This window comes from Neorhizobium puerariae, from assembly GCF_042429745.1.
Taxonomy (GTDB): domain Bacteria; phylum Pseudomonadota; class Alphaproteobacteria; order Rhizobiales; family Rhizobiaceae; genus Neorhizobium; species Neorhizobium puerariae.
In genome coordinates this window covers 1-56,951 of sequence record NZ_JBHMAA010000037.1, presented here as the reverse complement: position 1 = coordinate 56,951, position 56,951 = coordinate 1, and the positions used below count along the sequence as shown (strand labels likewise).

Below are 56,951 nucleotides of genomic sequence, written 5' to 3'. Positions count from 1 at the left end.
TCATGCGCACGATCGACGAGATCGACCTCATCCGTGCCGATCCGGCGCGTTCCGATGGGCTGCCGGCTTCTTGAACCGGGTTTCGCCCCCCCTATAATTTGGCCCTGTTCTCGCCACGAATCTCCGGCTATGGACAGTCATGACACCGGCTCGGATGACACCTGACAATGGAGCGGACCGCGACCCGCGACGCCCGCCGGGTGGTCTGTTTTCACGAAAGGGGCGGCTGCGCTGGCTCGCCCGCCGCGTCATCATGGCCGGCGTTCTGGCCATCGCCGTGGTTTTCGGCGGGTTCTTGTGGTTCGCGAATGCGGTCACCTCGCTCAAGGCGCCGGATGGCGTGAAGGCGGACGCGATCGTGGTGCTGACCGGCGGCTACCTGCGCATCGAACAGGCGCTCGGCCTCCTGCGCGACGGGGCCGGCCAGCGGCTTCTGATTTCCGGCGCCCACCCTTCCACGACGCCGGGCCAGATCCGCAAGGTGACCCAGGCATCGCCGGACCTCTTCGCCTGCTGCGTCGATATCGGCTATGACGCGATCGACACCATCGGCAATGCCAACGAGATCGCCCGCTGGATTCACGATCACGGTTACAAGTCGGTCCTGGTCGTGACCAACAACTACCATATGCTGCGCAGCCTGCATGAACTGCGCCGCGCCGATCCGATGACCGAGTTCATCCCCTACCCGGTGATCAATTCCGACCTCACCCGCAAGGCCTGGTTCACGGAGCCGGACGTGCTTCGCACCATGCTCGCCGAATACGGAAAGGTCGTGCTGGCGACGCTGCGCGACTGGATCGGCATCGAGTGGGGCAGCGGGCTGCGCACGGAAGACCCCACCAAGACAGCCGCCAAGCCGAAACCCTGACGACCGGTCTTTCGCGCCATCGGCACAAGGCGCTTTTTTCAGGAGCCGATCTCGTGTAGGCAACGCCTGTCCAAAAGGAATTCCCATTCATGCTTCTGGTCCGCTCGGTTCTTTTCAACACGGCCTTCTATACGAATCTGATTGTCCGCATGATCGTGCTGAGCCCGATCTATTTCCTGATGCCGCGCAAGGCTGCCTACCGGATTCCGAAAGCCTGGGCCGCGTCGTGCAACTGGCTGATGGCGAAGATCGTCGGCGCCACGTTCGAGATCGAAGGTCTGGAGAACGTGCCGGAAGGCGGATGCATCTTCGCCCCGAAACACCAGTCCGCCTGGGACACGGTCGCGCTGTTGCCCTACCAGAGAGACCCGGTCTACATCCTGAAACGGGAACTGATGTGGGTTCCGCTGTTCGGCTGGTATGCGATGAAACAGCGCATGATCCCGGTCAATCGCGGCGCACGCGGCAAGGTCATGGTCGAGGTGATGAAGCGCACCCGGGAAGAAATGGCCAACGGCCGCCAGCTCATCATCTATCCCGAAGGCACGCGCCGCCCGCCGGGTGCCGAGCCCCAATACCGCTACGGCATCGCCCGCATCTATCGGGACGTGCAGGTTCCGGTCGTGCCGGTCGTGGCGCATTGGGGCCTGTTCTGGGGCCGCCGCAAGCTCATCAAATATCCCGGCCATTTCAAGGTCCGCATCCTGCCGCCGATCGCGCCGGGCATGGACCCGGACGAATTCTACGCCCATCTCGTGGACGTGCTGGAAAAGGAAAGCGACAGGCTGCTCGTCGAAACCGTCGAGGCCAATCCCCACCTCCCGCTGCCCCCGACGGCGGCGAGACGGCTGGCGGAACTGAAAGCTCAGACCGCCGCCTGAAGGCGGGACGCGACCGAAGAGCCGACGCCTTCCAGCCAGAGATCGCGAATGCCCATCTGCTTGAGATGCTCCAGCGTGTTGAAGACATAGGCGTCGTTCGGACCGGACTGGCCGGTGGACTTCCTGACGATTTCCGCCGCGTCCTCCATGCCCAGCGCGCCGGCATACTGGACGTGCCGGCGATCGACAATGTAACCGACCGCCTTCGCCTGCCGTCCGTCGCCGAGCGAGACCGGCAACATCCTCTCCTTGTAGACATTGGTGACGAGCTCGCGGCGGCGCAGGTAGTCCAGAACGTCCTCCCGGTCTTCCCCGCTCACCCGGAACGCCACGCCGCGGCACGAGCCGCCCCGGTCGAGGCCAAGCACGAGCCCAGGCTTTTCCGGCGTACCGCGATGCACATGGGACCATACGCAAAGGGAACGGCGAAAGCCGAATGCGCGCGCGGTCAGTCTTTCCTCATACGCAAAACCCGGATTCCACATCAGGGACCCGTAGCCAAACACCCAAAATTCGTCCATATCCCGCGCCAAGCCGTATTCGAGAATCGAAGCCACCATTGGAGAACATCATGGCAGCGTCAAGCCGAACCGGCGTCAGCAGAAAACTATGGCTGCTCGCCTGCGGCGTGATATTGGTGATCGCCCTTTACACCGCCGGCTGGTTCTATGCCGCCTCCACGTTGAGGGAGCAGACGCTGAGCCTGCTCGGCAGCCAGCAGAAGAACGGCATCTCCGCCGATTGCGGCGATGCGGAATATCGCGGTTATCCCTTCCGGATCGGGCTTTTCTGCTCGAAGGTCGCGGTCGATGATCGCACCAACGGCATTTCCGCCACCTTCGGCGCCCTGCGCTCCGCAGCACAGGTCTACGATCCCGGCCACGTCGTCTGGGAACTGGATTCGCCGATCGAAATCCGCACCGGCCACGGGCTGACGGTTTCCACCATCTGGGAGAATTTCCAGTCCAGCCTGATCGCCAAGCTCCGGGGTGTCGAACGCACGTCGACGGTCATCGAAAATGCGAAGACGAGCATCGTCTCGTCCGCAACGCGTCAGGCCTTCAACATCGATGCCGGCCATACGGAAATCCATCTGCGCCAGAACGGCGAAGATCTGGATGCGGCCATGACGCTCGAAGGCACCGATTTTTCGATGAAGGACATGCCGCAGCTCCTTCCCCGCCTGACGGCCAATATCGACCTGACGCTTGCCGGCCGCGCCGGCATGATCGATGGCAGCGATCCGAACGGGCTCGTCCTCTACGGCACCCAGGGTGAGATGCGCAGCCTCTCCGCCGATCTCGGCCAGGGCCGGCTGATCACCGTCTCCGGCCCCTTCTCCTTCGATGAACGGGGTTACCTCTCGGGCAAGCTGAGGCTCAGGATCGAGCAGATCGACGCCTGGCGAAACAGCCTCGGCGAAGCCTTTCCGGAAATCGCCCCGACGCTTGAGACGGTCGCCAGGATGTTGTCGGCGCTCGGCGGCGGCAAGAATGCTTCGCTCGATCTCACCATCAATCGCGGCAAGATCTTTGCCGGTGGCTTCATCCCGATCGGCGAAATACCGCCGATCTGAGCGTGCCGCTCAACCATGCGACCGGTGCTGGAATAACGGTGCGCACGGAAAAGAAGACTATTTCTTCTGGTCCAGCGCGTGGCGGCCGAAGTCCGGCGCATCCACGTCCTGGCCGGCCTGAACGATCGAGCGGCGGATGGCGCGCGTGCGGGTGAAGAGTTCGAACAGCTTGTCGCCCTCGCCCCAGCGGATCGCCCGCTGCAGATAGGCGAGGTCTTCCGAAAAGCGCGCCAGCATTTCCAGGATCGCATCCTTGTTGTGCAGGCAGACGTCGCGCCACATGGTCGGATCGGAAGCGGCAAGGCGCGTGAAATCGCGGAAGCCGGAAGCGGAATACTTGATGACTTCCGATTCCGTGACCGTCTCCAGATCGTCCGCCGTGCCGACGATATTGTACGCGATGATATGCGGCAGGTGGGAGACGATCGCCAGCACCTTGTCGTGATGCTGCGGGTCCATTTCATCGATGCGCGAGCCAAGTGCAGTCCAGAAGGACTTGAGCCTGTCGAGCGCGGCCTGGTCCGTGCCGGGCAACGGGGTGAAGATGCACCAGCGATCGCGGAAAAGGCCGATAAAGCCCGCATCGGGACCGGATTTCTCGGTCCCGGCGAGCGGATGGCCGGGAATGAAATGGACATTCTCCGGCATGTGCGGCGCCATCTGCGCAATGACGGAAGCCTTGGTGGAGCCGACATCGGTGACGATCGCGCCGGGTTTGAGGCTGCCGGCGATCTGCTCCGCCACCAGCCCCGAGGCACCGACCGGCACGGAGACGATCACGAGATCCGCGTCCTTCACCGCGTCTGCCGCAGAGGCGACATAGCGGCTGCCCAGCGCCAGTTCCTCGGCCCGCTTCAAGGTCTCGGCGCTGCGGGTGGAGATCACCACCTCGCGGGCAAGTCCGAGTTCCTTGACGTCCCGCGCGATCGACGAGCCGATGAGGCCGATGCCGATCAACGCGATCCGGTCGAAATGCGGCTTCGTCATGCGCCTCTACCCATGAATTCGCCGAGCGCCTCGATGACGCCACGATTGGCCTCCTCCGAGCCGACGGACATGCGCAGCGAATTCGGGAAACCATAACCCTTCACTGCGCGCAGGATGTAACCCCGGCCGGTCAGGAAAGCATCCGCGTCCGGCGCACGTCTGCCATCCACATCGGGGAAATGAATGAGGATGAAATTGGCGACCGACGGCGTGACCTTGAGCCCGATCGCCTCGAATGCATGGGTGAGCTTGTCGAGCCAGAGCGTATTGTGCTCGACGGCCTTTTCGACGAAGGCCTGGTCGCGGATGGCGGCCGCGCCGGCGGCGATTGCCGGCGCATTCATGTTGAACGGGCCACGCACGCGGTTCAGAGCGTCGAGGATGCCGGCGGGACCGTACATCCAGCCGATGCGCAGCGCCGCAAGGCCATAAACTTTGGAGAAGGTGCGGGTCATCACCACGTTGCGATTGGAGGAGACGAGCTCCAGGCCGGCTTCGTAGTCGTTCTTCTTCACATATTCCGCATAGGCCGCGTCGAGCACAAGAATGACATTTTTCGGCAGCCCGGCATGCAGGCGGCGGATGTCGGCGACGGGCACATAGGTGCCGGTCGGATTGCCGGGATTGGCGATGAAGACCATTTTCGTCTTTTCGGTCACCGCAGCCAGGATTGCATCCACATCGACGGCGCAATCCTTTTCCTTGACCTCGACCGGCCTTGCGCCTGCTCCCATGATCTGGATCTTGTAGACCAGGAAGCCGTGTTCGGTGATGATCGCCTCGTCGCCGGCGCCGAGATAGACATGGCAGAGCAGGCCGAGCAGCTCGTCGGAACCGTTGCCGCACAGGATGTTCGCGACATTGAGGCCGTGGACGGAGGCGATCGCCTCGCGCAACGCCAGCGCCTGGCCGTCCGGATAGATCTCCAGATTGCCGGCGGCATGCCTGAAGGCCTCGATCGCCTTCGGGCTCGGCCCGAGCGGCGTCTCGTTGGAGGAAAGCTTGAAGACACGCGCCACGCCGGGAGCATGTTCCTTGCCGGGCACATAGGCGGCGATGTCCAGGATGCCTGGACGCGGAACGGGCTCATTCGTGACGATGCTCATGGGATCGACCTTTTCGGAAATGCCGGATCGGCGGGTGATGTGAGTGGCATTAAAGCCGAAATCGGCCTTTGTCGAGGGGTGAGGAGCGGTCGGCACAGCCGGCGAAACGATCCAGTGAATCGTTTCGAATGACGAACGCCCTGCGCTAAGGCGAAGGGCCGGAGAAAGCCCGGAAGGACGCGGACGGATGATGGACTGGAACCCGCACGCGCGTCGTCGGCACGCCCTGCGGCGCCAGCACCGGCACGAAAACGCGGCGGGAAGCGCGTGCCGCAACCGGAAGGCCCTGATAGAGCCGCTTCTGCGCCTCAAGCACGATCACGCCGGAAAAGACCGGCCAGAAACGCCGCCCCATGCGCTCGAAGATGTGGCGAAGCTTCAGGACGGTGCGGATCTTCGACGGCGGAAAGAACAGCGCCTCCGCACTGGCGCCGGGCGTGAAATTCGTCTCTCGCAGCAGCGAGGTGAGCTGGCCGCGCGAATAGGGCCGGCCGGAGCCGAAGGGCGTATGCTCCATGCGCGCCCAGACGCCGCGCCGGTTCGGCACGACGATGACGATCCGGCCGCCGGGGGCCAGCACGCGCCATAGCTCCTTCAGCGTTTCGCGCGGGTTCTCCGCAAATTCCAGCGAATGCACCATCAGCACGCGGTCGATGGAACTGTCCGGCAGCGGCAGTTCCTCGTCGAAGACGAGCGCCGTGGACGAAAGCTCGCCCACCGGCCAGTTCACCGCCCCCTGGCCGGCAGGCATGAAGGCGAATGTGCGCTCGGTATCGGCGCGGAACCGGTCGATATAGGGCACGGCATAACCAAGCCCCACCAGCCGTTCTTCCGGCAGCCGCGCCCAGAGGGAGGAGAGCGCCATCGCGATCGACTGCTCGGCGAGCCTGCCGAGCGGCGAATGATAGAATTCACGGAGATCGACGATATCGACGGACATCTGTCACGCGGTGATTGGACTTCGAGGACGCAACCCCTACATTGTCCCGCAAAGCGATTTGAGCAATAGGGATCATGATATGAAACCGCTGGAACTCGAAGTTTTTTTATGTCGGAGCGATAATTTCGGCGTTCTCGTTCATGATCCGGAAAGCGGACTGACGGCGTCGATCGACGCGCCGGAGGAAAAACCAATTCTCGATGCCGCCGCCCGCCGCGGCTGGAAGATCACCCATATCTTCACCACCCACCACCATACCGACCATGTGGAAGCCAATCTGGCGCTGAAGGAAAAGTTCCACCTGGAAATCATCGGCCCCTTCAACGAGGCCGTGGCGATCCCCGGCCTGGACAAGACCATGGCGGACGGCGACGAATTCCAGTTCGACGATCATCTCGTACGCGTCATCGAGACGCCCGGCCATACCGCGGGCCACATCTGCTACCATTTCCCGGACGACAAGATCCTCTTCGCGGCCGACACGCTCTTTGCGCTCGGCTGCGGCCGCATCTTCGAACGGCCCGCCGCCGACATGTGGCACTCGCTGCAGAAACTCGCCGTCCTGCCGGACGAGACCGCCGTCTATTTCGGCCACGAATATACGCTGTCCAACGCCAGGTTCGCCCTGACGATCGACCCCGGCAATGAACGACTGCAGGCCCGCGCGCGGGAGGTCGAGGAGAACCGCGCCGCCGGCAAATTCACCATTCCGACCACGATCGGGCTGGAAAAGGAAACCAATCCCTTCCTGCGCGCCGCCGATCCGGCCATCCGCCGCAACCTGCTGATGGAAAGCAGGACGAACGAGGAGGTCTTTGCCGAAATCCGCAAGCGGAAGGACAGCTTCTAGGGCGTGATGCCGAAAAATGTGGAGCAACTCTCGGATGGCATCATGACCCAGGCAGATCTGAACGCACGGGACATCATCCAGGCTCTCGGCATGCAGCGTCACCCGGAGGGTGGCTGGTATGTCGAGACCTTTCGCGACCGGAACGGCGGCGCCCGCGGTCATTCCACCGCGATCTACTACCTGCTGGAAACCGGCGAACGATCCCACTGGCACCGCGTGCGCGACGCTGCGGAAGTCTGGCATTTTTATGCCGGAGATCCCCTGCTGCTGAGGATTTCCGACGGCCGGACCACGGAGAAGGTGACGCTCGGCACCGATCTGGCGAAGGGCGAGCGCCCGCAGGCGGTCGTGCCGGTCGACACGTGGCAGGCGGCCGAACCGCTCGGACGCTTTACGCTTGTCGGATGCACGGTGGCGCCCGGATTCGAATTCTCAAGCTTCGAAATGGCCGAGCCGGACTGGGAACCTTCGTCCTAAAAACGCGGCAGGCCAGCGAGCGCGAGCGTGAAGATGAGCTGGGCGGCATAGTAGCTGCCCCAGATGAAGGGCTGCAGCCTTCTCGTCGCAGGATCGTCCGGCTTTGCCAGGAACTTCCGGATGGCCAGCGCCACGTCCGACATCACGAACAGCGCCGCGCCGGCCGAGGGCGAGATGGGCTTCAGCGTCAGGGCCGACAGCGCCATGGCGATAACCGCCAGCGCATAGGCCGTCACGGGAATGGCGAGCTTGCCGGCCGGCCGCCAGAGGATGAAAAGCATCATCGTCAGCAGGATGACGAAGGTCCAGGCCGCCGCATACCGCCAGGCGCTGGCGACGACCAGGGCCGGTTCCACCGACGGCCAGAAGAGCGCGATATAGGCGAGATGCGAGACGAGGAAAACGGCAAGGCCGGCAAGGAAGGCCGGCTCGCCGTCATAGGCGAGGCAGGTATCCCCCAGCGCGCCGAGCAGCAGCGCGGCGACAAGAAGCAGCGGCGCCTGCGCAAGCAGGGCGTAGACGGCAAGCAACAGGACCGGCAGGGCCTTCAGCAAGGCGCGCCGATGGCTCGCCGGCCTTTCCAGCCAGCGGAAACAGAAGAGTGCGAGCGCGAGCGACGTGGCCAGCACGACAGGCAACAAGACGGACATTTCTCCCCCCAACGTCCCTGATACTTCAGGGACGCCTATTCGGCAACGGCCTCGCCGATCGGCTTCGGCCGGAACATGTCTCGCGCGGCAAGCACCGCACCTCCCGTGATGAGCAGGCAGGCAAGCAGGATGCGCCAGTCGGGCTCGGCAAAGCCGCTCGCCACCAGGATCAACGTCGAGAGCAACGGCGCCGCATAGCTCGCCGCGCCGATGATCTGGATATCGCCGTTCTTGACGCCGTAATCCCAGGCGTAGAAGGCCGCCCCCACCGGCAGCAGGCCAAGCCCTATCACCGCCGCCCATTCGCCGGTGCCGGCCGGCCAGACGGTCGTCTCCAGGGCCAGATGGCAGATCAGCGACAGCACGGACGTCGCAAGGCAGAAGCCGGTCACCACATCGGTCGAGACCCGGTCGAAACGCCGCGTCAGCAGCGAGTAGCCGGACCAGGTGAACGCGCAGAGAAAGGCAGCGCCGTAACCGACCAGATAAGCCTCGTCGAACGACAGGCCGTTGCGCGAGACGATGGCGATCGTGCCGCAAAGGCCGGCGACCGCACCGGCCACATGATGCCAGCGCAACCTCTCGCCCGGAAGCAATGCCGAGCCGACGACGATGAGGAGCGGCCAGAGATAGGCAATCAGGCCTGCCTCCACCGCCGGCGCATTCCGAAGCGCCGTGAAATAGAGGAAGTGATAGCCGAACAACCCGCCGATACCGGTCATCCAGACCTTCGGCGGCTGCCTGAGCAGCGCGATGCGCTCAGGTTTCAGGACGAAAAGGATGATGCCCGGCAGGCTGCCGATCGCAAAGGCGACCGCGGAAAGCTGGAACGGCGGCATCTTGCCGGAGGCGGCGGTCATCAGGGCCAGAAGCGACCACATCAGGATCGCCGTGAAGCCGATCAAAGTTCCCCGGATTTTCACCCTCGCCCCCTCGACGCCCGGCCGGGCGCCATATCAGCCGCCATATTTGACGGCCGTCACGTAAACTTCCCCCATCCGTGTGGGAATGCGGGCATAGACGGGAGCATATACATTCACCGATTGCGCCTTGGCAAACCAGATTTCCATGGGAGTCTTCTTCAGATACTCGATGTCGCTGCGGCCGCGCCGGAAACCGGACTTGGGTTCGTAGCGGATGGTACAGACGATCGCCTCGCCCTTGAAGCCATCGGTGGAAAACGGCCTGCTGCCCTTCGGCGTCAGGACGAGATCCATGCGTGACTCGCCGTCATAGATCGGCAGGCGGCTGGGGCAGATCCGGGCGTCCGCCGGAAAGATAAGACCGCTCAGGGGATCGAGGACGGCGTGGAGGTCTTTTTCCGTTACCGGTATCCAGGTTTCCGGATTGCGCTTCGGCTCCGGCTTGACGGTCGTTTCGGTGACATCGCCGTTGCGATATTCGACATCGTAGATGCGCGTGCGCTTGCCGGTTCTGTAGACGAGATTGTAGCGGTCGGCCTGCAGCTTGTCGGCCTGCATGCGCCCGACGACATTGGTCTCGGCGGAAATCCGGCTGATGATGTTGACGATGCCGGCGGACCTGAAGGTGCCGGTGATCCTGTAGGCGCGCTCGTCGAACTCGCTTGAAAACGAAGCCTTGGCGATCGGCAGGATGCCGAGCGAGATATCGTATTCGCTGACATGCCGGATTTCCGCCGAGCCGAGCGGAACCGCCATAAGTCCGAAGATAAGCGTGAACGCGCTGACGAAACGGCCTCGAAGGATCATGACCTGCCCTGAACATGAGAACGCCGGAGGCGTCTTCCCGCCGACATATAGACCGGGCATAATGGCAAGAAAATAGCGGCACAAGGCTGCCGCCGCCCGAATCTCTGGGGTTCGTGGACAAGTTTGGCTTGACGTGGCGAGCCTCACTGACTATAGAACCGCAACTTTCCAATCAGGACCAGTTGGATCGGCGCACCGGGTATTGCCCGGCAGGACCATCCGATTGCAGAAGAACAAAGGTGTATCCATGTCTCGTGTGTGCGAACTGACCGGCAAGGGCGTTCAGACCGGCAACAATGTAAGCCACGCCAACAACAAGACCCGCCGCCGGTTCCTGCCGAACCTCTGCCAGGTCACGTTAATCTCAGACGCTCTCGGCCAGCGCTTCCGCCTGCGCGTTTCCGCGCATGCCCTGCGCTCCGTCGAACATCGCGGCGGCCTCGACGCCTTCCTGCTGAAGTCCGACGAAAACGAACTGTCGATGCGCGCTCGCCTGCTGCGCCGCCAGATCGCCAAGAAGACCGCCGAAGCAGCTTGATCGCTTCGCGACATTTCATTCGGCTTGAGGAAGGCTTGAACGGGTAACGCCGGCAGGCCTTTTCTCTTGGAGCGCCGTGCGTCCGAATGGACGCACAAAGGACGCTCCAATTTATTTAGTTGCCGCATCGGCCCGAAAATCGAAAACGATTTTCGGGCCGATGCGGTCCTTCATATTCCTCCAACTGGTGGCATCACCCAGGATAAAAAAATGCAAGCGACCCGCTATACCTTCCTTTATGCTCTCCTCATGGCGGCCGTCGTCGTCGCCTCGAACTTCCTGGTCCAGTTCCCGGTCGTCGGCACGCTGTGGGGCATCGCGCTCGGCGATCTCCTGACCTGGGGCGCATTCATCTATCCCGTCGCCTTCCTGGTCACCGATCTTGCCAACCGCCAGTTCGGACCCTCGGTTGCCCGCCGCATAGTTTTCGTGGGTTTCGTCGTCGGCGTGACGCTGTCCTTCCTCGCCTCCGCGCCACGGATCGCGATCGCCTCCGGCACCGCCTACCTGATCGGCCAGCTTCTCGATATCTCCGTCTTCAACCAGCTTCGCCGGCAGGCCTGGTGGCGTGCGCCGCTCGCCGGCTCCCTGCTCGGCTCGGCCCTCGACACCGTGCTGTTCTTCTCGCTCGCCTTCGCCGCGGTCTTCGTCTTCATCGGCCCGAACGAAGAATTCGCGATCGCCTCGGCGCCGATCCTCGGCATCTTCTCCGCCGAAGCCCCGCGCTGGATTTCCTGGGCGCTTGGCGATCTCGTCGTGAAGATCCTGGTCGGCGTGGTGCTGCTGCTACCCTATGGCGCCCTGATGAACGTGCTGAAGCCGATGCCGCAGGTGGCAAAGGCCGCCTGATTCCGGACGCGTGAAGCTCGCCACGCTTGCAAGTCTCGCAACGGCGTTGCAGTCTGGGCCGGATCGCAACACTCGTGGACGGGCTTCAATGCAGCTTCATGACGTCATGGATATCCTCGAAGTGACGAGCACAACTCTGTCAGGCTCGTCTTTCGACAACATGAACCTCTCGGGCACGAGCTTCAACGACACGAATCTATCCGGTACAAGCTTCCGCCAGATCAATTTCGCCGGGGCGACGTTCACCGATAGCAACATGTCGGGCTGGTCGATCGACGATGTCAATCTGTCCGGCCTGCGTCTGCGCAACGCAAACCTCGCGGGCGCGGAATTCACCGATTGCAGAATGATCGGGGCCAAGATCGACGGCATTCCCGTCCAGGATCTGCTCGATGCCTACAAGGCTGCGAGGAACGGCTGAGCGGCAGGCCTCAATCATCCAGCCGGAATTCCAGCATCACGTTGCGCTGCAGGAGATTGCCGTTGTCGTCCGAGACCAGGATGAGATGCGGCCTGCCTTCCGGGCCCATGATGACATCGAGCCCTTCCATGTTGTCGATCGCATATCCCATGTCTGCATCGATCAGCACCTCGCCGTCCGCCACCGCGCCTGGGCGGATGCTCTCTCCCTTGATGCGGCGGATGCGCATGCCGAGCCCGCCCAGCATGCTGAAGCGGCGCTCCAGCAACAACAGGTCGCCATCCGGCAGAAAGGCGCCGTCCGTGGCGTCATAGGGATCGTGACGGACGACCTTGAACACGCCTTTCGACGGCCCGTCCAGGATGGCGGCGAACAGGTTGCCCTGGTCATCCAGGCTGTGTTCCGTGACGACCACCAGCGCCCCCTTGAGCGGGCCGGACTTCGGCGAAGCAGCAACGGTTTCCATGCCGGCATTCATCCGAAATTCCCGGCGCGGAATGGGATTGTCCAGGCTCCGCAGAGGGCCGGATTTCTCGAAACCGGGATCGGGATAGGCGTCGACACGATGCAGCTGCTCGAAGCCGACGATCGCTTCCCCATCGCGCAGCGCCAGACCTTCGGCATCGCTATTGTATTTCGAACCGGCCCGCCCGCCGCGAACGAGGATCGGATTGATCTCGACATCCGCAAGCCCGGCGAGACGCCCCGACGCGTTCCGCTCGATCCGGCCGGTCAGCCACCCGCCCGTATCGAGAACGGAAACGAAGCTCCTGCCGTCGGGTCGAAAGCGTATGGCCGAGAGCGACTGTAGCCGGCTATCCGACGATGAAAACTGGATGCCGCCCAGAAATTCCAGGGAACCGAACCGCGTCTCGTTCGACCCCGACCGGAATTGCGTGATGACGCGCGCCGAGACCGGCACGTCATGCGTCGCCGGCGCGACCGGAAAGGCAAGGGCGCTAAAAAGACCGGCCCAGATGGCGAGACGGGAAAGCTTCAAGGCGACGAGCCTCAGCCGGCCCGGCGCATGCGACCCGCGGCGGGGCCGTTGTTTTCGGCAAAAAGTTCGGCAAGCTGCTCGGTCATGGCGCCGGCCAGCTCGTCCGCGTCGACGATCGTCACGGCCTTGCGGTAATAACGCGTCACGTCATGACCAATGCCGATCGCCAGCAGTTCGACCGGCGAACGGGTCTCGATCTGCTCGATGACGGCACGCAGGTGCCGCTCCAGATAATTGCCCGGATTGACGGACAGCGTCGAGTCATCGACCGGCGCACCGTCCGAGATCATCATCAGGATCTTGCGCTGTTCGCGGCGGCCGATCAGCCGGTTGTGAGCCCACATCAGCGCTTCGCCGTCGATGTTTTCCTTGAGCAGGCCTTCCCGCATCATCAGGCCGAGGTTGCGGCGCGAGCGGCGCCACGGCGCATCGGCCGATTTGTAGACGATATGGCGCAGGTCATTGAGGCGGCCGGGGGTCGCGGGCTTGCCGCTTGCCAGCCATTTTTCGCGCGCCTGGCCGCCCTTCCACGCCTTGGTGGTGAAACCGAGGATCTCGACCTTGACGCCGCAGCGCTCCAGCGTCCGGGCAAGGATGTCGGCGCAGGTGGCCGCGACCGTGATCGGACGGCCGCGCATCGAACCGGAATTGTCGATCACCAGCGACACGACCGTATCGCGGAACTGCGTGTCGCGCTCCTTCTTGAAGGAGAGCGGCTGCATCGGGTCTATGATCAGTCGCACGAGGCGGGCCGGGTCGAGATAACCCTCTTCCAGATCGAAATCCCAGGAACGGTTCTGCTGCGCCATCAGGCGGCGCTGAAGGCGGTTGGCGAGCCGACCGACGGCGCCCTGCAGATGGGCGAGCTGCTTGTCGAGAAATGCCCGCAGCCGGTCGAGCTCCGCTTCGTCGCAAAGCTCCTCCGCCGTTACCTCCTCGTCGAACTCCTGGGTGAAGATCTTGTAGTCGACCTTCTCGTTGAAATCGTCGAAGGGACTGTTCGGCCGCCGCGTCTCGCCGGGTGTTTCGGAATGTTCGTCGCTGTCGTCCGACATGTCTTCGTCGGACATTTCCGCGCCGTCCATCTCGCCGTCATCGAGCTCTTCGTCGGAAACCTCGCTCTGCTCGGCAGGGGCGGCATCGGAACCGGCCTCTTCCTCTACCTCTTCGTTCTCGGTCTCGCCGCTGCGGGGCTGATCCTCGTCGCTCGGATTCTCGATTTCCTCCGGCTCGGTATCCTCGTCGGCGAACTCCTCGGCCATCTGCATGGACGTGAGCATGTGCCGGACGAGCCTGGCAAAGGCCTGCTGGTCCTCGATGACACTCTTGAGGTCGTCGAGATCGCCGGCGGCCTTGTCCTCGATGAAGGGACGCCAGAGATCGAGCACCTTGCCGGCGCTGGCAGGCGGCTTGATGCCCGTCAGCTTCTCGCGCACCAGCATGGCGACGGCCTCGCCGATCGGCGCATCTTCCTGCCGCTCGATGCCGGAAAAATTCGCCTTGGCGTATTTTTCCGTCTGCACGGCATTCAGGTTGGCCGCAACGCCGGCCATGCGCAGCGCGCCGAGCGATTCCACGCGGGCCTGCTCGACCGCATCGAAAACGGCCCGCGCGTCCGCTCCCTGCGGCGACATGGTGGCATGGACATTGGTGTCGTGGCAGGCCAGCCGCAGCGCCATGGAATCGCCAAGACCGCGGGTCACGGCAAGCTCGTGCGCCGTCGGCCGCTTGGAGATTTCCGGCAGCCGTATGCGTTCGCCGGCAAGCCCCGGACGCTCGTTGGCGAACGTCACCTCGACTTCGGCGTCGCCGGCGATCGAGCGCACACAGCCCGTGATCGCCCGGCGCAACGGCTCGGTATCCACCGGCCCGCCGGGTTTGCCCTTCGAATTGTCTCCGCGACCTGCCATGACCTCGCCTCCCCGGTTCAAGCCCCGAGAACGATGTTGGCGGCGCTTTCCTTCAGCTCGACGCCAAAGGCGCGCTGGTACTGCTCGGCAACCAGGGTACGCTCCAGTTCGTCGCACTTGTTGAGGAAGGTGATCCGGAACGCAAAGGCGACGTCGCCGAAGATTTCGGCATTCTCCGCCCAGGTGATGACCGTGCGCGGGCTCATGACGGTCGACAGGTCGCCGTTGATGAAGGCCGAGCGGGTGAGATCGGCGACGCGCACCATCTTCGAAACCGTCTCGCGGCCTTCTGCCGTGGCGCCGAAGGACTTCACCTTGGCGGCGACGATATCGACTTCCTTTTCGTGCGGCAGGTAGTTCAGCGTGGTGACGATCGACCAGCGGTCCATCTGCGCCTGGTTGATCTGCTGCGTACCGTGATAGAGGCCGGTCGTATCGCCGAGACCCACCGTGTTGGCGGTGGCGAACAGTCGGAAGGCCGGGTGAGGACGGATGACCCGGCTCTGGTCGAGCAGCGTCAGGCGGCCGGAGGATTCCAAGACACGCTGGATGACGAACATCACGTCCGGGCGGCCGGCATCGTATTCGTCGAAGACGAGCGCGACATTGTGCTGGTAGGCCCAGGGCAGGATGCCGTCCTTGAACTCGGTGACCTGCTTGCCGTCCTTCAAGACGATCGCGTCCTTGCCGACGAGATCGATACGGCTGACATGGCTGTCGAGGTTGACGCGCACGCACGGCCAGTTGAGGCGCGCGGCGACCTGCTCGATATGGGTGGATTTGCCGGTGCCGTGGAAGCCGGACACCATGACGCGTCGGTTATGCGCAAAGCCTGCAAGGATGGCGAGAGTGGTGTCGCGGTCGAAAAGGTAATCGGGGTCGAGATCCGGAACGTAGGGGTCGCCGCTGCTATAGGCCGGGACCCTGATATCGGTATCGATGCCGAAGACTTCCCGGACCGAAACGGTGGTGTCGGGAAGGTTGGAAATATCTAGATCAATCTTACTCATCATCTCTCCAAGGCGCGAGCCGCCGCCCGGCCGTCGTCCTCACTGGCATAATTTTTACGGCTTAGCAGAAACCCGCCTGCTTCAACAACTGATATGCTTGAATGACGGCACGAAAACGTTCCTCCGAACCGCGATCGCCGCCATTGGCGTCCGGATGATGTTTCTTGACCAGTTCCTTGTAGCGGCTCTTGATCTCGGTCGCCGTCGCATTGGCGCCGAGCCCCATCGTGTCGAAGGCCTTGGCCTCCAGCGTCTTGAGCTTGCGCCCCTGGGTCTCGAAGCGCGAGCCGCCGCCCGTGCGCGCCTGCGAGACGAAGCCGAACGGATCGCGGAAACGCTGGTTCATATGCGGGGCGCCGGAGCGCGCCGTGGAATGCAGCGGAGCGTCCTTGGCGGCCTTGTTGACGCCGACGGTCCAGGTCGGACGATGGCCGGTCACCGCCTCCTTCTGGTAGCGGGCGATCTCGCCATCCGAAAGGCCGGAAAAATAATTGTAGCCCTTGTTGTATTCCTTGACGTGCTCGAAACAGAACAGGAAAAACTGGCCTTCCGCGTTGCGGCCCACGGGAGCACGGTGGACCCCGGGCTTGTCACACCCGTCCCACTGGCAGATCGGCGCCTGGGCGACCGTTTCCTGCTCCCTCTTCCGGCGCGTCCGGATGCGATCGAAATATTTGGAATCTAGCTTCATGAGGCCCTCATTATGGGATGGCCGGGGGAATGCGACAAGAATTGACAAAGCTCTTTCTTGCTGATTTGTGGGGTGCCCCCTCAAGGTCGCTTCGACACGACCGCCATGCCGCAACGGAGCCGAAAAATGACAGCCAAAGCCCGGATCGAAGCCACGCTCACCAGGAACCTCGAACCCGAACGGCTGATCGTCATCGATGAAAGCCACCAGCATGCCGGCCATCAGCCGGATTTCACGGGAGCCGAAGGAACGCATATGCGCGTTCGCATCGTCTCCAGCAAGTTTGCAGGATTGAGCCGGATCGACCGGCACCGGATGGTGAATGCGCTGCTGAAGCCGGAACTCGACGCCGGCCTCCACGCCCTCGCGGTGGAGGCCGCGGCACCCGGCGAGCCGACACGCTGGTAGCAGGGCTTAGATAGGAATGGCAGGGTGGGAGGCCAAGGGCCTTGCGCCACAGTTTATAGACTTGCGCCACAGTTTATAGAAATGCCGCCCACCAGCTTCACGCGATCTGCCGATAACCGCAAGCTGATAGGCTGTAAAGCGCCAACACCAGATATTATAGGCCTAATCCCATGCCGCGTTTTGCAGCACTACCCTGTAGCCGTCAGGGTCTTCGAAGGTTTTCCCATTTCGATCCCAGTAGGGATTAAACGCCGGGACGGGCGGGAAACCGGATGCCATCATGCGAGCGACCGATGTATTCCACTCGGTTTGATCGGGAATGTAAAAGACTATCAAGTTATCTTCAGTCGGAGCGCGGCCGACAGAGTGCCCAACTTTCGTTGTAAACTCAAAGTGATACGGAACCCCACGCTGGCCGACCATTATGCCGTCGAAGCCGTCGTGCCCTGCGAACTCATACAGTAATTCAAGCCCAAGCCCGTCGCAGTAGAATTGACAAAGAGCTTCTAAATTATCACTTGGCCGCGCCACACGAATTGTCAAAGGTTGCAAGTCTCAGGCTCCTCGGGTGTGCTTTACCACCGCATTTACAGGTTAAGACGGCTCCATCGTCAAGGAATTGATATCCGCTCCTGGGCCGAAAGCCGTCGATCAAGCCTACTCCGCCGGCAGCACGGCCTCCTCTGCCGGCCGTATCCTCAACCGCGTGATGCGGTTCTTCTCGCGTTTCATGACGATGAAGCGCTTGCCGTAGAACGTGAACGCCTGCCGCTCTTCCGGGATGAGTTTCGATTCGTGGATGACGAGGCCGGCGATCGTCGTCGCCTCCGCGTCCGGCAGGTTCCAGTCGAGCGCACGGTTCAGGTCGCGGATCGGCACCGAACCGTCAACCACGATCGACCCGTCCGCTTCCTGGCGTACGCCCTGGATCTCGATGTCGTGCTCGTCGGCGATATCGCCGACGATCTCTTCCAGAATATCCTCCAGCGTCACGATGCCCTGCACCTCGCCATATTCGTCGACGACGACGGCGAAATGCACCTTCCGGCGCAGGAAGGCGCTCAACTGGTCCTTGAGGCTGGTGCTGTCCGGCACGAACCAGGGCTTCTGCGCGATCTTGACGATATCGATGTTTTCCGGCTGCAAACCCGGCTCGGCCAGCGCGCGAAGCAGATCCTTGGCATGCACGACGCCGATGATGTTTTCCGTCGAGTTGCGCCAGACGGGCATGCGGGTATAGGGGCTTTCGAGCACGGCGCGAACCGCAAGATCGGGCGGATCGTCCGCATTGACCGCCCGCATCGCCGTGCGATGCTTCATGACATCGGAGACTTCCAGCTCTTCGAGTTCGAAGAGGCCGCTGAGCCGGTCGCGGTCCTGCCTGTCGAAATTGCCCTCGCGATGGACGGCGTCGAGCGCCTCGTGCAGATCGTCGTGGCCGGAAAGAGCAAGCGTCTCCTGAGACAACGAAACGCCGAACGAGCGCAGAAGTCCGCGGATCACCGCGTTGACAGCGCGCGACAGCAAACCTCCGTTGGTCGTCATTTAGGACGCTTTTCCTCCAGAAAGCCCAGGACCTCGGACGACGGCACGTCGTTCGCGACGAAAGACCGGCCGATGCCGTGGGTGAGGATGAAGGTAAGCTTGCCGCCCTGAACCTTCTTGTCCTGCGCGATGGCTTCGAGCAGCTTTTCGGTCGGCGGCAGCTTGCCGGGAATGTCGTCCATCGTTGTGGGCAGGCCGACGGCCTTGAGATGAGCGGCGACGCGCGCTGCATCGTCGGGGCTCGCCAGATTGAGCCGCGCCGAGAACTGGTGCGCCAGCACCATGCCGATCGCCACGCCCTCGCCATGGACGAGGCGACGGCTGTCGTATTCGGTCGCGGCTTCCAGGGCATGGCCGAACGTATGGCCGAGATTGAGCAGCGCCCGCCGGCCAGTCTCGCGTTCGTCCTCGACGACGACATCGGCTTTCGCCTGGCAGCTCACCGCGATCGCCTCGATCCGCTCCGGCCCGCCTTCGAAGACTTGCTTCCAGTGTTTTTCCAGCCAGGCGAAGAAGTCCGGCTTGTCGATCAGCCCGTATTTCGCAACCTCGGCATAGCCGGCGCGGAACTCCCGCTCGGAAAGGGTATCGAGCGCGGCCGTGTCGGCCAGCACGAGGCTCGGCTGGTGGAAGACGCCGAGCAGGTTCTTGCCGTGGTGGGTGTTGATGCCGGTCTTGCCGCCGACGGACGAATCGACCTGCGCCAGAAGCGATGTCGGGATCTGCACGAAGCGCACGCCGCGCCGCACGATGCCGGCCGCAAAGCCCGCAAGGTCGCCGATCACGCCGCCCCCCAGCGCGATGACCGCGTCGTTGCGCTCGATGCGGGCCGACAGGACCATGTCGCAAACGGTTCCCAGCGGCTCGAAACTCTTGGTCTTCTCGCCTGCCGGCAGCGTCAGCGAAACCGCTTCGATCCCGTCGGTCTGCAGGCTGTCCATCAGGGCCTCCAGATAGAGCGGCGCCACATGCTCGTCGGTGATGATCGCCGCCTTGCGGCCCTTGAGCCGCGACGTGATCTCTCCCCCCGCCCGCGAAATCAGGCCGGGGCCGATCAGGATGTCGTAGGCACGCTCGCCGAGCGGCACATGCACCAGACGCTCCAAGGGCCGTTCGGGGGATCGGGAAGACATGTTCATTGCAATTCACCTTCGCTGGAACGACCAGCCATGCCGGCGACGGCAGACAGGACCTGGTTGGCCATCACGTCCTTGCGGACATTTTCCGACTGCACGATCAGGTCGGCCTCGGCATAGATCGGGTAGCGCTGCTTCATCAGGTTCTCGAGCGTCTGCTTCGGGTTCTCCGTCTTGAGCAACGGCCTGTGGTCGCGTTTGCTCACCCGCTCCCACAAAACGTCGAGATCGGCCTTCAGCCAGACGGAAACGCCGCCGAGCTTGATCTGACGGCGGGTATTCTCGTTGATGAAGGCGCCTCCGCCGGTCGAAATCACGCGCGGCCCGCCTCTCAGCAGGCGCTCGATCACGCGGGTCTCCAGGGCGCGGAACTCGGCCTCGCCGTAGGCCGCGAACAGTTCGGCGATGGTCATGCGGGAAACCCTCTCGATCTCCGCATCCGTATCGATGAACGGGATCGAAAGGCTCTGCGCCACCAGCCGGCCGATCACCGATTTGCCGGCGCCCATCAGGCCGACGAAAACCAGATTGCGCCCGCCAAGTGCGATGCGCGCCTTTTCGCTGAGTGCCGGGGCTGCAGATGTTGCTGCTTCTGTCATCGTCGGGGTCCGTTTCGAAAGACGGTATCGACAAATGCTCGGGCAGCGTCAAGCCGTTGCGACTCTCAAAGGTTGCGCGGATTGTTTGTTCTTGCCGATCCGTAAACCTTTATCGATATATTGCATCGCAGCTTCGCGGAGTCCTCAATGCCCACTTTGTTCCGTTTCCTGTTCGTGCTGGCCGTCATCGCCGGCGTCGTCTATGGAAGCATGGTGGCTCTGGTCATGCTGGTCGAACCGCGCGAACGCGACGTGACCGTGCGCATTCCTTCCGAGCGCCTCAACCCGGCGCCGGCGCAGAAGTGACGGCGGGGAACATGGCCGATCTCTCCCGCGCCCATATCGAATCCTTTCTCGAAATGATGAGCGCCGAGCGGGGCGCGGCCGTAAATACGCTCGCTTCCTACGAGCGCGATCTCGAAGACCTGCATTCCTTCCTCGCCGCAACCGGGAAATCCCCGCTGGCCGCCGGAAGCACCGATCTCGCCGCCTATCTCGGTCACCTCGGCAGGCAGGGCTTTGCGACGTCGTCCCAGGCGCGGCGGCTTTCGGCCATGCGGCAGTTCTACAAGTTCCTGTATGCGGAAGGCCTGCGCGGCGACGACCCGACCGCCATCCTCGACGCGCCGAAAAAGGGCCGCGCCCTGCCCAAGACCATGAGCGAGGACGAAGTGACGCGGCTTCTGGAACTGGCCGCGAAGGAAGCGGCGGAACCGGGACCGGACCGGATTTCGCGCCTGCGCATGCTGGCGCTGCTCGAACTTCTCTACGCCACCGGCATGCGCGTCAGCGAGCTCGTCTCGCTGCCCGTGAAGGTCCTCGATCAGGAAGGCCGCTTCCTGATGATCCGCGGCAAGGGCAACAAGGAACGGCTCGTGCCGCTCTCGCGCGCGGCCATCGCCGCGCTCGCATCCTACGGCGAGGCCCGGGCGGTCATGGTCGCCAAGACCGGCGACAGCCCCTGGCTTTTCCCGTCGGCGGGCAAGGAAGGCTACCTGCCGCGGCAGGTCTTCGCACGCGACCTGAAAGGCCTTGCCGCCCGCGCCGGGTTGAAGGCCGCCGCGATCTCGCCGCATGTGATGCGGCATGCGTTCGCCAGCCATCTCCTGCAGAACGGCGCGGACCTTCGCGTGGTGCAGGAATTGCTCGGCCATTCGGACATTTCCACCACGCAAATCTATACGCATGTTCTGGAAGAACGGCTGCGCGAGCTCGTTGAAATGCATCACCCTCTTGCAAAACAGGCCAAAAACCGGGATTAGAAGCCCCAAACCAAAAAGTGGGAACTCCGTGTTCCTGAGGTGAAACAACCGGAAACCGGATCTCATGCAGACTTATCTCGATTTCGAAAAGCCAATCTCGGACCTCGAGGGGAAGATCCATGAGCTGAAAAAGCTCGCCTCGGAAGACGAGAGCATCGATACGTCCGAAGAGATTTCCCGCCTCGAAACCCGGGTAAGGGAAGCGACCAAGGAAATCTACGCCAAGCTCGGCGCCTGGGAAAAGACCCAGGTCGCGCGGCACCCCCAGCGCCCGCATTTCGTCAACTATGCCGCCGAACTCTTCACCGATTTCACGCCGCTCGCGGGCGACCGCAATTTCGGCGAGGACGCCGCGATCCAGGCGGGCCTCGCCCGCTTCAACGGCATGCCCGTCGCCGTCATCGGCCAGGAAAAGGGCCACGACACCAAGACCCGCCTCAAGCACAATTTCGGCAGCCCGCGCCCCGAAGGATACCGCAAGGCCATTCGCGTCATGGAAATGGCCGACCGTTTCGCCCTGCCGGTGATCACGCTGGTCGATACGGCCGGCGCCTATCCCGGCGTCGGAGCCGAAGAGCGTGGCCAGGCAGAAGCGATCGCCCGTTCCACGGAAATGTGCCTTGGCCTGAAAGTGCCGATGATCTCGATCGTGATCGGCGAAGGCGGCTCGGGCGGGGCGATCGCGATCGCCACCGGCAACCGCGTCTACATGCTCGAACATGCCATTTATTCGGTGATCTCGCCGGAAGGCGCCGCCTCCATCCTCTGGCGCGATTCGACCCGGGCCCGCGAGGCCGCGACGAACATGAAGATCACGGCGGACGACCTGAAGGCGCTCGGCATCATCGACGGCATCATTCCCGAGCCCGTCGGCGGCGCTCACCGCGAGCCGGAAACCGTGATCGCCGCGACCGGCAAGGTGATCGCTTCGGCGCTCGAAGAACTCGGCAAGCTCTCCGGGGAAGAACTGCGGGCGGCGCGGCGCCAGAAATTCCTCGATATCGGCCGTAATCTCTGATCGTCAGCCGCGCTTTTGGCCGAATTGCCAAATTTGGCCATATTGCTGTAAACAGTGAAGCTCGGGCGGTTTTGCTGGACAGACGGATGGAAGCGGTTAAGAAGATGTAAAGATTACCGCTTTACTTGTAGAAGTCCGATACCGATCCCGGTTGCCTTCGAAATCCATGTGGTCCGTCCGATGCGTCTGAAACACATCGCCTTTGCTCTCCTCGTAGCAACTGCCCTGACGGGTTGTAACGATACGCTGGATTCGGCCAGCGTCGACCTCAAGAGCGTCAAGAACAAGGTCGAGCAGCCTCTGCCTTCGAGCATCGTCGCCGAGATGCAGAAGAAGAACATGCCGCGCACCTCGCCGATCATGATCCGCATCCTCAAGGAAGAGGGCAAGCTGGAGGTCTGGAAGGCAAGAGCCGACAACCGCTTCGAGGTCATCAAGAGCTACGACATCTGCGCCTGGTCCGGAAAGCTCGGCCCGAAGGTCAAGGAAGGCGACCGGCAGGCGCCTGAAGGCTTCTACAACCTGACGCCGGCGCATCTGAACCCGAATTCCAAATACTATCTGGCGATCAATACCGGCTTCCCGAACCGCTACGACCAGGCGAATGGCCGCACGGGTTCGAACCTGATGATCCATGGCGCATGCTCGTCGTCGGGCTGCTATTCGATGACCGACGAGCAGGTGCTCGAGATCTATGCCTTCGCGCGCGACGCCTTCCGGGGCGGCCAGACCGCGGTCCAGCTCCAGGCCTTTCCCTTCCGCATGTCGGCCGAGAACATGGCACGCCATCGCGACAATTCGAACTACGACTTCTGGAAGATGCTGAAGGCCGGCTACGACAATTTCGAAGTCACCAAGCGCCCGCCGGACGTCAACGTCTGCGAAAAGAAATACGTTTTCAACCAGCAGGCCGGGGGCAATGGCCAGTTCGGCGCCGCAACGGCGGCCTGCCCGCAGATGTCGAGCCCGCCGGCGCTGGTGTCGGCCCTGACATCCTATGGCAAGACCTATGATGTCGCCTACCAGAAGGCCCTCGACAAGTTCGACGGCAAGGTTTGGTACGAGCCGAGCGAGGCCGAGCGCAAGGCGGTTGTGGCCGGGAAGCGGAAAGGCCGCGAGCTTGCCTATGCGCCGACCGGCACCTCGCTCGAAGCCGGCAAGCTGATGAGCCAGACCGAATTCAAGGACATGATGGAAAAGCGCATGGCGGCTCAGAACAAGCCGGCAAACACCATGCTCGCTTCCGCCGCCCCTTCGCCGCGCGCCGCCTCCGCAGCCGAGCGCATGAAGCAGGATCGGCTGCCGACAGCAAGCACGCTGCCCCAGACGCCGGCTCCCGCCGTTGCATCGGCCCAGGGAACGACGACCACGGTGCCGATCCCGGCGCAGAACCCGCTGGCCTATGCGGCGCCGCAGGTCACGGAAGTGAAGAAAAAGCCGTTCTGGAAGTTCTGGAGTACGGAATGACCGCCGCAGCGGCGGAGGTCTACGATCTCCGCGGCCTGAAATGCCCCCTGCCCGTGCTGAAAACGCGTCGCAAGCTCAGGACCCTGAAAAGCGGCGCGGAGTTGATCATCGAGACCACCGACCCACTGGCCGGCATCGATATCCCGCACTTCTGCAATCAGGACGGCCACGAACTCGTCCTCTCGGAAAAAACCGGGACAGGCCACCGTTTCCTGATCCGAAAAGGCTGACGGACGCGAGCGCGCCGCCGCCTTTCAGGCTCGCCCGCTACGCTTTGGGTCCTTGTCCTTGCGCACGCCGTCATCGCAGGACCGCCGCTCACTTTTGCGGGACCGCCTCATATCCTGAGACCGGGAACGGCGAGCGGATTGTCCTCCAGTGCCGCACGGTCCGGCCGGTCGATCCGCGGCTGGCCCGTAAAGGCGGCAAACAGGTCGGAAACGAAGGCTTCCGGCAGGTCCTGCGTGATCAGCACCATGCGGGTGCGACGGTCGGCGCCCTCCGGCCATTTCGGCAGCCGCTGCGGTGGATGGAAGACGCTCTGCACGCCATGCAGGACGAGCGGACGGTCGGGATTGTCGGACAGCGCGACGATGGCCTTCATCCTTAGCAGCTTCTCGCCATGCGCCGAGCGCAGGAGGTCGATGAACATCTCGATCGCCATCGGATCGATCGGCTTGTCGTGGATGATCGAGAAGGAACGGATATCCTCGCCGTGGCGGTTGACATCGTGGTGATGATGGTGGTGCCCGTGATGTTCGTGACCATGATCATGGTGATGCCCGTGGTCATCGCCATGATCATGAGGCTCGTGGTGATCATTCGCCAGTTCGTCACGCAGCCAGCGATCCACGTCGGCTATTTTCGTCGCCGGATCGTAGAGCCCGTTCTCCAGGATTGACGCCGTGCCCGCCTCACCGCTGTCGCCGTCGACGACAGGCGCCCGCGGATTGAGCGCGGCAAGCCGCACCTTGAGGGCGGAGGCCTGCGCGCCGTCCGCCATCGAGAGCTTGGAAACGACGAGCCGGTCGGCCACCGCCACCTGTTTCATCGCCTCCGGATGACGCTCCAGCGTCGACAAGCCGTTGACGGCATCCACCACCGTGATGACGCCATCGAGTTCGAAATTCTGCGCGATCACCGGATTACCCATGACCGACTGCATGACCGGGGCGGGATCGGCAAGGCCGGTCGTCTCGATTACCACGCGCCGGACCGGCTTCAGGCGACCGGTCTGGATGCCGTCCATCATGTAGGCGAGCGTATCGACCAGCTCGCCGCGAACGGTGCAGCACAGGCAGCCGTTGGAAAGCTCGACCAACGCATCGCCCGAGGCTTCGACCAGGAAATTGTCGATCCCCACTTCGCCGAATTCGTTGATGATCACGGCCGTGTCGCTCGTCCCGGGGTCCTTGAGGATGCGGTTCAGGAGCGTCGATTTCCCCGCACCGAGAAAACCGGTGAAGATGGAGACCGGAATCCGGCTGCGGGCAGAAGGCATGAGCTGTTCCAATTCTCAGAATGTCGGGCGCGGCTGCGGGATCGGCACATTGGCGATCTCGTCCTTCGCGGAAGCGACCGCCTCGCCTCCGGCAAGGAGACCGGCGAAACTGTAGACGGGCGGCCTGCTCATCTCATGGATGTAGGGGGAATGCAGCACGGTGCGGCCGGCATCGTCGCGGTTCTCGCTGCGCACCTTGGCGGCCTTCGGGTTGCAGATTTCCGCGCTGACATCGTTGACCACGGCCGTATCGCCATAGGGCGCGAGAGAGGCGAGCGGCACGCCCTGGCTTGACGCGGAGGTCAATCCCTGCTGCAGGAGGTTGGCCGTGTCGTCCGCCCGGCCGGCAAGGCTGTCGGAACCCAGCACCACGGAAATCACCGTACGTCCATCGCGCGTCGCCGAGCCGACCTGATTGAAGCCTGCGGCGCAGATGAAGCCGGTCTTCATCCCGTCCGCGCCGTCGAAACGGCCGATCAGCGTATTGAAGTTCGGATACTGCTTCTTGCCGGTATCGATGCCTTCCAGCGAGAAATAGGCCTGGTATTCCGGGAAATCCTGTCTCAGCCGAAGCGCCAGGATCGCCAGGTCGCGCGCCGTGGTATATTGCCCCTTGCCCGGCAGGCCATGGGGATTGATGAAGCGCGTCGACGTCATGCCGAGTGACCGGGCCTGCGCGTTCATCATCGCCACGAACTGATCGACCGACCCCCCGACCGTTTCGGCCACGGCCACGGCCATGTCATTGGCGGACTTCACCAGCAATATCTTCAGCGCGCTGTCCATGGTGAGCTTGGAGCCCGGCTTGAAATACATCTTGCTCGCCGGCTGGTCCGCGGCCTTCTTGCTCATGATCACCGGTGTCTCGAGCGTCAGCTTGCCGCCTTTCAGCGACTTGAAGGTGACATAGGCGGTCATCAGCTTGGTCAGCGAAGCCGGATACCACTTGAGGAAGGCGTCCTGATGGGCGATCACCCTGCCCGTTCCTGCATCCACCACCATCTTGGGGTTGGCGGCCGCGCCGCCGGCGGAAACGAGGAGGCCAAAGGCCGCCACGGTGGAAATCAGCCGGGTGGAAAACCCGGGACGGATGCGGGAAATCGGCAAGGTCATCCCTCGTTCGAAGAGCTTAACGAGTGCGGCGCATATGTGGCCTATGTGGCCAAGCAATGGCAAAGAAGATTGATTACGTCAATCATGACGGGCAGTATCCGCAGGGGAGGAGGATTCATATCCGCGTGAGTAGCAACAACAGGGAACGTTATGCCGATTTTGAACCGGGCCGCCGAACTTCAGACCGAAGTCAGGGAATGGCGTCGATATCTTCATGAGAATCCCGAAATTCTCTACGAGGTCGAAAATACAGCCTCCTTCGTGGCGGAAAAGCTCCGGGAATTCGGCGTCGACGAGGTCGTGACGGGCATCGGCCGCACCGGCGTCGTCGGCATCATTCGCGGCAAGGGCCGGAGCGACCGCACGATTGGGCTTCGCGCCGACATGGACGCCCTGCCGCTGACGGAGGCCACGGACAAGCCCTGGGCTTCGAAAACACCCGGCAGGATGCATGCCTGCGGCCACGACGGCCACACGTCGATGCTGCTCGGTGCGGCTAAATATCTCACCGAAACACGCAATTTCAACGGCACCGTCGCCCTGATCTTCCAGCCGGCCGAGGAGGGCGGCGCCGGCGCGCTCGCGATGATCGAAGACGGCATGATGGAGCGTTTCGGCATCGAGGAAATCTATGGCATGCACAACATGCCGGGCATCCCCGTCGGCCGGTTCGCGATCCGCAAGGGCGGCATCATGGCCGCGCCCGACCGCTTCACCATCACCATCCGGGGCCGCGGCGGCCATGCCGCCCAGCCGCACAAGACCGTCGATCCCATCTTCATCGGTTCGCAACTGGTCGGCAGCCTGCAGGCGATCGCAGCGCGCAATGCCGACCCTGTCCGCTCGGTCGTCATCTCGGTGACGCGTTTCGATGCCGGCACGACACACAACATCATTCCGGACGAAGCAACGCTGTGGGGCACCGTGCGCACGCTGAGCGAAGAAACGCGCGACCTTGCAGAGATGCGTATCCGCCAGATCGTCGAAGGCATCGTCAGCGCCCATGGGGCGGAGGCGACCATCGCCTACGAGCGCAAGTGTCCGGTCACCGTCAACCACGACAGGGAAACGGAGCACGCAATCGGCGTCGCGGCAAACGTGGTCGGGGCATCCAACGTGGATGCGAATGTCGATCCAACCATGGCCGGCGAAGACTTCGCCTTCATGCTGAAACAGCGCCCCGGCGCCTTCATCTTCATCGGCAACGGCGATACGGCAGCGCTCCACAACCCGCACTACGACTTCGACGACGAAGCGATTTCCTACGGCATTTCCTACTGGGTGCGGCTCACCGAACAGCGCCTGACGGAATAAGCGCGCGGAAAGGGCTTGGCTAAACGGAACGGCTTTTGTATGGATGCAGGAAGTGGTCCCGTAGCTCAGCAGGATAGAGCACCTTCTAGGGGAAGATTTTTACCTGTTGCCGCAAATGGGCCCGCGTCGCACCGGAATACGGGCAAGTAAACTTACCGACGAGGTCGGATTGAAATTTGCGGAGGCATGAGTTACGACGGCTCCGCAAACACAGGAAGAAGTCCACGTAGCTCAGCAGGATAGAGCACAGGATTCCTCAATTGGGGGTTGTATTAGGAAACTTTTACAATCTAACTGCTCAAAGTCGGGGAACGCTTCGCTGGGCTTCCAGCATGCCGATCCCGAGCCAAGCCCTGAAGAAATTCAGGGAAGTGTGTAGAGACTGGACGGGCAGCACCTAAAAGCATTCGTGCTCATGGTGAAGGGACAGTCCAGACCACGAACGCGGAAGCGGCGGCGAAAGTCGAAGTGGTATGAATCCTGGGGTCGGAGGTTCGAATCCTCTCGTGGACACCATTTCCTGTGTGTAGATTGGCATTGGGGCGTACTCCCTCTGCCGATTGAGCCAAGCCTGTAAGTCCCTCTTTTTAGTTTCAGCAGAATTGGTCAGTTTGGTGGGCCGATGGGAAAGCTTAAACCGCGAAAATCATCGCTCTCGAGCTTTTCTCGTTTTCCGGATACGTTCGTAATCGTCGGTGAACTTCTTCAGGGCACCGAATAGCGTGGCACTCATCACGCGTGTCCCGGGCGGCGTCTTCGCTGTGACCCGCAGCCCGATTTCATCGAGCTTGAAAGGACCGTCTACAGCGTCTCGAAGCCAGATTCCGAGTGCGTTCATGGCCTCGTCCGCATCTGGCGATTCCGGAGCATCGGCAGCTTGAACTGGAACGCCTTCGTCGATGATCTTTTTGAGTACGTTGTTTCGCTGCGTTACTTCGGCAACTATCGCCTTCAGGTGATCGACGAGGTTACTCATCGATGGTGTCATCACCGAAGTGTCGATCTTGGCGACCTCGTCCACAGACATCGCCGGATCGGCGTCGATATTCATGACATCGTGATAGGCTTTCCTCCAAATTCTCAGCGGCTGTTGGTAGGAGTTGTAGATCGTCCGCTCGAGCGGGAAGTAGGGGTTATGCTTCCTCCCTTCCTCCGACACGACCTTCGCGGTCGGAAGAATGGGAGTCCGCCGTTGTAGCAAGCTTCGACAGATACTGTTTATGCCTTCAATGTTTGACCTTGCCCGACTTTCGTCGGGCAAGGATTCAAGAAGGCTTTCAGACTTCCTATCAGCAATGGCGATGATGGCTCCGATGCGACTTGCCATCAAACGCTCTCCAGCAGAGCGGTTTTTCCGCCCGGTAAGCTTCCGAATGTGATCGGATCGGAAAGAGCCGTATCGATAAGTTTTCGCACCTGATCCTCAACTCCTAAGTCGTGCAGGCGCAGGGTTCCATCAATCAGCCTATCTATCGCATCGGCTTGAATTCGCGCGTTCGCATAAAGCGCATATTGGTCCAACGCCCGCCGACGATGCTCGGGGCTCACATGCGTCAACAACTGAGGAGGGGTGATTCCACTATTGAACAACATCTGGGCAATCCACTCGTCACGGCGAGCCTCGATGCGGTCATCACCAAGAATTCGATGCACACGGCCCGCAGCAGTAATGCGGACAGCCTGCTCGAACTCCGACACTTCCTTGAATTCCACTACCGAAGATCGGGCATTCGCGACCAGCATGATGCCAGCGTCCTGATTGGGGTTCTGGTCAAGCAACTTCACGCTCGCATTGCATAGGAGCTCGATGTTGAAGATCGAATTTTCGACCACTTCCTGTTCATTTTTGACCTTCTGTATTTCAGCGCCGTGGTCATCACATTCATTGTCAAAAGCATCCGCCGATAGCAGGCCGGCCAGGTGGGCGTCATGTCGTTCACCTGCGATCTGGTTAAGCCTCGCCTCTTCCCGGGCGAGATCGCGGCGACGCGCACACAGCTTCGTGCCATACTCCGTGAGTTCGTTGAGCCATGGTGGCCCAGAAATGAAATGCCGGCACATGACACAGTTGCGCGGTTCCACAGGTTCGTAGACAGTCTTCGAGGTCCCGTCTCCTTCGTCCTTTCGGCTGACTGCGCCGCCGTCGCTGCACCGGCTGCCGTCAAATGGACAGACGCCGATGGCGACGTTGATAAATTGTATTTGCGATTCTGATTCAATTGCGTTCCGCACTGCATTCGGCGAAAGGGAAACCGTATTCTTTCTCGCCTCGTCGATTTCCCAGCGCCGAAGATCGTCGATGAAATCGCGCTGGGCAAGTGACCGGGCGGCAGCTCTCTCGACCTCGTCGGCCACCTCCGATGCATGTGGCTCGGTGTAGTAAATCGTCATCAAGAGGCTGGCGTGTCCGGCTATGAACTTGCTCAGCAAATCGAGCGGCATCCCTCCGCGTCGTAGGTTCGTTAGTCCGCGCACGCGAAGACCGTGGATATTGTATCTTGGTCGATAGGGCTGGTTGGCCTTCGGATGGATATCGACCAAGGTTAAATGGTTTGCGGGATGTCGCTGATTATATCTTTTCTCGATTTCGTATAGCAGTGAGCACCAAGCGTGATCGAGTTCGGAACGCGTTACAGTGCGTCCAGGGGTCGGCCAGTATTTGTTTGGGAATAGGCGGCTAAGCGGAAAAATCTCCGGCATCTCTTCTTTCGTCGCGTCAGAATAGTGCTGAGGCGCATCCAGATATATTTCGGGACCGATCGGAGCAGTAATCGGATTGTATCGAGCCTGCCACTTTCGGAGGTCCGAGAGGATCTTGAACACTTTCGGAATATGCCATGGAACTGCGAATGGCTTTCCGGTCTTGTTTGTGTTCACCCAGACACCGGTGATCGGCTTGATCTCATCTTCGATTTCGATCGCGTACCCTCTGGTCGGAAAGCCGTCCGCCGCTTCCCCGGCGCGGTCGGCCCAGTAACCGGAAAGCGGTCCCGAATTATGCTTCCACTTCAGGGTGTCGCCATCAAAAATTCTGCTATCGCCTTCGCCACTGTCCAGACGACGGATCTGCCCCATGCGTAGCGGGAGCTCAAGCATGACTTGGAAAAGCGACGGGATCACAGGGCAGTAGATGTTTCGCAACGTGCCATCAACTTGAACATCCACGCGGAAGTTTTCCCCTGGCCACCCGCTTCCGCCTTCTTCCAGGATCTCTCTCATTAGCGGTATAAGCTTTTCGGGCAGAGGCCGGGACCGACTACTACTGGGCTTTTTGATTTTCTTGACCTCAGCTTCGAGTCTGGCGACCTCCTTCGCGGTGACAAGGTCGAAGATTGTCTTGCCGCCAGTGTCACCAAGCTGTTCGCTAATGCTTACCGAAAGCTTTCTCGCCGCTCTCACCGTGGTGAGCATGTTCCTTGTTGCCTTGCCGTCGCCTTTTCTCTTCATGAACGAGACAAAAGTCTCCGGACGCGCTGCCGTCGCCGCAACTCGACGAATTGTCTCGGTTGGAAAATTTTCTCGGAGGTATGCCGTCAGGTTCAATGCTGCGGACTGAGCCAAAGCAGGCCTCATCCGTGTCTCTTCACGGAACTCGTCAAAGAAATGCAACATTTCCCGATCGAGGATATCGGTCGAATATTGAAAACCGTGCCAACTCATCGGTGTTTTTACCGAGGGAGCACGATGTTTTCGCCCTTTTTGAAGGAGCGAGCCATCGTTGAATATCTTGGCCAGGCCAGCAACGACGTTCAGTATACACTGAGCGGCTACCCCTCCTTTTCCCAGGATCTGTTGATTCCAACTGAGCCCATCAGGCGACCGGAAGAAATCGACAACCGCATGGACGAACTCCAACGGCATTTCCTCGATCGAGGTTAGTCCCGATGCGGAAACGCTGAACACCGCTAAAATTCGCTCGACAGTCCCTTGCGATGTGGCACGGTTGTTTACCCCGTCCAGGAAAGCAAACGCGCCGGCAGCATCAAGCGCCTCGCGAAGTTCCCACCCGATTTCCGATAAGTCGTTGAAGTGTTTGCAGAGTTCTCTATGCAGGGGGCGCTCGAATATCGCGAAGGGAGATATGCAAACGCCAGCATCATAAATCTCATCGGCCGCCAGAAGATATTCCGCGGTGATGCGTTTAGTTGCTCCCGCCGACTTTACCAAATCAAGCGCACTCATAATTTTCGGCTGAAAGACCTTCTCGCCGTCCCTTAAGTCGTCTCGTTCAAGATTAAGGTAGATCTCTTCGCCGTTCCTGCTGGTAAAGAAGGTCATCAGTCTTCCTCGCTCCGGGCGTCTACACTCGATTTGGACGATGTCCGTTCCATCGCCTCTCGGAGCAGGTCGTCTATCTCGGCGACCGTTAGCCGCGTGTAGAGCTGCTGCAACTTGAGTGATGTGTGGTGCATGCACCGCCCATCCAGGCGCCCCCTCATTGGCAGTCCTTCGTTTGGTTTCGCTTGCATTAGTTGGCTCCGATCAGCGTTGCTGTGTGAAGAACGCCGGGTCATCGAATTGCGCCATGAAGGCCATCCGCATGTCCCTGAATTTCGATTTTGACGACGACGGCCTCTCCATCACCTCTTGGAGCAAGTTGTTGATCTCGAATGCCGTGAGGCGTGTGTAGACGTGGTGCGATTTGAGGGACGCGTGGTGCATGCAACGCTGGATTATTGGCCCTTCCACTCCCAGAGAATGCAGAAACCTTCCGAAGAAATGCCGCCCACCGTGTTTCGTCGTGCCCCGGGGCTTATCCGGTATCAGCATCTGTGGATCGTCGTAGCGCTTGCCAAGCCAGTTGATTGCTTGCGTCCAGGAGTAATCGAAGGCTGACATCGAGTACGGATCGCCGACCCCGACACCGTGCAGTGTGTCGTGTCGTCGAGCAGTAACGAGTAGAAACGGATGATCGCCGGCCGATGCTGGTCGTCTCGCCATTATCTTCGGGCGTGTTACGAGGAGGTACCGCTTGAGAAGCATTGCGGTTCGTCGCCGAAGCGATGTTATTGGAAGAAAAAAGCCAGGTGTTCCCACATCGTCACCCGCCATCCCTTTCCAACCCGCTTTGAAGGGGCTTCCCTCATCGAGATTGCGCGGAACGAAGCCGAATTCGCGAAGGTAGTCGGTGCGGGAGATTTCAATACCAGCTCGGTTTATCTTCCCGGCCTCCGGATGGTGAAAGAAGATGTACGGATCATCCCGGATGAACTGGATGTCCGTCGCGTAGAGATGAAAGGCCTCGCTCGCGCGGATCCCAAGCGAGAAAATCAGGTGCGCCGCGATCTGGGCTGCTTCATCTCCATCTCCAGCCTCGTCACTGAACCCCCGGTAAAGGAAGGGAGCAACGTATTTGGCGGGGAATGCCGGGACAGCGTCAATGACCTTCGTCGGTCGGCGTATCACGCCAGGAAAGGCGTGGGCTGGCTCCTTCTTCATACCCTTCAGGTGAGTAAGGAGCGAATTTTGCTTCCGTATCGCCAGTTCCATCGCAAGCCCAAAAGCAACGCCCGGTATGCTCGCCGTCGCATCCGTAGCAGCAGCTTGCACCCAACTTGACGCGGCTGGGTCGTCGCGAAGCCATCTGAAGTGGAGCGTAAGGGACGATAGCAGAACCTTCGCCTGACGTTTTCCGAGCCCGCTCCAATAGAGCTTGGTGACGTCAACTATCCGACCGTGAGGTGCAAGCTGCATCGTACCGAAGACCAAGGATTTAGCGAGACCTCGCAGTAGCCGCCTTTGCAGGACCCCCTGCGCCTTCCAAACGTGGAACTCCGGGGTCGCGGCAATCGCTAAAGAATGGTCCACCAGCGCTCCCATGGATCGGGCTGCGTTATGCATCCATTTGTAGGACATGGCGGCGTGGTCAGCGTAGTAGTCCAGCAGTGGCTGATATCGTGAGATCCTGATACCCGTGCCGTCCGGGATCGCCAGATACAAGACGGGCCGTTTTACCCGCCTGCCATCCTCCCATACACTCTGTCGTACAATGAGATGGAAGCGTCCGCGCTCGAGTGTTCTGAAATTCACCGAAGAGCTAGACCTATTGTTCGTCATTGGTAGCGTCCGAACTGATGTCGTTGCCTTTCAGTAAGCGCAAAATTGTCCGCGCCACTCCCGGTGACGCCAAGCCGTCTTTACCAGTTCGATCCTTATGTCCGTGCTCACTGTCAGCCGACCCGACCACACTTTTTCGATTGTAGACTTGTGCAGGTTCCCTTGTCGCCGCTTCCTCTCCCTGTCGGAGCAAGGGCATCCATCGCACCGACCGTTTCTTATCCGAGGTGGAAGTTGAGGCCGGATCTCCTAGGGCTCCACTTTCCTCCCACAGGCGTTCGAGCTTAGCGGTTAGCCAGCGCTCTTCAGCCGGCGACAACTCATAGGCGCGGGACGTCGTCCCCATAAATTCGGGCGCCTCTACGTATTTCGGATAGGGTTTGTCGATGCCGTCTGGAGGTGGGGTTTGGTCTTCATCTTCGTTGTTCATCTCATCTCCATTGTTGCGTAGAAGTCCGAGTTGCCTTGGACGCGAACAGCGTCACTCCGCGGCGCGGCGCGCGATGCGGTGTCTCCGGATCTGTGTTTGAAACTGATCTCTTGGCCCGAGAGTCGAGTGCCGCTGATTCGGACAAAGAGGCGATATCGCACAGGTCGGACCGTCACGGCGACGCCATGAGGCGTTGCAGCGGCGCGAACTCGCACGGGAATATCCTAGTGAATCGAGCGCTTGCGGATGCTTAGGGCATCTGCAAGCAATCGTTCAGCTTTGTCCGGAAAAAGATGGCGCGTGGGGGCTGATGGTGCTAAATGGGATGCATACGGCCTCCTTTCTTAAACGGGTTTGGGAGCCGGATCGCTCGGGTGAGTACGTTGCTGCGTACTCACCCGACACTTGCTTGACCGAATCGCTTAGGGACCATAGCCGCAAGCGCGGACATAAACAAACCAATTTTCGGACACGGACTGGAATTTGCCTCACGAGCCAAAAGAGATGCTTCGTACAGTGTTGAAAACACTCGAAGCTCAACTGCATGAGCAGCAAATGGTGCTTGGGTCGCTGAGGGCTGTTTGCCTGGAGCAGGAACGCGAAATCGCGAAGAAGGTCGAGCACATCGACAGCCTTAGGCGGGTGGTCGGCGAGATGAATGTCGACAGCCAGTCCGCACCTGCCCCCCGCCATCGTCGTCCCAAGAAGCAGAAAACCCCCATACCTGACGAGAACAACAGTGCCGCCTATCGCATCAGGGATGTGGCGAAGACTATCCTTCGCGAGGCGGGACGACCAATGACCCAACGTGCGATCAAGCAGAAGATGGATGAAATTGGTTTCGTCATTGACAACGAAAAGCCCGTCGAACTGATCCGCATCTATCTGAACCGCGCCAAAGACGAGTTCCGCCGGATCGGCGAAGAAGGCTATATAGCCCTCGATTGAGACCTGGTCCGCCGCATGGCTTCCATTTCAGGAAATGCGGTCGTCTCTCCATACCTTGCTCAACAGATTGTCGCGGCGTTTTCATGCGCACCGGCCTCTGGCAGTACCCGAACTGCGACCGCACGTGCCCAAAGATAATGCGTACACCAAAGGACTCAATCCTTGCGTACGATCAGTTTTCTGTACGCAAAGTGGAGCCCAGGGATTCGTACGCCAAAGACTCGATCCTTCGAACACATGAGACAAGCAAGCAGCGATAGCACCGCAACCGCGTCGTCCGAGGATTCATGTGATTATCCCTGCAATTTGGCACCCAATTTAAGTGCGGATCATTCACCCGTGTGCGGCAACTGTGGCAGTCTGCGTTGGATCACAACGATTCTGTCTGACTGCGATTACGGATGCGCGCCTGAGCGAGGGGATTGATGCTACAGTCTGAGTTCATATCCATATTCTGCGAGCGTCCGGCGCAGTTCGCATGGTTCCTGGGAGCGGGAACGTCGAGAACGGCTGGGCTTCCGACCGCTGGCGACGTGATATGGGATCTGAAGCGGCGGTATTATCGCCTTCAGCAGGATCGGGAAGTCTCCCCGCAGGATATCCAGAATGAGGCCGTTCGGACCCGAATTCAGGCTTTCCTGGACTCGCAGGGCTTTCCGCCGCTCTGGGCCGACGAAGAGTATACTACCTATTTCCAGAAGATCTTCGGCGACGACCGCGAACGGCAGAGGAACTACCTGAAGGGTATTCTGTCGGAGGAAAAAGTCACACTCTCGGTGGGAAACCGCGTCCTTGGTGGACTTTTGGTCGCAGGATTGACTCGTGCGGTCTTCACAACCAACTTTGACAGCGTGGTGGAGAAGGCAGTCGCCGAGGTGGGCGGTTCATCGCTGCAAGCCTATTCCCTTGAAGGAACCGGATCGGCCCTGAACGCGATCCAGAACGAGGAGTTCCCGTTCTACTGCAAGCTCCACGGGGATTTCAGATTCGAGAGCCTCAAGAATCTGGCGGTCGACCTTGCAACTCAGAACGACAATCTTTCCAAGGCCTTGCTGGCAGCGGGATCTCGATTCGGCCTCGTCATTGCGGGCTACAGTGGGCGTGACGCCAGTGTCATGTCGCTGCTTTTGAAGGTTCTCGAAACGCCGACGCCGTTCCCGCACGGTCTCTACTGGACAGGACTCAAGGGTTCGGCGCCCCATCCGGCAGTCGAGTCCTTGCTAACCCAAGCAAGGAATGCTGGAGTGAAGGCCGAGTTCGTCGAGATCGAGACCTTCGATGCACTCATGTCCCGCATATGGCGAAACATCGACGGGCGACCCGCCGCTATCGATGCCAAGGTACGAAAGGCGCGTATATCGAGCGTCCACATTCCATTGCCGCAGGCTGGAAACAGAAAGCCGATATTGAGGCTCAATGCCCTGCCGATCACACTTCCAGATCGCTGCTTGCAGCTTGATCTAAATGAGACACTGGACTGGAGGACCTTGCGAGCGGTTATTGCCGACTACCGCCGCGACATCATCGTTACCAAGGCAGATGTCGTATGGTGCTGGGGCGAGGAAGCTGACATTCGGCAGGCCTTCGGAAAGAGACTGAAGCGGATTTCGGAAGCAACAGTACCGTCTGATTTCCATTCCAGTGAGAACCTGCACTACAAGGCGTTCTTCGAGGAGGCGATCACGCTGTCACTCGCCTCTGGCAAGCCCCTGGTGTCGCGGATGAAACCATCGGCAGGCTTCCTTATCGCCGATACCCACGCTGTCGATGTGGGTGCGCTTGCGCCGCTCCAGCGAGTGGTAGGCAAGGTCTCCGGACGGATCGCCGGTCTGTTCAGTCCCATTGACCACGACCATCCTGATTCCGAGCCAGTGTCATGGGCGGAGGCGCTACGGGTTTCCCTAGATTCACGAGACGGGCGAACGTGGCTTCTCCTCGAGCCGGACGTGTGGGTATGGCCGCCCCATGCTCGTAAGGCCGCGACGGAATTTCTCGAGGGGCGAAAGAGCAAGCGTTTCAATGGTGTTCACAATCAGTTGCTCAACGCTTGGACTGAGGTTGCGCTAGGTACCGCCGAGCGCAACGTGTCGCTTGAGATCCGTCCATTCAGCTCTGGCACCTCGACCGAAAATCCTGCGTTCCAAATCGGCAGTCGGACTGCCTTCTCGATGAGCGTATCCTGATGAACAAACTCTCTTCACGGGTCAGCGACTACTCGACGATCCCTGAACCCAACCTTTTGTTCGCGGGTGACGGCGAGCACAAGCATCCGTTGATGGGATTGATGCGGCACGGGCCCTATGGGCTGCGCTATGGAGCTCCTAGATCCTTGAGAATTGCCCTGTTGGCCCCATTCACCGACCTCAAGAGGCTGCGTGGCCTCGTTGGGGAGTTGCAGCGTCCGGCCAAGCCGAGGGAAGCAAAGAACTATTATCCAGAGTATCCCGGGTTCGCGGAACTTATGAGGACTCCCATTGCGGCGGAAGACCCCCGACTTGTGTTCTCCTTCCCAGATGCCTTGGATGACCACGCGCGGCAAGGTGACAAGATTCGATTGGCCGCCGAGCTGTTCCAATGCGTAGCGAGGTTGCGGACGCTCCGCAGCAGCTTCGATGTCGCGCTGCTCTATCTTCCTCAGTCTTGGGCGGCGTGCTTCGAGGGCGAGAACTTCAACTTTCACGACTATCTGAAGGCCTACTGCGCCCCATCGGACATTCCGATTCAGATCGTACGGCAAACCAGCTTCGACCGCGGTTGCCGAGCCAACGTGCTTTGGGGATTGAGCGTGGCAATGTACGCCAAGGCTGGGGGCGTTCCGTGGAAGTTGGTCGGCTTGAATCCCGATGAGGCGTTTGTCGGGATCAGCTACGCGATGAAATCCGACAACGCCGGAAATCAATACACGACATGTTGCAGCCAAGTGTTCGACCCTGACGGGACTGGTTTCAGGTTTGTCGCCTACGACACCCGGGAGTTCACCCAGGATTCCAAGAAGAATCCGTATCTCACGTATGTCGAGATGCAGGCTGTTTTGTCACGCAGCTTAGAGATCTATCAGAATGCCCATTTCGGAAAATCGCCGTCGCGCATAACCATCCATAAGAATACCGAATTCAAGGAGGAGGAGATCCTCGGCGCGCTGGACAGTTTCCGTGACGGCACCGATGTTGAACTCGTTCAGATCGTCAAGAATGTCCCGTGGCAGGGGGTTCGGTTCGATCAGAAGGGAAATAGTTCCGGCTACCCGGTTGGGCGCGGCACATACATCCCTGTCAGCTCGAATGAAGCTCTACTCTGGACACAGGGCAGCGTGAAGGGGGTTCACACCGAGGGGCCGACTAAGGACGTCTACAAAGAGGGTTCGCTGAAACCCACCCCCTCGCCGGTCCTTGTCCGGCGTTTTTCCGGAGAGGGCGGCTGGCATGACACGTGCTCCGGCATTCTCGGTCTGACAAAGATGGATTGGAACAACAACACGCTGTACAAGAAGTTGCCTGTAACCCTAGGCTATTCGAAAGCGTTCGCCGACATTATCCAGCAGAATCCCGATATGGTGGACGAGGTCTATGACTTCAGGAACTTCATGTAGCTCCTCCATTGCGCTGGCGCCGTCGGTGGCTTCATGAGGGGAGAGCTTATGCGGAAGGCAGGGCTTTAACTGAGCCTACCTGGCGGCAAACCATCCGGCAAGTTAGACTTGGAGAGCATACATGGATCGAATGGGGCGGCGCTTGGTATGAAATGCGGCATTCTGATAATCGGCTCGCTCCTCTGGGACGACGAGACGGAGGGGCGAAAGACATGGCGAGATGATCGACTTGATCTTACCAAGGCCATAAGAGCTCACGTACCCATCGACTATGGAAGAATTTCCTCGACCAGATCCAACACGTTCACGATGGTTCTACGACCCGAAGGTCCTCAGGGTACTGGGATACTTGTGCCTTGCCGACGCGATGTTGTGACAATTGACGACCTTGTCGCCGAGGCTTCCGCACTCTGGAAAGCCGAAGCGCCGAAAGCGAAGACGGGAGCGCTGAGCTCAGGTTGGGGCAGCGTTGGAGTCCTCTTCCGAGAGGTCGCGTCGAACGCGGCCCTTGTCGAATCATGGCAGGCACACTTCAAAAAGATGGGGATGAAGTCTCTCGCGGTTGTCGGAAGCGATGGATCATTGAATATTCCATGGCCCGTAACAGAGGACGGCGCTTCGGCAGATTTTGACCTGGTGCTCGCGACAGCCACGGTTCCGGAAGACGTCAAGCCCAGCCCAGAGGCTGTCGCTAGAGCCATGTTGTGCCAGGCCAACGGACACGAAAACTACTTTATGAACAATATCCTCAACGGCATAAGGACAGCCGCGGACGACGAGATTTTCACCATCATCGAAAGGGAAAGCCCGAACTGGATCTCCGCCGATGAATATCGCGATGCTATTGCCATTCTAAAAGCGGCTTAATCCTTCGCGAGGTAATTGGCATTCGCTACGGCACCACGAACGCCCGAATAAGCTTGGCATTGCGAGCGCGCTCTTGCGTCTTCTCAAAGGTCTCGTTCCAGGATCCTGCCGGGAAGTACGCCTTGAGTAGGTCGAACTCAGCGCGCGCGGCGACCCGTGAAGTCGTTCGACGGGCCGATATTATTCGTACCGCTAATGCCTCCGGACTATCGCATCCTTCACGAACCGCTGCTCCTAGCGTACTGAGCACGATCGACAAGGCTTCCTCTTCGCCTCTGTCGGTATGGCGTGCGGCAGAAAGACGGGCTGGCAGTCCTGCGAAGAACGCCAAGTCCGGAACCATTCGAAGAACGAAGTGCCGTGCATGCTTGCAACGAACGGTATCCCCGTTGGGGTATTTCGCTTCGATGTCCTTCAGCGGAGCACCGTTCATCCAGGCACCAAGGCAGTCCCATATTATTGGTAAAGCGTACCCAGCCTTCTCTTCAATGCTGAGTTTGCCAAAGGTGACACCGAAGAAATCATCCACGTTCTCCGGGCGCATGACCTCGAACAATCTTCTGGGGTCAGCCATCAACCATTTCAGTAGCGTTGCGATAGCCGCGTCAGTCGACGCGAATGTCTCGACCGGCTCGAAGGCGGCGGCGATCTGGCGCAAGGATTCGATTCCGACACCCGTCAAACCAGAAACCCTGTCTAACCACCCATCCTCTGCAGCAACCGGGATCTGGTTTCGCGCTGAGAAAACCGCGCTGATCCGATCCTCCATCCATTGCTCGTCTCCGCGTTGACGCGCCTTGAACGCCGCGAGCGATTTATTGAGTACATTCCGAAGCCTGCCGTCGCTGCCATCTTCGTCCGCGGGTGGAAGCCTGCTCACGAAGTAGGTAGAGATGGCGTCGCCCCAAGTTCCCGCCTGAATGCGGTCGAGAAGTACCGTGGTGGGATCATCGATTTCAAGGCATTGATCGCTTTGTGAAAAAATCGACTGCAGCGTCATCCAATGGGCGTTGATAAGGCCTTTTTCCTCGTCAAATTCCACGACCTTGCTGGGTACGACCAGGACCATACCCTGAGAATTCTCCCCCGCCCTGCCAGCGCGTCCTGCGGCATTCAGAAGTTCATGTGCCTCTAGTTGAGCCAACTTCTCCTTCTCGGGATCGAAACGGCTATCTCCAGCTATGATCACCAGCTCGCTAGGAAGGTTCATGCCTTGGGCCAGAGTCGAGGTTGCGAATAGAACCTTGAGACCGTCAGCCCGCCTGAAGAGGGACTCGTGCAGCAAGCGCTCGTCGCGAAGCAGAAGCGCATGGTGCCCCGCGGCACCGCCTGAATAATTCCCATGTTCATCAACGCTGATGTAACAGTATCCTGCACCGCCCATCTCTTCGGAGGCGATACGGTAATGATCCAGTTCCGCTTCGGTAAGCGTTACAGGAGGGCGAGTGTCCAATTCGCGGAACTCCCTCACAGCAGATTCCGCAAGTACAACGGATTGGACAAACACAAGTGTCTTTAAATCGGCTTCCGCTGCAGCAGCAGCGATAAGAGTGCTGGTGTGATTTCCGTTCGGCGTAAGATACCAGGTCTTCCGCTTCTTCGTTGTTCCCGTTGATAGAGCATGCTCATCGGCCAGAAGGGGGAGCAACGCATAGTCCCTCCGGTCTCGCGTAGCCCATGTTTGCAGCAAGCCGAAGAAACCGAATGGCCGCGCGGTAAGAGTGTCGGTAACCGCTTTGGGCGCGTTCACGTTCGAAAGGTTTGCGCGGGCCTCGGTCAGCGTCTCGTTGAGCTCGTTGATACGCTTAGCTGCGTAAACTACGGTGCCACGGACTTGACGGGTAGGCTTCCACGCAAGGTTAAGAGCCAGACAATCTCGCCCCGTCAGATCGCCCACCCAACTTGCGATCTCCTCCGTGTTTTTCATCATAGCCGAGAGGAGAAGGAAATCAGCATTCGGCGCAACGAGAGACAGGTTCAATAGCGCGAGCATGGCGTCAACGCTGCGCCGACTCTTCTCGGCATCGCGGGGGTGGAGAAGATGACACTCATCGAACACCACAAGCCCAAGATCCTTAAAGGCTTCGGGCTGCGTGGTCAGCAGCATGAGGCACCGCTCCGGTGTCGTGACGATTGCTTCCGGCAGCTCGATCAACCCATCCGAACTATCATCGGCAACGTCGCCAAAAATTTCGAAGTCGAAAGTCTTGAAGGTTTTTTGCAGCGATCTAGCAGTCTGGTCCACGAGCGCATGGGTTGGCGCCAGAAATACGACCTTCTCTTCCCGCAACAGCGCCGTGGCGATCTTCAACTCAGACAGTGTCGATTTGCCGCCTCCGGTCGGAAAGCTGATTGCAGCAGAGACGCCCTTATTGAGATAGCCGCTATCGATCGCGTCCCTGTGGTTACGCCACAAGAAAGGTCGCCCCCCTGACATGCGCTTTACGATTCGCCACCAATCCTGGTCGGGGACTTGATCGGGGGTCGGAATGCGGCTCAGAGCGGAACCGATGAGGTCGCGATCGACCGCGAGGAGAAGGTTCGCAAGATGCAGTGGCCCCGGGAAAAGGCTGAAGACCGGATCGCCGGTCCCGAAGATGTCATCAAGCTGCCCGATGCTGAGCTGCTTTACACGGTTGAAGAAGTTCACCGACGGTTCGATACCGCCCAGCTCCAAGGGTAGATCCGCTCTGCGCTGGATACGCAGAGCAAGATTCTTGATACCCTTCAAAAGTTCGAGGTAGAGCGCACTGACGGCTGTATCGCTGGACTCCGCGTAGATCGGAAGTTCGGGAACCGTGATGGCAGCGACCAGATGCACGCGACCTATGCAAAGCCATCGGATTGCGTTCAACAGAGACGCCTCGACAGCACGTTCAGGATCCGTAGGTGCAGATATCCGCTTCGCGCATTCCGCAGCGTCCGCATGCGCCTCAGCAATCAGGAACAGTAAGCTCGCGCATACCTCTGCGGAGAGGCTGGCGCCATCTAGGTACGACACGTAACCATCGGGCTTGTATGTTCCCAAAAGGCAAACCTGATGTGCAGACGCGGCGACGAAGGCTGCCGCAGATCCGTTATCGCGATCCGGCAAGAGGGCGACGTAGCTCTCGTGGGCCGACGCAAGCCGCTGCATCTCGCGAATGGTTTGTACAAGCGCTTCCGGCGGCTCGTCCCGTTTCTGGCCCCGAAGCTCGATACGAGCGGCAACGATTTCGGAGAAGGCCTGTGTCAATCGCTTGGGAAGGTCTCCGAGGTTGAGACCTGACAATGCCGGCGCCGAGGCAATGATTGCGGATGTGATTGGATCAAACATTCCCCAACTCTTCCAGCTTGATGATCACTTGGGCAGCGAAGGCAGCCATCCAGGCCCTTAAGTCGTCGAAATGCATTGTCTCTGCTTGTCGACGAAGCGTGTCTCCAGCCGCAGTCGTGTCATAGTCTGCAAAAAGGCCTGCGCGAGCATTCTCTGTCTTGTGCGTATTGCCCGTAGTGATACTGACGCGATACCGACGCGCTTCCTGCCAGATAATCCGATCGACCGCGCCGTCGATATCCATGCCAGGATAGACGTGTTGCTGCGCTTCCAAGAGACCGGCCGCCTCGTGCGTGAGTTCAGCGACCCTTTCGCCAGCCTCCATACTAACGATTCCTGGCCATACATCCTCCCGAATGGTGGCTCTTGGATTATCGGTCGCCTTGTCTTCGAATATGATGAGCGCGATCACCGATTGGCCATCGTCGGTAATCTCTAGTTGAATGCCGTCGAATCCTTTGTGCGCATGGAAAATGTGCGGCGGCTTCAGAACGGCCTTGCCCGCCTTCTGCTGGCTTGCGGCGATCCACGATATGATTTGAAAGATCCATCCATCGCGTTGCCAGGGATCCCCGTTCTTCGCGACTTGCATCTTCTGGATGGCATTCTCTGCGTGAACTTTCGATCCTTTCGGGGCAGCAACGTTCAAGCCATTGAGAATCCTGGACACATGTCGGTACTGACCCATCGCCACACGGGCGACGCGTTCGACAAGAAGATCGAGGTCATCAACTTCCCATCTATTTCCATGGCAGAGATCTCCGTGCGAGATCGGTGTCAAAATTAAACTCATGCAGTTTGGCCCGCAGGCTCCCGTTCGTTTTACCCGAAAGCTTCACTAAAACAGCGACCTCGACTGCAGATTTGATCAGGAATCACTTCTGTAGGTTGAGTTACAAAGCTATTGCTGAGTGAAGCGTTCAACGCAATGGCGACCGGATTCAATTGCATCGAGTTTTCCTGAATGGTGACCTAGAATCTGACATCCGAGCGACTTTATAGCTGCTTATCGCAACAATTTAGCAGAGCCGCGCATTGAGTTCGCCTTGGCTATTATCTGCGGATGGAGGACTTGCCCTCTCGAGCACCCCCACCGATTCGGATGGTCCGCATGCGGAGCTTACAGTCCTTCAACTTGAATTCCGTTTTCCGCCAGCCAGGATTTCCGAGTTCGCCAATCGGGCAGGTGTTGCTCGACCTTAGTCCAGAAACTAGCCGAATGGTCTGGGTGGTGCGCATGAGCAAGCTCATGAATCATCACGTATTGCGCAATCCTTGGAGGCAACAAGATCGCTTTCCAGTGAAACGAAACCCTCCCGTCGGCGCTGAACGATCCCCACCTGAAGCCGAGATCTTGAACCTTAACTTCGTTTACTTGGACACCCATCCGGTTGGCATGTTCAGCGACCTGCTGCGAGAACCATTTCAGAGCACGCCTTGTGTACCATGCGATGAAGACATCTCTAGCGCGGTGAGCTGAGGAGGCGCGGAGGCAGAAGCGGCCATTCTTCAAACAAAGATCGACGAGCTGGTTCTCGACTAGCCGGAGGCGGTGACTCTTGCCGAGATACAGGAAGCCCTCACCATTCACAAATTCCTTGATCGGAGCGCGTTTTTGCAGTCGCGCTTTCTCTTCGATTTTGGTGTGGATCCACAGCAGCTTTTCTTCAACGAAAGACGCCAAGTCCTTCTCCGGTACTCTGGTGGGAGCAGTGATCGAGAGCTCTCCGGACCGCTCTACCGTAATCTGCAGTGTCTTGCGCCTGTCGCTTCGGTGAACTTCGAAGATCAGCCCATCGATTTGCAGCGTATGACCCGACGAACGGGCTGACTTCCCTCCGGTTCGAACAGGTGAAAGCGGAAGCAATGGCATCAGACGCTCCGGAGGATGTCATCGTTGGCCTTGGCCTGCTGCAGAATTTGATCTGCAAGGCGTTCAGCGTCGCCAACTCCAACGCCAGGCAGTTGTTTGTCGAATATGATCTCGAATATCTCCGAGCGCAGATTCTCTTGATCGGCCATCTTGAACGAGTTCCAAATTGACCGGTTTGCGCGGATTTCTTCGATAACTCGATCCACAACTTCGATAGTCATCCGGTGGATTGCTTGGAGCTCAGCGTCCGAAATGTTCTGGTCTCTGGTAAAAGCGTCCAGCGCGGTCCGAAGAAACGGAAGGTAAACGGCAGGGACGTCCGATGGATGATCATTGTCAGGGTTGCTGCCTGAGCGCAATTCATCGATGATCGTTTGCAGTTGTTGGACTATTTCCTCCCACTGTTGTCCCAGGCTACGAAGGATCTGGTTAAGTCGTTCAGACATTCGCTTGAAACGGACAGGGTCTGTGTCGAGATTTTTCCTAATATGAGAACGGATAGCATGTTCCATTTCGGAAGCCTTCGCACGACTGCCGGATGCCTGGCCAACTTGGTGCTCGAATTCAGCATCCGTCAACTGGACGGGCGGGATCTTTGGATTGATCCCTAGCGAGATCACGTGGTCATCAATGAGCTTCCGTACTTTTGCCCCGACGTCAGATCCGATCGGCACAATATCCCGATATCGGTTTCTCGCCCGTGCATAGATATAGGCAAGTCGTTTCGCGTCCTTAACAAAAGGCAAGCCTTCAGGCCTGGGAAGAACGATCTCCAGAGACTTCAAGAAATCCTTCAGTTTCACAGAAAACTCGGCGCGCGCCTTTTCGGTCGCGAGGACATTCAGACATATTTCATCGTCCGCTAGATCATCGAGACCCGCACGTCGGAAGATGTCCACCACACGAATATGGCGATCTCGAAGAATGGGTATCTGGTCATTCAGACTGACAAGAGCACCATCGACGTCTTCATCGGAATAGGCCGCGAGAGCTGCCTTCAGATGGTGGGCAACGCCGAAGTAATCGACGACGATGCCGCAGGTCTTTCCATGGCCAGTCCGGTTCACGCGGGCGATTGCCTGCAAAAGCTCGGCCTCCCGGATTGAGCGGTCAAGATACATCACCCCCTCAATTGGGGCGTCGAACCCGGTCAGCAGCATTGATTTCACAATAAGGAATGCCAAGGGATCCGTTTTGGAAGGATCAGCGTGGAGCAGCGGCTTCTTGAAGCGCTTTATCCGCACCTCCTGCGTGCTTCCATCAGTCCATTGCTTCCAACCCGCATCATCGTTATTGCCTCCGGACATGACGGCGGCGAACTCGATCCGCGCCAGAGTGTCGCGGTAACGCCATGCCTGCACGAGAGCTTGAAGCCGAGGCGGTTTTGTACAAAGCGCCTCGTCATCCAAGGCCTTCTCATGATCGGAGAGCGCTGTGGATTCGGCCAGCAATTCGTCGAGTGCTTCGAGAAAAGCCGCATGGTACCGCACGACGGCAGTCCGGCTATAGGCTACCACCTGAGCCTTGTACCCGTTCGGCAAGATGTCGGTCACGTAATGTCGAAGCATATCGCGTGCCTTTTCGGCAATCATTGCGGGCGCTTCGAGGATGTTGCCTTTGGTCGCGTACTTCTTGCGGATCGCCTCCAGTTCTTCCTCGCTACGCTCTTGGAACATGTCCTCAAAAAGATCGTCGAGCGTAGCGCCATCCTTTACCGCACCTTCTGCCGTGCGCCCCTCGTAAAGAACTGGCACCGTGGCGCCGTCCGCCTCCGCTTCCTTGATGGTGTACCTGTCAATAAAATCACCGAAGATCTGAGTTGTGCGTTTCTTCTCACCCATGATGATGGGTGTGCCGGTGAAGCCGATCCGAGCGCAGTTTGGCAGGGCAGCCAGCAGGTTTGCGTGTAGATCACCTGCTTGCGTGCGGTGAGCCTCATCAACCACGACAAGGATCGTTTCATCCTCGTTGAGCACCTCGAAGGCGGGTCCCCTTGTAATCTCGGGCACATCCTCGTCCGTCCGATACTTCTGGATCGTGGCAAAGACCAGGCCTGGCCCCTTGCGCCGCGCCAATTTCCTAAGCGCTCCCGCGTCTGTCGCCAGCTCGACCACATCCCCCGAGAGCGCCGCCGTTTCCGACAACTGCCGTTGTAGGTCGCGTCGGTCGGTGACGACGATCACCTTGAACTTCCGTAGGTCGAGGTTGGTGCGCATCTTGCGGATCATGAACACCATGGTGAGGCTCTTGCCCGAGCCTTGGGTATGCCACACGATGCCGCCTCGGCGGTCGTATTCGCCATCCTGCAATCGTGTCTTGCCCGTCCGCAACCGCTCGACAGCACGGTTCACGGCACGGTATTGCTGGTATCGACACACTGTCTTAATGGTTTGCCCGCCGACCTGCATGAACAGCAAGAAGTGCCTCAGGAGATCCAGCAGATGCGCAGGGCGTAGCACGCCGGCGACAAGGCGTTCCTGCTCCGAAAGCGCGTTTTTTCCCAAATCTGACGCCACATCGGCCTCGGATCCTGTGCCATCCGGCCCGACGACCGTCTTCCACTGTCCGTAATGTTCCAGCCCCGCGCCGATGCAGCCCACACGGGCCTCATCGAAACTGGTGGCGATCAATAGCTGGACCGAGCCGAAGAGCGCGGGGGCGCCCTCGTTTTCCTCCACTTCAAGTGCGGCCTTTCGGGCGTTGTGATAGCGGCGCAACTGCTTGACCGCCTCGGCTAGGGGCTCTGGGATGCCTGGGCTCTTGGCCTCTACTACGACAAGTGGGATGCCGTTCACGAGCATCACTATGTCGGGGGTGATGAAGCCCTTGCCCACATCATGGCCAGGCGGGCAGTCGACGCGAAACTGGTTGGCAATGGTGAAGGTATTTGCCGTGGGGGTGGACCAGTCGATGTAGCGGATAGTTTGGCCGCGCCCGCCGTCCCAACCGGGCAGGCCCTCGACTGTCAGCCCCTTGAGTAGCAGGTCCGTCACCGCCTGGTTCGCCTCCATCAACCCGCGCTGGCCGTGGCGCGTCAGCGCGCTGACTGCCTCGGAGAGGCGTACATCGTCGAGCCAGGGCTGACCATCCGGGCCGGGGTTGATGGCGCGCAGCCGCTCGCGCAGGTTCGTCTCTTGAATGACTTGCTTGAAGCTAGTGCGTCCGGTCAGGCTCGCGTCATCCTTGTTGCCAGTCTGCGCCTGCCAGCCCATGCTGACGCATTGGTCGATGAACGGCTTTTCGACATCGATGTATTCGTGACCCATGGGCAGATCTTCCGGTTACAAAAGCGGAGTGACAGCGACACGGCCAGTTAGCAGGTCGTCCATCAGGCCGGATTTCTGAAGGCGGAGTTTGACTAGCTCACTCAACCATTCTGAATGCGATGCGTTCGCTGCTTCGGCCCTTTGTTCAATCGCTTCTTGTTCCGCGGGTTTGGGTAGCCAAATCTTGATCTTTCGGAGGTTGCCGAGGTTGATACGTTTCATTGTGACGCCTTGCTCATATCCTCGGGCCTGTCTTCTTGCGATCTCGTCGTTGAGGAACAGAGTAACGAAACCATTGCGGCAACAGGGTTTTCCGCGAAAGCGAAAACAGTCTGCTTTGTTGATGGCAGAGGGGTATTCGAACGGATAACGACAGGACCGCCCCACCGGATGCCCGTCGTCACCGAGCGATGCAATCAACACGTCGCCGGGCACAACTTCATTCCGGGCAAGTTTTGCTGCGTGGCTTTCCCGAATGTAGGCTTTCTCCGTGTCATCGAAATAACCGTCTTGAATGTTTTGGAGGCGCACCACTCGAACACCCGGCTCTTCAACGTAATGCTCGGTTTTCAAATTTGACCCGAATGGGCCGTCAATGATGCTCTCCGACGCGTCTCCCAAGCTTTCCACATCCCACTCCTTCGGCAGCCAGCCGAGCAGGGTTTCCTTGTACAGGTGGGGGGACTCGGTGTGGGGGGGGCGGAGGTCTCCGTTTGCGTCGATGCCGCGGGTCAGCAGGTCATGCAGCAGCCCCTGCTTTATCGCCTTCAACTTGGCCACCACCGCCTCGGTCCCCCGGATCGCCTCATCCAGCGTGTCGAGAATTTCGGCGATTTTGGATTGATGATCTTGCGGCGGTGACGCGAACTCGAATCCCAATAGGTTGGCTTTCGAAAGGTTCTTCATCGAGCCACTGGTGCCGGTCGCATAAGTATCCACGTGACGCCGAAATTGATCTGAAAGCAGCACGTAAGAAAGCCAGCGCATGTTTGTGCTGGCGCCATCCTTAGGGAGGACACGCCACAGTCTGTCAGGCAGAAAAAGCGTGTCGTGGTTCTGATCCACGTAGCATGATGCTCCGACGAGCTCCGGCGTGTTCATCCTGCTGATGATGATCGAGCCTTTCACCACAGGGACGCGGACACGGTCGCGCTCACCCGGCAATACGGCTTTATTCTCACCTGGACGGAACTGCCCGGCATATACTGCGCTGGTTTTCAGAACGCCAATCTCTCCAGCCCGATGCGGGCGATCTTCGGAATTAACGCTGACACCCGATTGTGGCGAGCTAACAAGGTCGCCAAGTTGCGCGTGCTTCCCCTCAGACATAACCCAATCCCTTCAGGAACCCGGCCAGTCTCTCGGTCACCTCGGCCCGTGCGCCCTCGATCTGGGTCAAGGTCACGCGATACTTCTCCCACCAGTTCTCGAACGCCGCCACGATCTGGCCGCGCTGGACCGTAATATATCGGGCCAGGATCTTTTCCATGTCGTCATGCAGGATCTTCAGCAGCAGGTCGCCGGCCTCCTCCGGCGTGAGGCTGTCAACCGACCTGTTGATTTCGGCGGTGAACTGGGCGTGCTTGGCCTTGAGGCGTTTCTTGACCTCGCTCAGTTCCTTCTTCCACAGCCTGATCTGTGCCTCATCCACCGGATCGGCGTCGACCTCCTCTTCGTTCTCCTCGCCTTCATCGGGCGTGGCAGTGGCGGCCTTGATCTGCGCATCCAACCCGGCCTTGCGGGCTTCAAGCTCGGCAATATCGGCCACGAAGCTGCCCATTAGGAAGGTGACCAGCTTGTGATCCAGCGGGTTTTCCCTTTTCCCCTTATCCTCAAGTGCTGTGACGATCGAGATGCGCCAGGCATCAACCACGCCTGTAGTGTCGCGGGCCATGAGGGTGAGGAAGTCGAACCGCGACTGGTTCCAGAATTGCGCGATGATCCCGCGCACGGTGAACGGGTCCAGCACACCGAGACTCTCGAACGTCTCCGAGAAGCTGGACAGAAGTCCGTCGCGCAGCGTAATTAGCGCCGCTGGATCATTGGCATTTGCCAAAGCGACGATATTCGCCTGATGGGCGGCCCACCATGAGTTGAACCTGTCATTGACCTCCGCCTCGCGGGCCAGCAATCCGGCATTGGTTTCGACAGCAGGTTTCAGGTCGGCCTTGGCATCAAGACCTTGCGCGAAGTCCAGATAGCGGTCATCGCGAGCGACAAGCAGATCCATTGGATCCAGGCCGTGGGAGACGAACAGGCTGGCCTTTGCCTTGACCTCGGCCTTGGGGATGCCGCCCAAGAGATGGGCGCGCACGTCATGCGGCTCCGGCGGTGGTGCGTTATCGGCGTAGCGGCGGATATTCAGGTTCCAGTCGTTCTCTTTTAGGGTCTTGATTTCGACGATGGCCGAGAATCCAGGGATTTCCCGGTACTCCTCGAAGGTCGTGGCGATCTTCTCGATATGCTCGGGCAGCAGGTGGTTCTGCGCACGTCCCTCGAGATACTCGCGGTCGGCATTGATGAAGAGCACCTTGCCTTGTCGTTCCTTTGGTTTACCCGAGACGAGGTTCGGGCCGTTATGAACACGCTGACGCAGGACGATCACACATGCCGGGATACCGGTGCCGTAGAAGAGCTGCGGACCGAGGCCGATGACCGCTTCGATCTGATCATTCTCGATTATCTTTTTCCTGATCTTGCCTTCGTCCCCACCACGAAACAGCACGCCGTGCGGCATGACGGTGGCGATCATGCCGCCGTCACGAGTCACATGAAGCATGTGCTGCAGGAACATGAGATCGGCCTTCTTGGAGCCGAGCGGAACCTCGTGGAAGAAGCGTTCGCGGAACTTCGGCTGCCAGGTTGGGTTGCCTGCCCGATCCTTGTCCTTCGTGCCCCACGTGATCGAGAAGGGGGGATTCGTCAGTATACGGTCGAACCGCAGAAGCTCACCGTTCTCGACGTGTTGAGGCTCGGCCAGGGTGTCCTCGTTCCGGAGATCAGCGCTGTTGATCCCGTGCAGCAGCATATTCATTTTGGCGATAGACCAGACTGTGCCTGCGTTCTCTTGACCAAAGAGGTTGGCCTTGCGTCCGTCCTGACCATGCTCGTCGATGTATTCCTTGGCGGCAATCAGCATCCCGCCGGAACCACAGCACGGATCGTAGATGTCATGTTCGAGCGAGGGCTTCAGGAGCCGAACCATCATCCGCACAACAGAACGCGGTGTGTAGAATTCGCCACCCTTCTTTCCGGCTGAATCCGCAAAGTCTCCGATGAGATATTCGTAAGCCGCCCCAAGGAGATCCGGAAATTCGAAGTCTTCGTTACGAAGACGGATCTCGCCAAAATGCGTAATCAACTGGCGAAGTTTCAGGTCGCTGATTTTGCTCTGGCCGACCTTCCGGGTGAAATCGATGTGGTCAAGAACACCTTCGAGCGCAATGTTCTCGGACTCTATCCCACCTAGGGCTTTGTTCAGCGTGTCGCCAATATTTTCATGGGCTTCGTTGACGAGGAATTCGAACCTGGATTGAGGCGGAACCCAGAAGGTTCCGCTACGTCCGTACCAGACCTTGTTTTCCGCGTCCTTCGCAGCGCGCTCTGGCGAAACGCCACTGGACACGCGCTTCTCGATAACTTCCAACCGTGCCTGCTCGAAGACGTCGGAGCACCTCTTCAGAAACAGCATCCCGAAGATGTACTCTTTGAACTCCGACGCGTCCATTTTGCCGCGAAGAATGTCTGCTGCGCTGAACAGATGGCGCTCAAGCTGAGCCAGGGTCAAAGGCATTTACGTTTCTCATCACTGTTCGCATGCAATCTGCGCATCCTGCATCGCACGAACAACAATGATTCGTCTGCCCTATCGTTGTTTGATCGACATCGAAGACCAAGGTAGTCAGTTGAGGCCTCATCGTCCGGACCCGCTACAGCGGTGGCCAACAGGCCAACATTCCGACCGGACCACCCGAAGGGGCAGGCCACGACTGCGCTGCAGCCTACGCGATATCCAGGCCCAGTATCTGAAAGACTTGCCGGTTTTGCACAGTGTTGTCTTCTATTGCTCGCTCAAGAGCCTCACAAAGACGCAATGCTTGTGCATCCGACGCCGCCACGGCGCGGATGTTCTCAAAATCCTGAAGCATATCAGCTACCGTCACCCGCATCGCATGGCCGCAGGCGGCCACTGTTTGAGTGGAAAGAGCCAAGTTTCGCAAGAGTTTTCGCCTATTCTCTCCTGATAGCTTGCCAGTCACCATACACCTCCATCATCGCCGCAGCTTCCGAACCACTATCGCAGGCTGAGGAGGTTCGTCGCCGAAATTCTACTCGTCTGGCTTCTTAAGAGCTCTATAACTCTCGGCTATTCGAAGGCCTTCGCCGACATCATCCAGCAAAACCCCGAGATGGTAGACGAGGTCTACGATTTTCGAAACTTCATGTAAGGTTTACTGCGGTCTCCATCACAAAATGTATAAGCTTTGGCTCCTGTCCGGCATCTTCGATAGGATGCGTTTATCCAGGTCGGACACTTGCCGTCTGAAGGACGGTGTCCGCTTTGATCCTACGCCGGCAAGCGTTTTTCGTCTTCTTTTGGTGTTTTTTTGGGGGAGTTGGGGTGCCGGATTGCGGTGTCTCGTCATCAACACAGGAAAAATCGACCCATTCGACGAATCCAACGAGCGGTCAGCGACGACATCGCCCACAATGTCGAGACGATGTAGGGCGAGACCATTGCAACGCCCTTCTCGCACTCGCGGCCCGCAGCGACTCTCAGGCCGCTGCACTGGCCTTCGCGGCTTCGATCTCACTCAACTGCCATTTCCAAAGGCAAAAAAGTTTGTCGTCGGTTGGCGAGACACCAGCGGCGTCCAGAGCCCATTTCCGCTCCATCGCCTTGAAGAAAATTTCGTCCTCGCGTCGTTGCAGTTCCTTGGAGTTGAGACCTTCGAACATTCGAATCCTTTCATGTTGTCCATGGGTGCCGAGGCAACGACACCAGCAATTAATGGTCGTTCGCAATCGCAGGGGACGTCAACAAAGAAATGTCCGACAGGAGATTCCGAAGTTCATCTTGGAGTTTTCTCCCCGGCTTCGACCTCACGCGTTGCAAGGCAGGAACGAAGACCCGCCCTTCCATCGGTCGGCGAGCAATTCTAATCGTACTCAATTCTGTGCCTCCACACCTACTTTCAAGGTCCCGGAAGGATGACCGAATGTCAGCCCAGGACGCGCGGCCCTATTTTCCGCGAACTATCCTGGATCGGGCCAAAAAGGTCGCTTGATGGATTCCTGCACTCTGATACCGCCGGTTGATATCGCAGGCCCCCCCGCCTTGAGGGCCGTCCCCGAACAGCCTAGATTCGCATTCGAATCCTTGAGATCGCGATCCGGACTAACCCGGGGCTGCAATGCTGTCCCTCTCGATCCTTAAGGTTCCATGGGTCACCACATCGACTGCGAGGGCAAAGACACGGTCATGCTCCTTCGTGAGCATCGCAAGCACCCGCTCCCACTGTCCCGCCACGATATCCGATACTTCCGCTTCCACCCTTTCGGGCAGCGGGCCATCCCCGAGCTCTCTCGGCGTACCAAGAAATGTCGGCGTCTTTCCAAGCCCATAGGTGCCGACCATCCGCCGCGCGACGGTCGTAGCGCGCTCGATGTCGCTGCCAACATTGCCGCCCGACCCGATGCTCCGGTCTCCGAATATCGCGGCCTCAGCAGCCATGCCTGCCAAACTGACCGCGATGCGATTGAGCAAACTGGTTTCCGTCGGAAAATAATCGTCAATCAGGGTGTAGCTTGTCATCCCGCCCATAAACTCGGTCGCGTTCGGATCAAAGCTATCCTTGATCTCGATAGTCGCACTCGTGGAATGTTGAAGCGAAAGGGAAACCAGCGCATGACCGGCTTCGTGAACGGCCAGCCTGAGCTGTTGCTCTCCCGTGTATCGCATTTTTTCAGGAAGGCGGTCCCTGATATCCCGCAGCTCCAAATCCCGATCCTCATTTCGCGCAGCTTCGCGCGCGTCGCGCACGAGCACAGCACCCGACTTGCCTTTCAAGTCGTCTGCGATGTCGAACAAGGATTCGAAGGACATGCTTTCACCGGCATGATGCTTTAGAATTTCAGTCCGTAGCTTTTGATCTGGCAGAGTGAGCTCGAAGTGGTTCTCGAGGCGTCCGTCACGCAAAATCGCAGGATCGATCCATTCGGGAAAATTGGTTGCACCGATCACCACGACGCCGTCTCCCAAGTTGCTCAGCAAGGAGAGAAACTCATTGATGACATTCCGCCAGTAGATTTCATTTTGACCGACTCGAGCGGACCTGCTTCCAATGCTGTCGAGTTCGTCAATGAAAAGGACTGAGCCCTCTCCATCGTCGGCATCGCTAAAAGATTTCCTCATGGCAGCAAGCATGTCGTCGAGATGCCCTTCAGCTTGCCAACTTCCAACAGTGGTTGAAATCAGCTTAACACCGAGAGCATTAGCGAGTCCTTCGGCAAACAGGGTCTTTCCCGTCCCTGGCGGACCCGATATGAGCGCTCCCCGTGTCACCAGCCCCCAAGCCAGCGTCCCGGCCCGCCAACGTTCGACATCTGCGAAGAGCCTTTTTGCCCAAGGCTTCAGTTCGTCGTACCCGGGAAGTTCGAACAGGCTCGCTCCGCCAGTTTCACGACGACTTAGATCATTGATTTCATCGATCCTGTCTTCGATCAGGTTCGGCTTGAGAACGCCGGCCATGAGCACATTCTGCGGCTTCGCGGCGATTAAGGCAGCCACCTCGTGAGACAACGGCTTTCTTCCGGACAAGCGACGCACAGCGTTGATATGCTCCGGCGTCGGTCGATCCACAAACATCACGGCAGCCGCTGCAAAGCGGACGTCCTTCGGTACCTCGTCGACGTTCCTGGCGATCAGCACTTCCAGACCTTTGACGTCGAAAATAGATATGCGCTTGTGGGGACTCTGCTTCTTCCTGGGAGGGTTCGCCGGGCGAACCTTCACGTGCTGCTCCACCCAGTCCCCGCGGCTGGCCCCCAAGATGGCGAATGCCGCTGTTTCATACTCTTCGGTGCGAAAGCCTTTCGGAACGACAAAGATCACAAAACCAACGGCGCTGCGTTTCAACAGGTCCGCCGCTTTCAAAGCTCGAACCAGACCGAAGGCAGCGAGGAGCGTACCAGGATCCTTCGAAAGCTGCTGGATACGGGAGGCGCTATTGTCGAATTTCATATCAATGTCCCTGGCCCCGAACACTGCTGTACAGGCGGTACCAGCGGTTCATTGTGCGCGCGAGCCCACGGTCCTCATCTAGGTAGAAGAGTTGACTGGTGATGACCTCACGTCCGTCCGCGAGTCGGGGATGACCGGAAACAACACCACTCAATGCAAACGCTTTGCCGACTACGGGCTTGTAGTTGCGAAGGACAGGGGTTTCATCAATCGAGATATTTCCGAACTCCCCCAACTCGGCGCAGCGGAGGTCATCAAGCAGGCGCAGTACCGTCGCGCCATCGAGCCACTGATAGGTCAAATGTCTTGTCCTCGTTTGATTCGCACGGATCGTAGGAGGCCTACTTTACGCACCGTGCATCCTTTTTTACTCACGTTGACTCCTTATTTGCGCACAGTGAGTAATTGTCAACTATTATTTGCGCCTCGACGAAATTGGTGACACTCAATCCTTGATGAGACCGCCACCTCGCTTGCTCGCTGCTGCACGGCTTCTCCTTGGTCAGTCACAGACCGAGGTGTCGAGGGAGTCCGGTATCAGCAGGAAGACCATCCACATGGCGGAGGCAGGCACGGCCGGCATTGCCAGCGTTGAGAAACTGATGCGCCACTACACTGCCCGTGGCGTCTCGTTCATCCGCCGTGACGAAGGGATGGGTTGGGGAATCCGAACAACTTTTCTGAGCTATGACTACGGCGAAGAGCCATCTTCTCCTAAGAGCTGATCACTCGCCGACACCTCCCTCCAGAGGCGCTTTCGCGGACTGTCAAAGCCCTTCGCTTGAACTCGGGTCCAGTGCCCACTACGCGGGCGATGGGAGGGCTTCGCCCGAAGTCTTCTGTTCATTCCAATAAAAGCAAGCCGGACCTGCTTGCGTGAGAAGGCGCTGTTTGTCCCCCGGCTTACTTTCGAATAAAACGGAATGCTGGCAGAGCCAGCATACTTCTTTCTTTCCTTCCCGTAATCCAGCCTGCCATGACGGCGACCGATGTCAACGGCCCCAAAGGGACCGTTCCCCTGCGGTGACATCGATCGCCTTACATGGCCTGCTTAGCGTATCGGGACGGGGAACATCAGTTCCGCCTACGGCGGGTTCGATCCCTCCGGGGGATCGAACAGGGAACTTGCTTTGGCAGGAGAACCTAGCTAGGTCTACATCGGTAAATCTCGGTAAGATCCGAACCGCCCTTAAATGAGCACCAGATTCCTAATCTGGGGGTCGCGCGTTCGAATCGCGCCGGGATCACCAAAATTCCGCAATAAAAGCAATTGTACGTGTGCGACCTTCTGCGACATGCATAGGCACGTAGCCGTTAACAGGCATTGCGTAAGCAATGGCATTGAGAATGCTTTAGTGCATCTTTGTAGGTAAAATCCGAATCATCGGATTGATCTCACCGTGCCCAGAAATCGATACATTGTGCCTAAGCCTTGGGCGCGTCTGTTGCCAAATCGGACCAAAACATGAACGAAATGAATAACCCGGTGAAACTGCGAACATTGGATCTCTT

General features: G+C 59.4%; 52 protein-coding genes and 1 pseudogene (1 of these 53 running past the window's edge). 21 read left to right on the top strand and 32 right to left on the bottom strand.

What is annotated here, in order from left to right; translation table 11 throughout:
- The 3 genes from ACFFP0_RS28250 to ACFFP0_RS28240 all read left to right on the top strand — a co-directional run.
- Window positions 1–74: the end of a cell division protein FtsX gene (locus tag ACFFP0_RS28250; protein ID WP_377265596.1), read on the top strand. It extends 877 nt beyond the left edge of the window; 74 of the gene's 951 nt are visible here — the last part of the coding sequence; the start codon falls outside the window, past its left edge; its stop codon occupies window positions 72–74.
- An 80-nt stretch (window positions 75–154) separates the two neighbouring features.
- Window positions 155–871: a YdcF family protein gene (locus ACFFP0_RS28245; protein WP_377265555.1), complete on the top strand. Its 717-nt coding sequence runs from the start codon at window positions 155–157 to the stop codon at window positions 869–871.
- A gap of 89 nt (window positions 872–960) precedes the next feature.
- On the top strand, window positions 961–1,752 hold the full coding sequence (locus ACFFP0_RS28240; protein ID WP_377265554.1) for a lysophospholipid acyltransferase family protein: 792 nt from the start codon (window positions 961–963) through the stop codon (window positions 1,750–1,752).
- Here the strand turns inward: ACFFP0_RS28240 and ACFFP0_RS28235 are convergent.
- Window positions 1,737–2,285, bottom strand: a complete 549-nt coding sequence (locus ACFFP0_RS28235; protein ID WP_377265595.1) for a gamma-glutamylcyclotransferase — start codon at window positions 2,283–2,285, stop codon at window positions 1,737–1,739. The two genes, ACFFP0_RS28240 and ACFFP0_RS28235, sit on opposite strands and share 16 nt — an antisense overlap.
- Window positions 2,286–2,323: 38 nt before the next feature.
- On the opposite strand from ACFFP0_RS28235, the gene ACFFP0_RS28230 reads away from it, so the two are divergent.
- Window positions 2,324–3,328: a DUF2125 domain-containing protein gene (locus ACFFP0_RS28230; protein WP_377265553.1), complete on the top strand. Its 1,005-nt coding sequence runs from the start codon at window positions 2,324–2,326 to the stop codon at window positions 3,326–3,328.
- A gap of 57 nt (window positions 3,329–3,385) precedes the next feature.
- On the opposite strand, the gene ACFFP0_RS28225 is transcribed toward ACFFP0_RS28230, so the two are convergent.
- The 3 genes from ACFFP0_RS28225 to ACFFP0_RS28215 form a co-directional block, all read right to left on the bottom strand.
- On the bottom strand, window positions 3,386–4,315 hold the full coding sequence (locus tag ACFFP0_RS28225; protein ID WP_377265552.1) for a prephenate/arogenate dehydrogenase family protein: 930 nt from the start codon (window positions 4,313–4,315) through the stop codon (window positions 3,386–3,388).
- Window positions 4,312–5,421: a histidinol-phosphate transaminase gene (gene hisC, locus ACFFP0_RS28220; protein ID WP_377265551.1), complete on the bottom strand. Its 1,110-nt coding sequence runs from the start codon at window positions 5,419–5,421 to the stop codon at window positions 4,312–4,314. Before hisC ends, ACFFP0_RS28225 begins: the two co-directional genes overlap by 4 nt.
- Window positions 5,422–5,566: 145 nt before the next feature.
- A complete protein-coding gene (locus ACFFP0_RS28215) occupies window positions 5,567–6,361 on the bottom strand; it encodes a class I SAM-dependent methyltransferase (RefSeq protein WP_377265550.1) in 795 nt (264 codons plus the stop codon).
- Between the two features lie 79 nt (window positions 6,362–6,440).
- On the opposite strand from ACFFP0_RS28215, the gene gloB reads away from it, so the two are divergent.
- Together gloB and ACFFP0_RS28205 are read left to right on the top strand one after the other, a co-directional pair.
- Window positions 6,441–7,211 (top strand): hydroxyacylglutathione hydrolase, encoded by a 771-nt coding sequence (gloB, locus tag ACFFP0_RS28210; protein ID WP_377265549.1) that lies wholly within the window; start codon window positions 6,441–6,443, stop codon window positions 7,209–7,211.
- Window positions 7,212–7,268: 57 nt separating this feature from the next.
- On the top strand, window positions 7,269–7,688 hold the full coding sequence (locus tag ACFFP0_RS28205) for a cupin domain-containing protein (protein ID WP_377265594.1): 420 nt from the start codon (window positions 7,269–7,271) through the stop codon (window positions 7,686–7,688).
- Here the strand turns inward: ACFFP0_RS28205 and ACFFP0_RS28200 are convergent.
- The 3 genes from ACFFP0_RS28200 to ACFFP0_RS28190 are packed head-to-tail and all read right to left on the bottom strand — an operon-like array spanning window position 7,685 to window position 10,068.
- The gene (locus ACFFP0_RS28200) at window positions 7,685–8,338 is read right to left on the bottom strand and encodes a lysoplasmalogenase family protein (protein WP_377265548.1); all 654 of its coding nucleotides are present in this window, start codon (window positions 8,336–8,338) and stop codon (window positions 7,685–7,687) included. The genes ACFFP0_RS28205 and ACFFP0_RS28200 overlap by 4 nt on opposite strands.
- 35 nt (window positions 8,339–8,373) lie before the next feature.
- Window positions 8,374–9,261 carry an aromatic amino acid exporter YddG gene (gene yddG, locus ACFFP0_RS28195; protein ID WP_377265547.1) on the bottom strand — a complete coding sequence of 296 codons (888 nt, stop codon included), beginning with the start codon at window positions 9,259–9,261 and terminating at the stop codon, window positions 8,374–8,376.
- Between the two features lie 33 nt (window positions 9,262–9,294).
- Entirely contained in the window at window positions 9,295–10,068 is a 774-nt protein-coding gene (locus ACFFP0_RS28190) for a DUF3108 domain-containing protein (RefSeq protein WP_377265546.1), read from the bottom strand.
- Between the two features lie 247 nt (window positions 10,069–10,315).
- Between ACFFP0_RS28190 and rpmB the strand changes: the two genes are divergently transcribed.
- The 3 genes from rpmB (at window position 10,316) to ACFFP0_RS28175 (ending at window position 11,876) form a co-directional block, all read left to right on the top strand.
- Window positions 10,316–10,606 carry a 50S ribosomal protein L28 gene (gene rpmB, locus ACFFP0_RS28185; protein WP_117196365.1) on the top strand — a complete coding sequence of 97 codons (291 nt, stop codon included), beginning with the start codon at window positions 10,316–10,318 and terminating at the stop codon, window positions 10,604–10,606.
- Window positions 10,607–10,816: 210 nt separating this feature from the next.
- Complete coding sequence (locus tag ACFFP0_RS28180) at window positions 10,817–11,455, top strand: queuosine precursor transporter (protein ID WP_377265545.1); 639 nt, start codon at window positions 10,817–10,819, stop codon at window positions 11,453–11,455.
- A gap of 88 nt (window positions 11,456–11,543) precedes the next feature.
- Complete coding sequence (locus ACFFP0_RS28175) at window positions 11,544–11,876, top strand: pentapeptide repeat-containing protein (RefSeq protein ID WP_377265544.1); 333 nt, start codon at window positions 11,544–11,546, stop codon at window positions 11,874–11,876.
- A gap of 10 nt (window positions 11,877–11,886) precedes the next feature.
- On the opposite strand, the gene ACFFP0_RS28170 is transcribed toward ACFFP0_RS28175, so the two are convergent.
- The 4 genes from ACFFP0_RS28170 to ACFFP0_RS28155 form a co-directional block, all read right to left on the bottom strand.
- Window positions 11,887–12,876, bottom strand: coding sequence for an esterase-like activity of phytase family protein (locus tag ACFFP0_RS28170; protein ID WP_377265543.1), 990 nt, complete (start codon window positions 12,874–12,876; stop codon window positions 11,887–11,889).
- Between the two features lie 11 nt (window positions 12,877–12,887).
- Window positions 12,888–14,786: a cobaltochelatase subunit CobT gene (gene cobT / locus ACFFP0_RS28165; RefSeq protein ID WP_377265542.1), complete on the bottom strand. Its 1,899-nt coding sequence runs from the start codon at window positions 14,784–14,786 to the stop codon at window positions 12,888–12,890.
- A 17-nt stretch (window positions 14,787–14,803) separates the two neighbouring features.
- The gene (cobS, locus tag ACFFP0_RS28160; protein ID WP_377265541.1) at window positions 14,804–15,796 is read right to left on the bottom strand and encodes a cobaltochelatase subunit CobS; all 993 of its coding nucleotides are present in this window, start codon (window positions 15,794–15,796) and stop codon (window positions 14,804–14,806) included.
- A 61-nt stretch (window positions 15,797–15,857) separates the two neighbouring features.
- Window positions 15,858–16,487 carry a J domain-containing protein gene (locus tag ACFFP0_RS28155; RefSeq protein ID WP_377265540.1) on the bottom strand — a complete coding sequence of 210 codons (630 nt, stop codon included), beginning with the start codon at window positions 16,485–16,487 and terminating at the stop codon, window positions 15,858–15,860.
- 126 nt (window positions 16,488–16,613) lie between these two features.
- Between ACFFP0_RS28155 and ACFFP0_RS28150 the strand changes: the two genes are divergently transcribed.
- Complete coding sequence (locus tag ACFFP0_RS28150; protein ID WP_377265539.1) at window positions 16,614–16,895, top strand: BolA family protein; 282 nt, start codon at window positions 16,614–16,616, stop codon at window positions 16,893–16,895.
- A 162-nt stretch (window positions 16,896–17,057) separates the two neighbouring features.
- On the opposite strand, the gene ACFFP0_RS28145 is transcribed toward ACFFP0_RS28150, so the two are convergent.
- From ACFFP0_RS28145 to ACFFP0_RS28130, 4 genes and pseudogenes are all read right to left on the bottom strand, one after another.
- A complete protein-coding gene (locus ACFFP0_RS28145) occupies window positions 17,058–17,447 on the bottom strand; it encodes a VOC family protein (RefSeq protein WP_377265538.1) in 390 nt (129 codons plus the stop codon).
- A 105-nt stretch (window positions 17,448–17,552) separates the two neighbouring features.
- Window positions 17,553–18,425, bottom strand: a pseudogene (locus ACFFP0_RS28140) (HlyC/CorC family transporter); the annotation flags it as partial.
- Window positions 18,426–18,436: 11 nt separating this feature from the next.
- A complete protein-coding gene (aroB, locus tag ACFFP0_RS28135) occupies window positions 18,437–19,579 on the bottom strand; it encodes a 3-dehydroquinate synthase (RefSeq protein WP_377265537.1) in 1,143 nt (380 codons plus the stop codon).
- Entirely contained in the window at window positions 19,576–20,175 is a 600-nt protein-coding gene (locus ACFFP0_RS28130; protein WP_377265536.1) for a shikimate kinase, read from the bottom strand. Before ACFFP0_RS28130 ends, aroB begins: the two co-directional genes overlap by 4 nt.
- Before the next feature lie 147 nt (window positions 20,176–20,322).
- Here ACFFP0_RS28130 and ACFFP0_RS28125 point away from each other — a divergent pair, with 147 nt between their 5' ends.
- The 5 genes from ACFFP0_RS28125 (at window position 20,323) to ACFFP0_RS28105 (ending at window position 24,152) form a co-directional block, all read left to right on the top strand.
- Window positions 20,323–20,481 carry a hypothetical protein gene (locus tag ACFFP0_RS28125; RefSeq protein WP_377265535.1) on the top strand — a complete coding sequence of 53 codons (159 nt, stop codon included), beginning with the start codon at window positions 20,323–20,325 and terminating at the stop codon, window positions 20,479–20,481.
- A gap of 11 nt (window positions 20,482–20,492) precedes the next feature.
- Window positions 20,493–21,437: a site-specific tyrosine recombinase XerD gene (xerD, locus tag ACFFP0_RS28120; RefSeq protein ID WP_377265534.1), complete on the top strand. Its 945-nt coding sequence runs from the start codon at window positions 20,493–20,495 to the stop codon at window positions 21,435–21,437.
- Window positions 21,438–21,501: 64 nt separating this feature from the next.
- Window positions 21,502–22,455: an acetyl-CoA carboxylase carboxyltransferase subunit alpha gene (locus ACFFP0_RS28115; RefSeq protein ID WP_377265533.1), complete on the top strand. Its 954-nt coding sequence runs from the start codon at window positions 21,502–21,504 to the stop codon at window positions 22,453–22,455.
- A 180-nt stretch (window positions 22,456–22,635) separates the two neighbouring features.
- Complete coding sequence (locus ACFFP0_RS28110) at window positions 22,636–23,922, top strand: L,D-transpeptidase family protein (protein ID WP_377265532.1); 1,287 nt, start codon at window positions 22,636–22,638, stop codon at window positions 23,920–23,922.
- Window positions 23,919–24,152, top strand: coding sequence for a sulfurtransferase TusA family protein (locus tag ACFFP0_RS28105; protein WP_377265531.1), 234 nt, complete (start codon window positions 23,919–23,921; stop codon window positions 24,150–24,152). Before ACFFP0_RS28110 ends, ACFFP0_RS28105 begins: the two co-directional genes overlap by 4 nt.
- Window positions 24,153–24,259: 107 nt before the next feature.
- On the opposite strand, the gene ACFFP0_RS28100 is transcribed toward ACFFP0_RS28105, so the two are convergent.
- Both ACFFP0_RS28100 and ACFFP0_RS28095 read right to left on the bottom strand, forming a co-directional pair.
- A complete protein-coding gene (locus tag ACFFP0_RS28100) occupies window positions 24,260–25,423 on the bottom strand; it encodes a CobW family GTP-binding protein (RefSeq protein ID WP_377265530.1) in 1,164 nt (387 codons plus the stop codon).
- 15 nt (window positions 25,424–25,438) lie between these two features.
- Complete coding sequence (locus ACFFP0_RS28095) at window positions 25,439–26,536, bottom strand: D-alanyl-D-alanine carboxypeptidase family protein (protein ID WP_377265529.1); 1,098 nt, start codon at window positions 26,534–26,536, stop codon at window positions 25,439–25,441.
- 150 nt (window positions 26,537–26,686) lie between these two features.
- On the opposite strand from ACFFP0_RS28095, the gene ACFFP0_RS28090 reads away from it, so the two are divergent.
- Window positions 26,687–27,850, top strand: a complete 1,164-nt coding sequence (locus ACFFP0_RS28090; RefSeq protein WP_377265528.1) for a M20 aminoacylase family protein — start codon at window positions 26,687–26,689, stop codon at window positions 27,848–27,850.
- Between the two features lie 646 nt (window positions 27,851–28,496).
- Here the strand turns inward: ACFFP0_RS28090 and ACFFP0_RS28085 are convergent.
- From ACFFP0_RS28085 to ACFFP0_RS28065, 5 genes are all read right to left on the bottom strand, one after another.
- Complete coding sequence (locus ACFFP0_RS28085) at window positions 28,497–29,177, bottom strand: hypothetical protein (protein ID WP_377265527.1); 681 nt, start codon at window positions 29,175–29,177, stop codon at window positions 28,497–28,499.
- On the bottom strand, window positions 29,177–32,128 hold the full coding sequence (locus ACFFP0_RS28080) for a VPA1269 family protein (protein ID WP_377265526.1): 2,952 nt from the start codon (window positions 32,126–32,128) through the stop codon (window positions 29,177–29,179). The genes ACFFP0_RS28085 and ACFFP0_RS28080 overlap by 1 nt, the downstream gene beginning before the upstream one ends.
- Window positions 32,128–32,262 carry a hypothetical protein gene (locus ACFFP0_RS28075; protein WP_377265525.1) on the bottom strand — a complete coding sequence of 45 codons (135 nt, stop codon included), beginning with the start codon at window positions 32,260–32,262 and terminating at the stop codon, window positions 32,128–32,130. The genes ACFFP0_RS28080 and ACFFP0_RS28075 overlap by 1 nt, the downstream gene beginning before the upstream one ends.
- Window positions 32,263–32,332: 70 nt before the next feature.
- Window positions 32,333–33,907: a hypothetical protein gene (locus tag ACFFP0_RS28070; protein WP_377265524.1), complete on the bottom strand. Its 1,575-nt coding sequence runs from the start codon at window positions 33,905–33,907 to the stop codon at window positions 32,333–32,335.
- On the bottom strand, window positions 33,894–34,337 hold the full coding sequence (locus ACFFP0_RS28065; RefSeq protein WP_377265523.1) for a hypothetical protein: 444 nt from the start codon (window positions 34,335–34,337) through the stop codon (window positions 33,894–33,896). The genes ACFFP0_RS28070 and ACFFP0_RS28065 overlap by 14 nt, the downstream gene beginning before the upstream one ends.
- A gap of 504 nt (window positions 34,338–34,841) precedes the next feature.
- Here ACFFP0_RS28065 and ACFFP0_RS28060 point away from each other — a divergent pair.
- The 4 genes from ACFFP0_RS28060 (at window position 34,842) to ACFFP0_RS28045 (ending at window position 39,741) form a co-directional block, all read left to right on the top strand.
- A complete protein-coding gene (locus ACFFP0_RS28060) occupies window positions 34,842–35,285 on the top strand; it encodes a hypothetical protein (protein ID WP_377265522.1) in 444 nt (147 codons plus the stop codon).
- Between the two features lie 425 nt (window positions 35,286–35,710).
- Window positions 35,711–37,468 (top strand): SIR2 family protein, encoded by a 1,758-nt coding sequence (locus tag ACFFP0_RS28055; protein WP_377265521.1) that lies wholly within the window; start codon window positions 35,711–35,713, stop codon window positions 37,466–37,468.
- Complete coding sequence (locus ACFFP0_RS28050) at window positions 37,468–38,874, top strand: argonaute/piwi family protein (protein WP_377265520.1); 1,407 nt, start codon at window positions 37,468–37,470, stop codon at window positions 38,872–38,874. The genes ACFFP0_RS28055 and ACFFP0_RS28050 overlap by 1 nt, the downstream gene beginning before the upstream one ends.
- A gap of 108 nt (window positions 38,875–38,982) precedes the next feature.
- On the top strand, window positions 38,983–39,741 hold the full coding sequence (locus ACFFP0_RS28045) for a hypothetical protein (protein ID WP_377265519.1): 759 nt from the start codon (window positions 38,983–38,985) through the stop codon (window positions 39,739–39,741).
- 25 nt (window positions 39,742–39,766) lie between these two features.
- Here the strand turns inward: ACFFP0_RS28045 and ACFFP0_RS28040 are convergent, their stop codons facing one another.
- The 10 genes from ACFFP0_RS28040 to ACFFP0_RS27995 form a co-directional block, all read right to left on the bottom strand.
- Window positions 39,767–43,057: a DEAD/DEAH box helicase gene (locus tag ACFFP0_RS28040; protein ID WP_377265518.1), complete on the bottom strand. Its 3,291-nt coding sequence runs from the start codon at window positions 43,055–43,057 to the stop codon at window positions 39,767–39,769.
- The gene (locus ACFFP0_RS28035) at window positions 43,050–43,850 is read right to left on the bottom strand and encodes a hypothetical protein (protein WP_377265517.1); all 801 of its coding nucleotides are present in this window, start codon (window positions 43,848–43,850) and stop codon (window positions 43,050–43,052) included. The genes ACFFP0_RS28040 and ACFFP0_RS28035 overlap by 8 nt, the downstream gene beginning before the upstream one ends.
- Before the next feature lie 327 nt (window positions 43,851–44,177).
- Window positions 44,178–44,930 carry a M48 family metallopeptidase gene (locus tag ACFFP0_RS28030; protein ID WP_377265516.1) on the bottom strand — a complete coding sequence of 251 codons (753 nt, stop codon included), beginning with the start codon at window positions 44,928–44,930 and terminating at the stop codon, window positions 44,178–44,180.
- A complete protein-coding gene (locus tag ACFFP0_RS28025; RefSeq protein ID WP_377265515.1) occupies window positions 44,930–48,196 on the bottom strand; it encodes a type I restriction endonuclease subunit R in 3,267 nt (1,088 codons plus the stop codon). The genes ACFFP0_RS28030 and ACFFP0_RS28025 overlap by 1 nt, the downstream gene beginning before the upstream one ends.
- A 15-nt stretch (window positions 48,197–48,211) precedes the next feature.
- Window positions 48,212–49,525: a restriction endonuclease subunit S gene (locus ACFFP0_RS28020; protein WP_377265514.1), complete on the bottom strand. Its 1,314-nt coding sequence runs from the start codon at window positions 49,523–49,525 to the stop codon at window positions 48,212–48,214.
- Window positions 49,518–51,989, bottom strand: coding sequence for a type I restriction-modification system subunit M (locus ACFFP0_RS28015; RefSeq protein WP_377265513.1), 2,472 nt, complete (start codon window positions 51,987–51,989; stop codon window positions 49,518–49,520). The genes ACFFP0_RS28020 and ACFFP0_RS28015 overlap by 8 nt, the downstream gene beginning before the upstream one ends.
- A gap of 208 nt (window positions 51,990–52,197) precedes the next feature.
- Window positions 52,198–52,455 carry a hypothetical protein gene (locus tag ACFFP0_RS28010; RefSeq protein WP_174052588.1) on the bottom strand — a complete coding sequence of 86 codons (258 nt, stop codon included), beginning with the start codon at window positions 52,453–52,455 and terminating at the stop codon, window positions 52,198–52,200.
- 517 nt (window positions 52,456–52,972) lie between these two features.
- The gene (locus ACFFP0_RS28005; protein ID WP_377265512.1) at window positions 52,973–53,155 is read right to left on the bottom strand and encodes a hypothetical protein; all 183 of its coding nucleotides are present in this window, start codon (window positions 53,153–53,155) and stop codon (window positions 52,973–52,975) included.
- 439 nt (window positions 53,156–53,594) lie between these two features.
- Window positions 53,595–55,439 carry an AAA family ATPase gene (locus tag ACFFP0_RS28000; protein ID WP_377265511.1) on the bottom strand — a complete coding sequence of 615 codons (1,845 nt, stop codon included), beginning with the start codon at window positions 55,437–55,439 and terminating at the stop codon, window positions 53,595–53,597.
- Between the two features lies 1 nt (window position 55,440).
- Window positions 55,441–55,740: a DUF6634 family protein gene (locus tag ACFFP0_RS27995; protein ID WP_377265510.1), complete on the bottom strand. Its 300-nt coding sequence runs from the start codon at window positions 55,738–55,740 to the stop codon at window positions 55,441–55,443.
- A 154-nt stretch (window positions 55,741–55,894) separates the two neighbouring features.
- On the opposite strand from ACFFP0_RS27995, the gene ACFFP0_RS27990 reads away from it, so the two are divergent.
- A complete protein-coding gene (locus ACFFP0_RS27990; protein WP_377265593.1) occupies window positions 55,895–56,164 on the top strand; it encodes a helix-turn-helix domain-containing protein in 270 nt (89 codons plus the stop codon).
- Window positions 56,165–56,951 lie beyond the last annotated feature (787 nt).

Bases quoted from the DNA above. Each gene is read 5' to 3' on its own strand.
- ACFFP0_RS28245 (WP_377265555.1), top strand. From the start codon at position 155: ATGACACCTGACAATGGAGCGGACCGCGACCCGCGACGCCCGCCGGGT.
- ACFFP0_RS28240 (WP_377265554.1), top strand. From the start codon at position 961: ATGCTTCTGGTCCGCTCGGTTCTTTTCAACACGGCCTTCTATACGAAT.
- ACFFP0_RS28230 (WP_377265553.1), top strand. From the start codon at position 2,324: ATGGCAGCGTCAAGCCGAACCGGCGTCAGCAGAAAACTATGGCTGCTC.
- ACFFP0_RS28225 (WP_377265552.1), bottom strand. From the start codon at position 4,315: ATGACGAAGCCGCATTTCGACCGGATCGCGTTGATCGGCATCGGCCTC.
- hisC (WP_377265551.1), bottom strand. From the start codon at position 5,421: ATGAGCATCGTCACGAATGAGCCCGTTCCGCGTCCAGGCATCCTGGAC.
- ACFFP0_RS28215 (WP_377265550.1), bottom strand. From the start codon at position 6,361: ATGTCCGTCGATATCGTCGATCTCCGTGAATTCTATCATTCGCCGCTC.
- gloB (WP_377265549.1), top strand. From the start codon at position 6,441: ATGAAACCGCTGGAACTCGAAGTTTTTTTATGTCGGAGCGATAATTTC.
- ACFFP0_RS28200 (WP_377265548.1), bottom strand. From the start codon at position 8,338: ATGTCCGTCTTGTTGCCTGTCGTGCTGGCCACGTCGCTCGCGCTCGCA.
- ACFFP0_RS28190 (WP_377265546.1), bottom strand. From the start codon at position 10,068: ATGATCCTTCGAGGCCGTTTCGTCAGCGCGTTCACGCTTATCTTCGGA.
- rpmB (WP_117196365.1), top strand. From the start codon at position 10,316: ATGTCTCGTGTGTGCGAACTGACCGGCAAGGGCGTTCAGACCGGCAAC.
- ACFFP0_RS28180 (WP_377265545.1), top strand. From the start codon at position 10,817: ATGCAAGCGACCCGCTATACCTTCCTTTATGCTCTCCTCATGGCGGCC.
- ACFFP0_RS28175 (WP_377265544.1), top strand. From the start codon at position 11,544: ATGCAGCTTCATGACGTCATGGATATCCTCGAAGTGACGAGCACAACT.
- cobT (WP_377265542.1), bottom strand. From the start codon at position 14,786: ATGGCAGGTCGCGGAGACAATTCGAAGGGCAAACCCGGCGGGCCGGTG.
- cobS (WP_377265541.1), bottom strand. From the start codon at position 15,796: ATGAGTAAGATTGATCTAGATATTTCCAACCTTCCCGACACCACCGTT.
- ACFFP0_RS28155 (WP_377265540.1), bottom strand. From the start codon at position 16,487: ATGAAGCTAGATTCCAAATATTTCGATCGCATCCGGACGCGCCGGAAG.
- ACFFP0_RS28150 (WP_377265539.1), top strand. From the start codon at position 16,614: ATGACAGCCAAAGCCCGGATCGAAGCCACGCTCACCAGGAACCTCGAA.
- aroB (WP_377265537.1), bottom strand. From the start codon at position 19,579: ATGAACATGTCTTCCCGATCCCCCGAACGGCCCTTGGAGCGTCTGGTG.
- ACFFP0_RS28130 (WP_377265536.1), bottom strand. From the start codon at position 20,175: ATGACAGAAGCAGCAACATCTGCAGCCCCGGCACTCAGCGAAAAGGCG.
- ACFFP0_RS28125 (WP_377265535.1), top strand. From the start codon at position 20,323: ATGCCCACTTTGTTCCGTTTCCTGTTCGTGCTGGCCGTCATCGCCGGC.
- xerD (WP_377265534.1), top strand. From the start codon at position 20,493: ATGGCCGATCTCTCCCGCGCCCATATCGAATCCTTTCTCGAAATGATG.
- ACFFP0_RS28115 (WP_377265533.1), top strand. From the start codon at position 21,502: ATGCAGACTTATCTCGATTTCGAAAAGCCAATCTCGGACCTCGAGGGG.
- ACFFP0_RS28110 (WP_377265532.1), top strand. From the start codon at position 22,636: ATGCGTCTGAAACACATCGCCTTTGCTCTCCTCGTAGCAACTGCCCTG.
- ACFFP0_RS28105 (WP_377265531.1), top strand. From the start codon at position 23,919: ATGACCGCCGCAGCGGCGGAGGTCTACGATCTCCGCGGCCTGAAATGC.
- ACFFP0_RS28100 (WP_377265530.1), bottom strand. From the start codon at position 25,423: ATGCCTTCTGCCCGCAGCCGGATTCCGGTCTCCATCTTCACCGGTTTT.
- ACFFP0_RS28095 (WP_377265529.1), bottom strand. From the start codon at position 26,536: ATGACCTTGCCGATTTCCCGCATCCGTCCCGGGTTTTCCACCCGGCTG.
- ACFFP0_RS28090 (WP_377265528.1), top strand. From the start codon at position 26,687: ATGCCGATTTTGAACCGGGCCGCCGAACTTCAGACCGAAGTCAGGGAA.
- ACFFP0_RS28085 (WP_377265527.1), bottom strand. From the start codon at position 29,177: ATGGCAAGTCGCATCGGAGCCATCATCGCCATTGCTGATAGGAAGTCT.
- ACFFP0_RS28080 (WP_377265526.1), bottom strand. From the start codon at position 32,128: ATGACCTTCTTTACCAGCAGGAACGGCGAAGAGATCTACCTTAATCTT.
- ACFFP0_RS28075 (WP_377265525.1), bottom strand. From the start codon at position 32,262: ATGCACCACACATCACTCAAGTTGCAGCAGCTCTACACGCGGCTAACG.
- ACFFP0_RS28070 (WP_377265524.1), bottom strand. From the start codon at position 33,907: ATGACGAACAATAGGTCTAGCTCTTCGGTGAATTTCAGAACACTCGAG.
- ACFFP0_RS28065 (WP_377265523.1), bottom strand. From the start codon at position 34,337: ATGAACAACGAAGATGAAGACCAAACCCCACCTCCAGACGGCATCGAC.
- ACFFP0_RS28060 (WP_377265522.1), top strand. From the start codon at position 34,842: ATGCTTCGTACAGTGTTGAAAACACTCGAAGCTCAACTGCATGAGCAG.
- ACFFP0_RS28055 (WP_377265521.1), top strand. From the start codon at position 35,711: ATGCTACAGTCTGAGTTCATATCCATATTCTGCGAGCGTCCGGCGCAG.
- ACFFP0_RS28050 (WP_377265520.1), top strand. From the start codon at position 37,468: ATGAACAAACTCTCTTCACGGGTCAGCGACTACTCGACGATCCCTGAA.
- ACFFP0_RS28040 (WP_377265518.1), bottom strand. From the start codon at position 43,057: ATGTTTGATCCAATCACATCCGCAATCATTGCCTCGGCGCCGGCATTG.
- ACFFP0_RS28035 (WP_377265517.1), bottom strand. From the start codon at position 43,850: ATGAGTTTAATTTTGACACCGATCTCGCACGGAGATCTCTGCCATGGA.
- ACFFP0_RS28030 (WP_377265516.1), bottom strand. From the start codon at position 44,930: ATGCCATTGCTTCCGCTTTCACCTGTTCGAACCGGAGGGAAGTCAGCC.
- ACFFP0_RS28025 (WP_377265515.1), bottom strand. From the start codon at position 48,196: ATGGGTCACGAATACATCGATGTCGAAAAGCCGTTCATCGACCAATGC.
- ACFFP0_RS28020 (WP_377265514.1), bottom strand. From the start codon at position 49,525: ATGTCTGAGGGGAAGCACGCGCAACTTGGCGACCTTGTTAGCTCGCCA.
- ACFFP0_RS28015 (WP_377265513.1), bottom strand. From the start codon at position 51,989: ATGCCTTTGACCCTGGCTCAGCTTGAGCGCCATCTGTTCAGCGCAGCA.
- ACFFP0_RS28005 (WP_377265512.1), bottom strand. From the start codon at position 53,155: ATGTTCGAAGGTCTCAACTCCAAGGAACTGCAACGACGCGAGGACGAA.
- ACFFP0_RS28000 (WP_377265511.1), bottom strand. From the start codon at position 55,439: ATGAAATTCGACAATAGCGCCTCCCGTATCCAGCAGCTTTCGAAGGAT.
- ACFFP0_RS27990 (WP_377265593.1), top strand. From the start codon at position 55,895: ATGAGACCGCCACCTCGCTTGCTCGCTGCTGCACGGCTTCTCCTTGGT.